Consider the following 57,671-nt stretch of genomic DNA (forward strand, 5'->3'; position numbering starts at 1 on the left):
AAAAGCTTCAAGTCTGCGGACTTGAAGCTTTTTTCGCTATCTTGATATATAATGATTGTAAAAATGGGAGAACAGGAGGCTGAATGCATGAATCAACAAATAAAGAATAAACTTGCCCTTCTTCCCGATCAACCTGGTTGTTATTTAATGAAGGATCGTCAGGGAACGATCATATATGTAGGCAAAGCGAAGGTGTTGAAAAATCGTGTCCGTTCTTATTTTACGGGATCTCATGATGGAAAAACATTTCGGCTCGTGAATGAGATTGAGGATTTCGAATACATCGTCACCTCTTCCAATATCGAGGCTCTTATTTTAGAGTTGAACTTAATCAAAAAACATGACCCAAAATATAATGTCATGCTAAAGGATGATAAGACGTATCCTTTCATCAAGCTGACTGCGGAACGCCACCCACGTCTAATCATTACGCGAAAAGTAAAAAAAGACAAAGGGAAATATTTCGGTCCTTATCCGAATGCATTTGCAGCTAACGAAACGAAAAAATTGCTCGACCGCATCTATCCCCTAAGAAAATGCAATACATTACCAGATCGCGTTTGTCTCTACTATCATCTTGGACAGTGCCTGGCCCCATGTGTATATGAAGTAGAGGAACAGGAATATAAAAAAATGGTGGATGATATCAACCGGTTCTTGAACGGCGGGCATACTGAAATAAAAAAAGAACTGACTGAAAAAATGCTAGTGGCATCAGAAGAGCTCGATTTCGAGAGGGCCAAGGAGTTCCGTGACAAGATTGCCCACATTGATATTACGATGGAGAAGCAAAAAATGATGACGACCGATTTCATCGACAGGGATGTATTTGGGTTTGCCTATGATAAAGGCTGGATGTGCGTACAGGTATTTTTTGTTCGGCAGGGTAAATTAATAGAAAGGGATGTTTCACTTTTTCCGGTCTATGATGAACCCGAACAGGAACTTCTTACATTCCTCGGTCAATTTTACGAGATTACGAACCATTTTAAACCAAAGGAAATCTTGCTGCCTGAATCAGTGGATGCCGAAATGGCCGAAGGACTGCTTGGGGTCAAAACGATTCACCCCAAAAGGGGGGCGAAAAAAGACATGCTTAAATTGGCGAATAAAAATGCCTCCATCGCCCTTCAGGAAAAATTCTCTTTGATTGAAAGGGATGAAGAAAGAACGATCAATGCGGTGGAAAACCTCGGGAACCAACTGGGTATCTACACCCCGCATCGAATTGAAGCTTTCGATAACTCCAATATCCAGGGAAGTGACCCTGTTTCCGCTTTAGTCGTGTTCATTGATGGGAAGCCGGAAAAAAGAGAGTACCGAAAATATAAGATCAAGACGGTCCAGGGACCTGATGATTATGAATCGATGCGTGAAGTGGTCAGAAGAAGGTATTCACGAGTATTGAAAGAAGGGCTGCCGCTTCCGGACTTGATCATCATTGATGGCGGAAAGGGACATGTCGAAGCCGTTCGGGATATTTTGGAGAATGAATTGGGCCTTGAGATTCCGCTTTCAGGCCTCATTAAGGATGAAAAGCATAGGACATCGCAATTGATGATCGGAAATCCTCTTGAAATCGTACCTCTTGATTCTCGGAGCCAGGAATTTTACCTATTGCAAAGAATTCAGGATGAAGTGCATCGGTTCGCTATTACTTTTCATCGCCAGCTACGCGGGAAAAATGCGGTTCACTCCCAGCTTGATGATATTCCAGGAGTCGGGGAAAAAAGAAGGAAGCAATTATTAAGGCATTTTGGATCATTGAAGAAAATCAAAGAGGCAACAGTCGAGGAAATCATGGAAGCTGGTATGCCAAAAGGGGTAGCCGAGGGAATCGTTAGAAAATTACAAGAATAATCTTGCTACCGATAAATCACTATGCTATGATTAAAAGGAATTTTTAACTAGACAACTTAAAAGTGCTGATAGAGGTGCGGAATTCAAGAGTAAAGACCTGGAGAAGTATGAGCTTCCATGAAAGGTTTTGAAAGGGGATGACGCCGAAGGAAGACAAGACTCATACCTTGTTTTCCTGGTCCGACATTTAATAAATGGCGGATTGTCAGGGTTTATACCCTGGAGAGCTATCTCACTGTGTTTACAGTATTGGATATGTGATCACAGCAATGAGATATTTCTCATTGCTTTTTTTATTGCCTAAAAAGTAGAGAGGGTGCATGAGGATGGCATTAATCGTTCAAAAATTCGGCGGAACATCCGTCGGTAGCGTAGAAAAAATCAAAAATGTTGCCAATCGGGTAATCGAGGAAGCGGAGAATGGAAATGAGGTAGTCGTCGTTGTTTCAGCCATGGGGAAAACAACGGACCAATTGGTTGCCATGGCCCGTGATATTTCCGGAAACCCGAGCAAAAGGGAAATGGATATGCTATTGACTACTGGGGAACAGGTAACGATTTCCCTGTTAACGATGGCATTGATTGAAGAAGGGCATGAAGCCATTTCTTATACTGGCTGGCAGGCTGGCATGCAAACGGAATCCGTTCATGGGAATGCCCGAATTTTAAACATCGATGCTTCAAGGATCCAAGCTCAGCTTCAACAGAAGAAAATAGTGGTCGTGGCCGGTTTCCAAGGTAACGACGTAAATGGGGAAATCACTACCTTGGGGCGAGGCGGTTCCGATACGACGGCGGTTGCCATCGCCGCCGCGCTGAATGCGGATAGATGCGATATTTATACGGATGTAACGGGTGTTTTCACAACGGATCCACGCTACATAAAAGGCGCGCGAAAACTCCAATCCATTTCTTACGATGAAATGCTGGAACTTGCCAACCTGGGGGCGGGCGTCCTTCATCCAAGGGCAGTCGAATATGCAAAAAATTATCAAATTCCGCTTGAAGTCCGTTCAAGCATGGTGAGAGAGTCAGGAACGATCATTGAGGAGGAAGCAACTATGGAAGAAAATTTAATTGTACGCGGCATTGCTTTTGAAGACAGTATTACGAGGGTCACAATTTATGGTTTGCCCCAATCACTTGGTGCATTATCCACAATCTTTACGACACTTGCGAAAAACCAAATTAATGTGGACATCATCATACAAAGCATGACAGCCGAGGATACGACCAATCTATCTTTTTCCACAAAAAGTGAAGATACGGAAGCGGCCTTGATCGTGCTGGAAAATAATAAAGAACAATTGGGATTCGACCGGGTCGAAACGGAGAGCGGGTTGGCCAAAGTGTCCATCGTCGGATCTGGTATGGTATCCAATCCCGGAGTGGCTGCCGAGATGTTTGAAGTGATGGCCAATACAGGCATCCAGGTGAAAATGGTCAGCACATCGGAAATTAAAGTTTCGACTGTCGTCAATGAAAAGGAAATGGTGAAGGCGGTTGAATCCCTTCATGAAGCATTTAAACTTGGTCAGCATGCAAATGTGCTAGCTTAAGTGCAGGAGTCCAATAAAAAACAGACTTCCGGTAAAAAGGGTAAGTCTGTTTTAAGGGCTAATTAGATTGGATCTCTGGGATCCCATTGGATGGTGAATATCACTTTTTTTGCGCGGCGTTTGATTTCTTCCGTTGATTCGCTGAGGAATTTTTTTTGCAGTGAAAACTGCTCGGCAAGGAAACCGGCTTCAAGCTGGAAGTGACAATCAGGGTGTAAGTCCAGGCGGCGGCTGATTATTTCACCCGTCAGGGATAATTCCATCTCGTGTTTCGTATACTTCAGGATTTCCAGATTTCCCCATCCGGCACTTTGGAAAAATTCAATAACTTCCTGATCGCCATTCAATGGAAATTTTCTTGCTAATTGTTTACCTGCCCAATAGAGGATTTGATTAGAGTCTTTTCCGAGAATATCGTTCAATAGAACTTCTCTGATTAATTCGTACCCGAAAGCTGGAACTTTGAATTCTTCAGTTTGAATTTCTTCAGTTTGAATCTCTTCTTCTATCGCAGCAGCAATATTTTTTTTCATAATTTATCGCCTCTTTCTGTAAATCTATTATAAACGTATTTCTTTTGCAAATTATACTGTTTTTTATTTATTTAAATAACAAATGGAAAAAAATGATAAATTATAGCGGGATATTAATAGATTAATTTGTAATTTCTCCAAAATATATACTTGATAGATTAAAAGTTGACAATTTAATCCAATAAAATCTATTCTGAAAAAGAGATTTCTTGTATCCGTTTTCTTGACGCACATTGAAGTCAGGAGTAAAATGGACATGTCACATAATTGTAAAGGAAGTATAGAGGAGTTTTTTTGACTCTATACTATATTTTCACGCGGAGATAAAAGGTAGCCACCAGATTATCTTTGCATGATTTTTCACAAATTAAGGGGGGGCACTTAGTGGCAAAGAATCGTGAGTTTGGGAATCGCAGGCTTCATTCACTTCTAGGAGTAATTCCAATTGGTCTATTCCTAATTTTTCATTTATCGGTAAACTTTATGGCAACAAAGGGAGAAGAGACTTTTAATGGGGCAGTTCATTTGATTGAGTTTACGCCCGTAAAGCTTTTGGTTGAATGGGTCGTCATCTATCTACCAATCCTTTTCCATGCTGTATACGGAATTTATATTGCCTTTACAGCAAAAAACAATTTGGGGAGATTTGGATTCTTCCGTAACTGGATGTTCATGCTGCAACGCTTGACTGGAATCATAACATTGATCTTCCTTGTTTGGCACATTTGGGAAACTAGAGTCCAAGCAGCTCTAGGGGCAACAGTTGATTTCGATATGATGGCAGAAATTTTCTCTAATCCATTCATGATCGGGTTCTATATTGTCGGTATTATCTCAGCAATTTTCCACTTTGCTAATGGATTATGGTCATTTGCAGTGAGCTGGGGTCTGACAGTTTCACCAAGATCGCAAAGAATCATGACATACTTTACATTGATCGTTTTCGTTCTTCTTTCTTATATCGGAGTTAGCGCAATTTTCGCTTTCGTATAAGAAGATAGAGTTCATTTATAAGTATTAGGAAAAACATAGCTTGGCTAATGGAAATAAGGGAGTGACAGAATTGGGTAAAGGTAAAATAGTTATCGTTGGTGGAGGTCTAGCTGGATTAATGGCTACGATCAAAGCAGCAGAGCTGGGACAACAGGTTGATTTATTTTCTTTAGTGCCTGTTAAACGCTCTCACTCAGTTTGTGCCCAAGGCGGAATTAACGGGGCAGTAAATACAAAAGGTGAAGGGGATTCTCCATACATCCACTTCGACGATACAGTTTATGGCGGAGATTTCTTGGCTAACCAACCGCCGGTTAAAGCGATGTGCGAAGCAGCACCATCGATCATCCACATGTTTGACCGTATGGGTGTAATGTTCAACCGTACTCCGGAAGGTCTTCTTGATTTCCGTCGTTTCGGTGGTACTCAACATAGCCGTACAGCATTCGCTGGTGCAACAACTGGTCAGCAATTACTTTACGCATTGGACGAGCAGGTTCGCCGTTATGAAGTTGAAGGCCTTGTAACGAAATATGAAGGCTGGGAATTCCTTGGAGCTGTTATCGATGATGAGCAAACAGCACGCGGTATCGTAGCTCAAAACCTGACTTCAATGGAAATCAAATCATTCCCTGGCGACGCAGTCATCATGGCGAGCGGCGGCCCTGGAATCATTTTCGGTAAATCAACTAACTCAATGATCAATACAGGATCTGCAGCATCCATCGTTTATCAACAAGGTGTAAATTATGCAAATGGTGAGTTCATTCAAATTCACCCGACAGCAATCCCTGGAGATGATAAGCTTCGTCTAATGAGTGAATCCGCTCGTGGTGAAGGTGGACGTATCTGGACATATAAAGACGGAAAACCTTGGTATTTCCTTGAAGAAAAATATCCTGCTTATGGTAACCTTGTACCTCGTGATATCGCGACTCGTGAAATCTTCGACGTATGTATGAACATGAAGCTTGGTATTAACGGAGAAAACATGGTTTACCTGGATCTTTCTCATAAAGACCCTAAAGAACTTGATATCAAACTTGGCGGAATCATTGAAATTTACGAGAAATTCATGGGTGAAGATCCTCGTAAAGTTCCAATGAAAATTTTCCCTGCCGTTCACTATTCTATGGGCGGACTTTGGGTGGATTATGACCAAATGACTAACATCAAAGGTTTATTCGCTGCAGGTGAGTGTGATTACTCACAACATGGCGGTAACCGTCTTGGTGCGAACTCACTTCTTTCTGCAATCTATGGTGGTTCAGTCGCTGGACCGAATGCTGTTAAATATATTGAAGGCCTTGATAAAACTTCAGAATCCATTCCTTCTTCATTGTATGAAGGGTACGAAAAACAAGAACAGGAGAAATGGAATGAAGTCATGTCTCTTGATGGTAATGAAAACGCGTATATTCTACACAAAGAACTTGGTGAGTGGATGACACAGCATGTTACTGTAGTTCGTTACAATGACAAGCTGAAAGAAACGGATAACAAGATTCTTGAGCTGATGGAACGTTACAAGAAAATTAACATCAACGACACGGCAAAATGGAGCAACCAAGGAGCTGCCTTCACTAGACAGCTTCAAAACATGATGCAATTAGCTCGTGTAATCACAATTGGTGCTTTAAACCGTGACGAAAGCCGCGGAGCTCATTACAAACCTGATTTCCCAGAACGTAATGATGATAAATTCATGAAAACAACGATGGCGACATTCAAAGGCTTGGATCAAGCACCTGAATTCCACTACGAAGATATTGATGTATCACTTATCGCACCGCGTAAACGTGACTACACAACGAAACACTAAAGAGGGGGAGCAAAAAAATGGTTGAAACTAAATCTGAGACTAAAACAGTCCGTTTTATAATCACTCGTCAAGATACACCGGATTCAGCTCCTTATGATGAGGAATTCGAATTAGCGTACCGCCCGAATATGAACGTAATTTCCGCTCTAATGGAAATTCGTCGTAATCCAGTAACTGTACAAGGCAAGCACACTACAGCAATCGCATGGGACATGAACTGTCTTGAAGAGGTATGTGGTGCTTGTTCAATGGTTATCAATGGTAAACCAAGACAATCATGTACAGCTCTTATCGATCAATTGGAGCAGCCAGTTCGTCTAGCTCCAATGCGTACATTCCCTGTTGTTCGTGACCTGCAAGTCGATCGTAGCCGTATGTTCGACTCATTGAAAAAGGTAAAAGCATGGATTCCTATCGATGGAACGTACAATCTTGGACCAGGACCTCGTATGCCAGAAAAGAAACGCCAATGGGCTTACGAGTTATCTAAATGTATGACTTGCGGTGTTTGTTTGGAAGCTTGTCCGAACGTAAACAGCAATTCAGACTTCATTGGGCCACAACCATTATCGCAAGTTCGTTTATTCAATGCACATCCAACAGGTGCAATGAACAAAGCTGAACGTTTAAATACGATCATGGGTGATGGAGGGCTTGCAAACTGCGGTAACTCGCAAAACTGTGTGCAGTCTTGTCCGAAAGGCATTCCATTGACGACTTCAATTGCCGCGTTGAACCGTGATACTACGATCCAACAATTCCGTAACTTCTTCGGCAGTGATGAAGTTTAATAACGAACATGAAAGAACCTGTATCTTATGATATGGGTTCTTTTTTTATTGCTTTACGCACGCTGACTTGGTTAGGAATCGATTGCAATATAAAAACGATTGATAACTGGGATTAAAGTGTAAATGCGGCCCAAGCCAACGGTGAACATTTGATTAATGAAGTGAGCTTGATAAAATTAACCTGCTTCAATAGAAAATCCTTTTCATTATCGTTGTTTTCTTATAAAATGAGTGAATAGTCATTCAATTCAGAAAGGGTGTGCACAAGTTGGGCAGAATATCATATATCGATAATATAACGGAGTGGATCAATGATTTTTCTTTTAATCATGAGATTAAGGTCCGCTTTTCGGAAACTGATATGTTTGGGCACTTGAATAACACGATTCCTTTTACTTATTTTGAGGAAGCTCGGATTGAGTATTTCAACAGTATGGGGTTCATGAAGGATTGGGCCTCAGCTGAATGCGGTGAGATGCCGGTTGTTGCAAATTTACAGTGTGATTACCTGAAACAGGTGTTTTTCAATGATCAGTTGACAATCCATGTGAAAGCTGACCATATCGGAAATTCTTCAGTGGACTTGCATTATATGGGGACCAAACAAGATGGTTCAATTTGTTTAACGGGCAGGGGGACGATTGTACAAGTCTCAAAGGCCACCGGAAAGCCCGTACCTTGGACGGAAGAGATGAAACGATCGATGTGGCATACAGAGTTGAACAATCCTAAAAATATTTCCATTTAGACAAGTAAAAGAGTCACTCCATTGCGCCAGCCGACATACTATATCTTGACTAAATAGACACCCACTCCGGGTTTTATGCTGGTGAAGGCAAGGAGGGTAACATTACTTGAAGGAGAACGAATTCACTCATAAGCCACTACTCACCAAAAGAGAAAAAGAAGTATTTGAGTTACTAGTACAAGACAAAACAACAAAAGAAATCGCAGGTGAATTGTTTATTAGCGAAAAAACAGTTCGAAACCATATTTCGAATGCGATGCAGAAGCTTGGAGTTAAAGGACGTTCGCAGGCAGTCATAGAACTCCTTCGTATGGGAGAACTTAAGCTTTAATGTGTTAACTCTTAATACGTAAGCCTTATAAATAATTTCTCTCCCGTTTATTGGCAGCATATAAGGAAGGGCAAAGCAACCTGGTTGTTTTGACTTCTTTGGATGCTGCTTATTTTTATGTATGGGGTTTCATAATGCTTCCAGGCAATCAATCTTGAAAATCATTTCACTTTCATCCAAAATGGTAGTATGATAAGTTTCATGAAGTGGGGAGCTGTGTGTATGGATGAAGAGAAGCAGTCGGCATATGTAGCCGATATCGAGAGGGAATTGCGCTATGTATCGACATGGCTTAAACAAAGGGGAAGAGAAATTCTCCATGATTATAAAATTACCATTCCTCAATTCGTGGCTTTGCAATGGCTTTTTGAATCAGGCGACATGACGATTGGTGAATTGTCCACGAAGATGTTCCTCGCCTTCAGCACAACGACGGACCTGATTGACCGCATGGAGAAACATCAGCTTGTTCAGCGTGTCAGGGATGAAAAGGACCGGCGTGTGGTTCGAATTCACCTTCTTGAAGAAGGTGAAAGGATTATCGAAGAAGTAATTAATAAACGGCAGCAGTACTTGAGTGGCGTGTTAGTCAATTTTAACGAATCTGACATCAGGTCCCTCAAAGGGATTTTAGCAAAACTACATCTAGAAATGAAAGAAAAATGAGGCGAGTTTTTTGAAACAACCGATAGGCATCATTGATTCAGGGGTAGGCGGCTTGACAGTAGCTAAAGAAGTCATGCGTCAGCTTCCAAATGAAAATATAATTTACTTAGGTGATACAGCAAGATGCCCTTATGGGCCGAGGACTAAAAAAGATGTCCAAACCTTCACATGGCAGATGACGAGGTTCTTGATGAAGAAGGATATAAAAATGCTGATCATCGCTTGCAATACGGCAACTGCAGCTGTACTGGATGAGATCAGGGCAATACTTCCGATTCCTGTGTTGGGTGTCATCCATCCAGGGGCAAGGGCGGCATTGAAAGTTTCTGATTCCTTGCATATTGGCGTTATTGGTACGGAAGGCACGGTAAAAAGCAAAGCTTATGATGACGCGCTTGCTTCCATCAATTCCGATGTGAAAGTAGATAGTTTAGCATGCCCGAAATTTGTCCCAATCGTGGAAAGCGGGGAGTTTCAAGGGGGTATCGTCAATAGGGTCGTGGCACAAACCTTGAACCCGTTGAAGAAAACGAAGATCGACACATTGATCCTTGGCTGTACCCATTATCCACTGCTGGGGCCTGTAATCTCTTCCTATATGGGGGATGAAGTACAAGTCATTTCCTCTGGGGAAGAGACGGCCCGTGAGGCAAGTGTCATTTTGGATTACTATAAATTAATCAATAAAAGCAAGCTCCGTCCAGTTCATCGCTTTTACACAACCGGTTCAAGAGATATGTTTGGTTCCATCGCTTCGAGCTGGCTCGGTATTCATGTCAATGACATCGAAACAATTAAAATTGATCACTTATAAGGCTTCCATTTGGAAGTCTTTTTTTTTTGGTGGGGAAAAATGAAAATATATAGTGCAACCCAGGATGGATATATCGCTAGAGAAGTTGAAGCCTAGTTGGGCTTTTTCAAGGGATAGAAAGGGAATTAAGATTGTTCCAATCAGGATTACCTGAAACCCCAATGAAGCTGAAAAAGATGCAGCAGTAAGGGCAAGTTGCCCGGCTCCATTATCAGAGAGAAAAATAATTGGTCTATTTTCCCCTAGGGCTCGTATAAATAGGAGTACAAACTGTCCTAGGAGTGATTTTATGTCCAATAAATCAAAAGTAACAATGGCTGTGACCATTCTGGCATCTTCTTTTTGGCTTTCGGGCTGCGGATTATTTGGCGGTGAAGAGAAAAAGGAAATTGATCCACCAAAGGATGTTACATTAGTCGAGGATGAATCTTCATTGAAAGAAACAGAAACGAATGGTGGGGAAAAGCCAGCGGCTGATGGAGAAGAAGGCGCTGTTGAATCTAAAACGGTGAAGACGGAGTTATATTTAATTGATAAAAGCGGGTATGTGGTTCCACAGACATTGGAACTTCCTAAATCGGAGGCTGTCGCTAAACAGGCCCTTGATTACCTTGTCAGTAACGGGCCAGTCACGGATAAACTTCCAAATGGGTTCAGGGCCGTCATTCCTGCCGATACCCAAATAAGCGTGAACATTAAAGACGGAGTGGCTGTGGCGGACTTTTCGCCGGAGTTCAAAAACTATCAGAAAGAGGATGAACTTAAAATCCTTCAGGCCATTACATGGACCCTGACACAATTCGACTCGGTCGATAAAATCAAAATGAGAATCAATGGAGAAGATATTTCCGAAATGCCGGTCAATGGCACACCGATAGATGAAAATATCTCAAGGTCGTCAGGAATCAATATCGATACGAGTGACGTAGTCGACATTTCCAATACAAAAGCACTGACCGTTTATTATGTAGGCGGTGACGAGGAGTACACTTATTATGTTCCGGTGACGCGCAGGATCAGTGAAACGGTGTCTGATAATGTAACAGCCGTCATTAAGGAATTAACGAAGAGTCCTTCGGGTTCTAGCCTGCAAACAGGGTTCATGAGTGATGTAGCTTTACTTGACGAGCCTAAGGTGGCAGAAGGTAAGGTCAGCCTCAATTTTAACGAAAATATCCTTGGAAGCTTTAAAGAGAAAAAGGTATCACAAGAAGTACTTGATGCCTTGGTCCTTTCTTTAACGGAACAGAAAGGAATTGAAAGCGTTGAAGTACAAGTGCAGGGCAGCGCAGATGTACTTAATGAAGAAGGAAAGAAATTATCCGAACCAGTGGTCCGTCCAGAGAAAGTCAACACAGGCAGTTTTTAAAGAACGATATTATATTTAGAAATAGCACAATGAGGCAGCCTGAAGCTGTCTCTTATTTTTTTGCCTCCAGAATTGAATAACCACCTTTTTAGAGCCCCTGTCGTATAAACCTTAATTATTGCATTAGTTGAAAAGTATCGTGAGAAAGTTTTTACATAAATAAATTTTTAAAAGGGGAAATTACTTATAACAATGCAATCAATGGGGGGGTATTATGGATCAAAAGGTCATTCAGGCTGTACACATCTATGTTTTAATCATTATGAATACAGGATTCATGGTACATGTCCTGCTCCTTCCCAATATCTTGACCGCATCTCAACGCGACGCATGGATAAGTGTCATAATAAGTGTTGTTCCCTGTATCATATGGACCCTTTTTATTTTTTATATTTATAAAAAACTAGATAAAGAAGATATAATTGCTTTTCTGAAAAAATGGTCTACACCTTTCGTTACATATATTTTCACAATATCATTTGGGTTGTACTTTATATTTAACGCCTTCATTACCGTCAAATTTACAGTGATTTGGGCAAAGGCTAATTATACTCATGACATACCAAACATCGTAGTCGTTAGCCTATTCACTTTTACTTGTATGTTTGCAACCTATAAAGGAATACGCACCATAAGCACTTTGGCTCTCCTGTTTCTTCCGTTCGTCACTTTTTTCGGGATATTTGTGGGGCTGGGGAATACGAGTAATAAGAATTATGAATTATTGTTCCCGATATTTGAAAGCGGGTATCGCAATACTCTAAATGGAATTTTGTATACGAGTGCAGGATATTTGGAAATTATCGTTTTTCTATTTTTGACTCCTTACCTGAAAGGTAAGCTAAAAGCCAAGTGGCTTTTATTAGTTGGTGTAATTTTAATCATGCTTACGTTAGGGCCCCTCATGGGAGCGATTGCAGAATTTGGTTCTGTGGAAGCAGCGAAAATGAGGAATCCAACTTATGAACAATGGAAGTTGTTAAGGTTTGGCTATTATATTACCCGACTCGATTTCCTGTCCATTTTCCAATGGCTTTCAGGTGCCGTGATTCGAATAAGTTTATGTTTATTTATAGGATATAAATTAATCTCAAATTCAAAACATCAGAAGTGGATACTGCTTTCCCTATATTTGATGATTTTTTTTGGGACGCTAATCCATTGGGATGCCACTTCATTTTTTTATTTTATATACAAATATTTCTTTCCAATCAGTAGTCTGTTTCTTTTGAGTGCTGCAATTATACTGTTATTCCTTATTCCATTTGCGCCAACTTATGGACCCCAAAACAAACATCATGGTGTTGTAACAGCAAAAGAAACCTTTATATGATATGTTCGTTCAGCGAAAAAAACATCACTGTCGCCTTATTTTCAACCCATTTTAAACCTATCAAATCTTGTTTACTTACGAAACCTTTATATTGTTAACAAAACATAGAAAACCTTGATATGGAAAAAATCGAAAAAAAGGTAGAAATAAAAATTAAGGAAGATATTTTGAAGACATTGGGGACAGGGGAGAAAATCAATACAGACCTTTTTAACATCAGTGAAAAGGCATACAGATACCATGTCAATAAGTGGGATAATAAAATTATTAATTCCTTTGATAAGACTTCAATAAATAACATAAAAGTTAATATCCATATTGAACATAGTGAAAATTACAAACGTTAGTTTACATGTTTCGGGTTATTGCAGATGAGGGAGTTGTGATAGACTTAAGTTATCTGGATGATACAGCGGCCTTTTTTTATCGTGAAAGGGAGCGCTGAATTCTTCCGTTTGGCACTGGAGAAGAAGCGGCTTTTACATATAACGAGTTACAGCGGATTCTTTCTTTGTCCCCAAAAGCTTCATGCCGATAAAATAAAAAAGGGTGAAATGAAAAATGAAGACAGTAATCATTGCAACGAAAAATAAAGGGAAAGCCAAGGAGTTCGAAAGCTTATTCTCTGCAAAAGGATATGAAGTCAAAACACTTCTCGATGTACCCGATGCTCCGGATGTTGAGGAAACAGGCACGACTTTTGAAGAAAACGCGATCCTGAAGGCAGAGGCCATTGCCCATCAGCTGGGCCACTTTGTCATTGCTGATGACTCCGGATTGATTGTAGATGCATTGGAGGGCCGTCCTGGCGTATATTCTGCGCGCTATGCTGGAGAGTCCAAGAGTGATGAAGCAAACACGGAAAAAGTCCTCCGGGAGCTGGAAGGCGTACCAAAAGAGGATAGAACGGCGAGATTTTATTGCGCCTTGGCACTTGCGTCACCCAATCAGGAAACGATTACGGTATCAGGAACGATGGAAGGCTTGATTACAGAACAGCCTTCTGGAACAAATGGATTCGGTTATGATCCCATCTTTTTTGTTGAGGAACAGGGCAAAACAAACGCCGAATTGACAAAAGAGGAAAAAAACAAAATCAGCCACCGTGCCAACGCATTGAGGGCTCTAGATGAAAAACTTGATCCATTTTTAAAAAGGGAAGAAGGAATGTGACGATGAAAGTGCTAATAATGAGTGACAGTCATGGCTTAACTCATGAAATCAGCATGATTGCCGACCGTCATAAACAAGAGGTTGCTGCCATGATCCATTGCGGTGATTCAGAGTTGGAAAGAAATGACCCTCACATGTCGGAATTCTTAGCCGTTCGTGGGAATTGTGACTATGATTCTGCATATCCGAATGATATTGTGGAGAGTATCGCAGGCAAACGTTTCTTCCTTACACATGGACACCTCTATAACATAAATATGACCTTGATGAACCTTTCATATAAAAGTGAAGAGACAGGGGCGGATATTATTTGCTTTGGTCATTCCCACGCTGCAGGCTCAGAATTGATTGACGGCAAGCTCTTCATCAACCCGGGAAGCATAAGGCAGCCGCGTGGACGAAAAGAGAAAACCTATGCCATTTTGGATATCGGAAATGACCAACTTGAAATCACCTTTTATGACCTTGAAGGAAAAATCGTTGAGGAACTAAGAAATGCTTATCAAATGGAATGACTTCATGTATAATGAACAGGAAGCGTTTTTCCCCGCTTCCTGGTTCATAAAAAAAGAAAAAACTTTTTTTGAAAAACCGTTGACTTTCTTTTGATATCCTAATATAATAAGAAGTGTCCTAAGGGAACAGTTAAGGTAATACATAAGTTTTACCGCAACTCATATCATAAATGTCTCAGTAGCTCAGCTGGATAGAGCAACGCCCTTCTAAGGCGTCGGTCGGGAGTTCGAATCTCTCCTGGGACACTAACTAAAAAAGCCAAAACCTTCTAAGGTTTTGGCTTTTTTTACTTTTTGGGCTGTATAAAATAACGAGGATAATTTCGATTCGCACCCTTTTATAATGTTCGTATAATGATAAGAAGTTTTTTATTTCATATTTATCGCAGGTGGATGATCCTTTTATGTCGAATTTGTTATAAATAAGGAGATGTTTAAATGAATAAAGATAGATTATTCAAGTTCATTCAAACTTCCACTCGGGGCAATTTTTTCTCAGTCGAAATAACCGAAGATGGAACTGAAGTGGTCCAATTAGCCAAGGAGTTAGAAAAAGAAGGAAGAATCAAGTTGAGGGAATGCACACGTAAAGAACAAGGTGTTTATCTGGAAGGAATACTTAAGTTTGTGCCTAGCTAATACTTAATGAGCTCTGACGAAGGACAAATACTATGCTCCATAGAAAAAGGCATCCGTGATCGGGTGCCTTTTTTGTATTTCTCATTCAATGTATTGTTTTTATGATTTCACGGTTGCTGGAATTATAAAAAAATCAGGAAAAACATTGACACAAAGCAAACAAATTAATAATATGTTTATTATATTATAAACTTTATAGGGAAGTGTTTGTTTTATGAAGGACGCTGAAATATTTTGGAGCGCGACTCAGGATGAGCTTAAACAAGGGTATATCGAAGGTGAGAATCAATATGTTTGTTTGCTGTGCGGAACTGCAGTTGAAAAGGGGATCGTATACCCGGAAGATGGAGTTCTTTATGAAGCGAAGAGGTATATGGGAATTCATATTGAACATGCACACCGCTCCGTTTTCGATTACTTGATTGATCTCGATAAAAAACTTACAGGTCTCACGGACCATCAAAGTCGCCTTCTTCGTCTTTTTTACCAAGGGAAGAATGATGCTGAGGTTCAGGAGGAAATGGGGATTGGGAGTCCTTCCACCATTCGGAACCATCGCTTTGTGTTGAAAGAGAAAGAGCGTCAGGCTAAGTTGTTTTTAGCCCTGATGGAACTTTTGAAAGATAAAGATGAACATGCGCCGGCATTTATCCCGCTTCATCAAAGAGCAAGGATGGTCGATGATCGTTATAACGTTACCGAGGATGAAAAGGTGACTGTACTGAAAAAATACTTCCCTAAAGGCAGTCAGGATGCATTAAAGTCTTTCCCGCCAAAGGAAAAACAAAGGCTGATCATTCTTCAAGAAATTATGAACCGTTTTGAAAAAGAGCGGAAATATGAAGAGAAAGAAATCAATCAAATATTGGGTGCCGTTTATCCTGATCATGTTCTATTGAGAAGATATTTAATAGAATATGGATTCTTGGATAGAAAGCCTGATGGGAGCCAATATTGGCTGAAGAAATGATGACTGGAGGCATTAAATATGGATCGTAAAAAAGAATTGAAGCAATTATATAAAGAAACGAAAGTAGAAGCAGGTGTATACCAAATAAGAAATAAGGTGAATAATAAAGTTTTTATCGGAAGCACCAGGAATTTAAAGACGTTGAAGGGGAAACAATTTGAATTGGAACTCGGCACAAACACGAATAAAGTGCTGCAAGGTGAGTGGAACGAATATGGGAAAGAGGCTTTTTCTTTTGAGGTACTGCAGGTAATGAAACCGAAAGAAACAGGTTTTTTTGATGCTAAACGGGAATTGAAAAAACTTGAAGAAGAGTGGCTTGAAAAAATACAGCCATACGAAGAACGGGGATACAATAAAATGAAAACCAACTGACTTGTATGCAGCCTTTAGAGATTCTGAATGATTCCCGGCTCCCGGTGATTGGTGTCCTTTTACACGAATTACTAAACTTGCACAAAGGAACTTCGGGTTTGGGTGGGAAGAAAAAAATAATAGACTACATGGATAAGGATAATAAAAACGGCTGAATTTGGGGGTGTTCAAACAGGGAGTCATTTATGGCTCCTTTTTTGCGTGAAGATATTAAGGGATCCCACTTGTTGTTAGTTTTTAAATGGTTTAAGCTAGTAATGAGGGAACTTTTTAAAATAAGGGGAAACCCGTGGGGGACCTTCACTAAATAATTAATTTTAGGAGTTGCGAATGAAAAAAATAGGATGGACGATAACGGGGATAGGGACAATCGTTGCGCTGGGAGCCTTTCTTTATCCTTTAAATGTTATTGATAAAACACTATGTATATATTTATTGCTTGGCGGTGCAGGGCTAATGTTTGTCGGGTCTATGATCAGGGCTTTTCGGCTGCTGAAAAGATGATTGATTTTTAATGTTGATTAAAATCGTGCGATTAAGGTGATGACATGGAGAAAGACCAATTGAAATATGCGCAGCAGCATCTGGCTAATGAACGCACCTTCTTAGCGTGGATAAGAACGGTGATTGCGATAGTGGGGGTTGGTTTTCTTGCGACAAGCCTGCATTTTACGATCGGTGTGCATCGGGATGCCCGGATTGATTTGATCAGTATCGTGCTGGGGATGTTTGCATGTGCATTGGGCTTTGTGGTTACAGTTCTGGCGACATTCGGATATCTTCAGAAGAAGCGGCAAATCAATGAAGGAACGTTCCGGCCTTCAAGTGCGCAAGTAATTCTAATCGCTGTTTTTATGGTCATATTGTTATCGATGATCATTTTATATTTTGTGTTCATAAAATTTTAAAAACTGCCCTAACCTATATAGGGCAGTTTTTTTAGTTTCTACTAGATACTTATTCTTACATCGTCACGGGAAGATTTATCCCATTAAGTAAATGGTATCAAAAAACGAAAGCTTGAAAAATACGGTATTTCATCTTGAGTTTGAAAGAGTAATAAAAACCTTTTAAAAGAATTTCATTCAGTATTTTACACGTCAGCCATGGGAAAACTTAGTTTTCACCGGAAGGGAATATAAGCTGCAAGGAAAAGATCAATCAAGTATTGTCTTTTGCCTTCTTTGAAAAAATATAACAGCCATCATCAGTTTGTGAATAAACTTAACATGGTCAACGCTAGCTTTAAACCTTTTGGAAGAACTTTACTTTATTCAATTTCGATTACGTTTCTAATATTTGTTTAATTTCCGTTTTGTGAGATATGATAAAGAGGAACGATAAGGAGGTCATCAAGATGGTGGATATCAAAAAAGGTGAAAGTTCTTTTTTTGTCGAAGAATCTGGTGAGAAACTAGCGGAAATCACATTCTTTAAATCAGGTGATGATGAAATCACGGTGGATCATACTGTTGTTTCTGACAAGCTTCGCGGGCAAAAGGTAGGAAATGCCCTAGTTGAAAAGGTAATAGGGTTCGCACGGGAGGAAAAACTGAAAATTGTTCCGGTATGTTCTTTCGTTCAAAAACAATTTGAAAAAAATGCAGAATACGAGGATGTATTGGCTAAATGAACCAGAGGGCTGGACCAGGGGATGAGTAATATCACCTGTGTTCAGCCCTCTGTCATTATTTTAGATGATCTTCACCCCCGCTATTTGGGAAAATCATTATCGGTGACTGGCATCATGTGGGTAGTGTGATGATATTTCGGTGGGGGAGTTAAATTTAATGGGATGGTTGATTTTTTAAAAATTAAAAATTGAAAAAACTTTTTTTGTAGAATGTGGTCATGGTAGGTATGTAAGCGTATACAACAAATCTTTCAATTTGGAATTATCAAAAAATTTCAAAAAACCTGTTGACTACTACCTTAAATACACGTAAGATAATCACAAATACAAGACATCAAACATAATCGTTTTGAAAAATGTGAATAATGCGAAAAGCATTGAAGAGGATAAGTAGTCTTTTAAAAAAGGCAGTCACAGAGAGCCGGGTAGCTGAGAGCCGGTATTGCCCCCGAAAGATGAACTCACCTTGGAGTTTCAGCTTGAACGTCAGACTAGTAGGGCTGAACGGGTGCGTACCAGTACCCGTTACCAAAACAGAGAATAGTGTATGCTATTCAAAGTGCGCATGGAGTTTCATGCGAAAAAGGGTGGTACCGTGGAGTGGCTCATCAAGCCTTTTCACCCCTTTAACTTGCCGAGTGCAAGTACATTTGGGGTGAAAAGGCTTTTTTGTATGCTTAAAAAGCTGAAAATTCTGAATCTTAGGAAAACGTTTAGTGAAAAAGTGAAGGAGGTTTTTACGAAATGACACAAAAGTCAGTTGTTGCTGATCGGAAGAGTGGAAAGACACATTATAGTGGAGCCGAATTTCTGCTGGATGCATTGAAAAAGGAAAATGTTGAAGTCATCTTTGGTTATCCGGGTGGATCTGTATTGCCGATTTATGACAAGCTTTACAGTTCAGAACTTTTTCATATTTTGACAAGGCACGAACAAGGTGCGATTCATGCAGCGGAAGGATACGCCAGGATTACCGGCAAGCCGGGGGTGGTCATAGTCACATCCGGTCCAGGGGCAACGAACATTGTCACCGGTTTGGCCGATGCGATGATTGACTCTTTACCGCTTGTGGTAATTTCGGGTCAGGTTGCTACCAGCGTAATTGGTTCGGATGCTTTCCAGGAAGCTGATGTACTGGGGATTACTACCCCGATTACAAAACATAACTATCAGGTGAGGAAGCCGGAAGATCTTCCGCGCATTATAAAAGAAGCTTTTTATATCGCTTCTAGCGGCCGTCCCGGTCCAGTATTAATCGATATACCTAAGGATATGGCCATTATACAAGGTGAATCGACGGATAAGGAGCCAGAAATGGATCTCCCTGGCTATCAGCCGACGACCAAGCCTAATTACTTACAGATCAGAAAGCTTGTTGAAGCCGTAAGCGGAGCGAAAAGACCGGTCATTCTTGCAGGGGCAGGTGTCCTGCATGCAAAGGCCTCCCATTTATTAAAGGAATATGTCGAGCAGCAAGGCATTCCCGTCGTCCATACTTTATTGGGTCTTGGAGGCTTTCCAGCGGAACATCCTCTCTTTATCGGAATGGGTGGCATGCATGGCTGCTATGCAGCAAACATGGCGTTATCGAAATGTGACCTATTAATCAATATCGGTGCCAGGTTCGATGATCGATTGACTGGGAATCTAGCGAAATTCGCACAGCATGCAACAGTGGCCCATATCGATATTGATCCAGCGGAAATCGGTAAAAATGTGCAGACAAAAATTCCGGTCGTCGGAAGTGCCAAGGAAGCACTGGCGGAGTTGATTGCGCAAAATGGCAAGAAACCGGAAATTGATGTATGGACAACGCAGCTGACGGCATGGAATGAAGAGTTCCCATTGCGTTATACACATGAAGAAGGCGTACTGAAACCTCAGCGTGTCATCCAGATGCTTCATGAAAAAACGAATGGGGAGGCCATTGTTACGACGGATGTTGGACAGCATCAAATGTGGGCAGCACAATACTATCCGTTTAACAAACCGAATTCATGGGTCACTTCCGGTGGATTGGGGACGATGGGCTTTGGCTTACCATCGGCTCTCGGAGCGCAATTGGCGAATCCGAAAGCGACGGTGCTTTCCATTTCGGGGGATGGTGGATTCCAGATGTGCCTGCAGGAACTTTCGGTCATTGCCGAAATGAATCTGCCGATCAAGATCATCATCGTCAACAACGGGGCACTCGGGATGGTAAGACAGTGGCAGGAACTCTTTCATGATAACCGTTTCTCACACAGTATTTTTCAATCGCATCCGGATTTCGTGAAATTGGCCGATGCTTATGGAATACCAGGATACAAAGTGACGACGGAGGAAGAGGCAAGCAACTGCCTGGATGCAGCGTTAAAGACTGATGGTCCAGTGTTGATTGATTTCCGTGTAAAACAAAACGAAAATGTCTTCCCGATGGTAGCGCAAGGAAAAGGGCTTGATGAAATGGAAGGAGTTTAATCAATGAAGGGAATTCTTAGCCTAACCGTGAACAACCGGCCAGGCGTCCTGAATCGGATTACGAACCTGTTCACGAAAAGAAATTATAACATTGAAAGCATGACTGTCGGACCTTCCGAACAGGATGGCATTTCAAGGATGACCTTCGTGGTCGATGTTGATGATGAAGCTGTCATTGAACAGATCACCAAGCAATTGAATAAGCAAATCGATGTTTTGAAAGTATTTGATATTACGAATCAATCGATTGTGGCGAGGGAACTTGCACTCATTAAAATATTGGTGACCACACAAACCCGAGCCGAGATTTATTCAGTCATTGAACCATTCCGAGCATCAGTTATAGATGTCAGTAAAGATAGCCTGACAGTTCAAATCACTGGGGAATCAGATAAAATCGAAGCCTTCATTGAACTGATCAAGCCATATGGCATCAAGGAATTGGCAAGGACAGGGACAGCCGCCATCCCGCGTGGAATGCAAATTGCTCACGCTAAGAGTGCGACAATCGTATAAACCAAAACAAAAAAACAAAACAAAAACAATGATGAAAAGGGAGATGTAATTATTATGGCAAAAGTATATTATAACGCAGAAGCAAACGAGAATTTTTTCAACAATAAAAAGGTAGCGGTAATCGGATATGGTTCACAAGGACACGCACACGCACAAAACTTACGTGACAGCGGTGTAGATGTAATCATCGGAATCAGGAAAGGTAAATCATTCGATAAAGCGGTGGAAGACGGCTTTAATGTTTACACAGTGAAAGAAGCAGCTGAACAGGCAGACGTAATCATGAACCTATTACCGGATGAAACTCAGCCGAAAGTATACCAAGAAGAAATCAAACCGGTATTGCGTGCGGGTCAAGCGTTAATGTTCGCACACGGATTCAACGTCCATTTCAATCAAATCGTTCCTCCGGCAGACGTGGATGTATTATTAGTCGCTCCAAAAGGTCCGGGACATCTTGTTCGCCGTACATATGAACAAGGTGCAGGGGTGCCGGCATTATTCGCCATCTATCAAAATGTAACGGGTGAAGCAAGGGAATTGGCACTTGCGTACGCTCGGGGAATCGGTTCTTTAAGAGCTGGCGGTTTGGAAACCACTTTCCAGGAAGAAACGGAAACGGATCTATTTGGAGAGCAGGCAGTACTTTGCGGCGGATTGACTGCCCTTGTGAAAGCTGGATTCGAAACATTGACAGAAGCTGGATACCAACCGGAAGTAGCGTATTTCGAGTGTTTACATGAACTTAAATTAATCATCGACCTTATGTATGAAGGCGGAATGGAAAACATGCGCTATTCCATTTCTGACACAGCTCAATGGGGAGATTTCGTTTCTGGACCACGCGTTGTGACGGAAACTACGAAAGAGTCAATGAAAGCGATCTTGAAAGACATCCAAGACGGTGAGTTCGCTAAGGGATGGATCTTGGAGAACCAAGCGAATCGTCCAGTCTTCAATGCAATCAATAATCGTGAAAACCAACATCAAATCGAAGTGGTTGGCCGTGAGTTAAGAAAAATGATGCCATTCGTGAAACCTCAACAACAAGAGAAAGAAGTGGTAGCCGTTGCGAAAAATTAATATATTTGAAACTACACTTCGAGATGGGGAGCAATCAGCCGGTGTAAATTTGAATTTTACCGAAAAACTTGAAATTGCTTATCAGCTTGAAAGATTGGGTGTTGATATTATCGAAGCCGGTTTTCCGGCAGCATCCAAAGGGGATTTCAACTCCGTACAGGAAATCGCGCGCAAAATCAAAAACAGCTCTGTCACAGGGCTGGCGCGTGCTGTAAAAGGAGATATTGATGCAGCTTGGGATTCATTAAGGGGCGGCGCAGAACCAAGATTGCATACGTTCATCGCCACTTCGCCCATTCATCGTGAATATAAGTTGAAAATGTCGAAGCAGCAAGTGATTGAAAAGTCGGTAGAAATGGTTAAGTACGGGGCAGCGCGTTTTCCGATCGTGCAATGGTCTGCAGAAGATGCAAGCCGTACAGAACTTGACTATTTGGCTGAAATCGTTGAAGCGGTCATTCAAGCTGGCGCCAAGGTCATTAACATCCCGGATACTGTAGGGTATGCAGCTCCAATCGAATACGGAAACATTTTCAGGTACCTTCGTGAACATGTTCCTTCTATTGATAAAGTTAGTTTATCCGCACACTGCCACGACGATCTTGGAATGGCGACAGCCAATTCATTGGCTGCCATCGAAGGAGGGGCTACGCAAGTCGAAGGCACAATCAACGGAATCGGAGAACGTGCCGGAAATGTGGCGCTCGAAGAAGTGGCGATGGCACTCTACATCCGTAAAGATTTCTATCAAGCGGGAACGGATCTTGTATTGAATGAAATTAAAAGGACCAGTGACTTGGTCAGCCGCCTTACGGGAATGCAAGTTCCAGCTAATAAAGCCATTATTGGTGCCAATGCATACGCACATGAATCTGGCATTCACCAGGATGGCGTGTTAAAAGAAAAAACGACGTACGAAATCATATCACCTGAACTCGTTGGTGTTTCGTCCAATTCACTCGTTTTAGGAAAGCATTCAGGACGCCATGCTTTCAAAGAAAGATTACAAGAGTTGAATTTTACGGTAACGGATGAGGAAATGAACTCGTTATTCGTCCAATTCAAGGAATTGGCCGATAATAAAAAGACGATGACGGATGAAGATATCGTTGCGCTGGTGCTTGAAGAGAAAGCGACGGATATCAGTTTTTATGACATGGTTGCCTTACAGATTTCCCACGGTACCCATCAGACGGCGACTGCGACGGTCACGCTGAAAAAAGGCGATAATGAAGAGATTCAGGAAGCGGCTACAGGTGCAGGAAGTGTAGAAGCCCTATATAACACGCTTGAAAGATGTTTGGGCAGCGAGATCAGCTTGCTGGACTATCGAATTCAATCGGTCGGCGGCGGAATGGATGCCCTTGCCCAGGTTTTTGTGAAAATTGATTATAACGGAGTGGAAACAAGCGGCCGCGGTCTTGATCAGGACGTCTTGGAAGCATCCGCCAAAGCATATTTGAATGCTGTGAACCGTGTGATCATCATGAAGGAACTAGAAGAAAAAGCAGTATTACTATAGGAAGGGGAGATTTCGATGAAAAGGAATATTGCGGTGCTTCAAGGAGATGGCATCGGGAAAGAAGTAACAAGAGGCGCTGTAGAAATCCTCGAAGCCGTTGCCCAAAGATATGGCCACGATTTTGAATTTCAATATGGTGAGATTGGCGGCGGGGCCATCGATAACACAGGTTCACCCCTGCCGGATGAAACAGTGGAGATTTGTAAAAACAGCGATGCGGTATTATTAGGGGCCGTTGGAGGACCTAAGTGGGATGACCAGCCTGCACACCTAAGACCGGAACGAGGTTTGCTGAAAATCCGAAAAGATTTGAATCTTTATGCCAACATCCGTCCAATCAGCTATTATTCCAGCTTGTCGGGATCTTCTCCTCTTAAAAAGGAATTCATTGAAGATGTGGATTTCGTGATTGTCAGGGAACTAACTGGCGGCCTTTATTTCGGAAAGCCAAGTGAGCGCGTTGAAAAAGAGGGGAAAGAGGCGGTCGTCGATACCCTTTTCTATCAGAAAAGCGAAATGAAGCGCATCATTGAACTTGCTTTTGCATTAGCATCGGATCGCAAGAAAAAAGTAACATCCGTGGATAAAGCGAATGTTCTTGAATCCAGCAGGATGTGGCGTGAGACGGCTGAAGAAATTGCCAAGGACTATCCGGATGTAACCCTTGAACATATGCTTGTTGATAATGCAGCCATGCAATTGATCAAAAACCCGAAACAATTTGATATTATCGTGACGGAGAATATGTTCGGCGATATTTTAAGCGATGAAGCTTCGGTATTGACTGGCTCGCTTGGAATGCTTCCTTCCGCCTCCATTTCAACAAAAGGGCCAAATCTATATGAACCGATTCATGGCTCTGCCCCGGATATCGCGGGAAAAAATCTGGCCAATCCGATTGGGACGATTTTATCGGCGGCTTCCATGCTGCGCCTATCCTTTGGTTTGGAAGATGAAGCAAAAGCCGTTGAGCAGGCGGTGGAAAGGGTCCTAGAATATGGCTTGAGAACAGGCGATATCGCAAATGGCCAACCGAATATTACGTCTACTTCAGAAATGATTGCAGAAATTAAAGCAAATCTTTTAGACCAGGAAGCCATTTCCAACATCATGGGAGCTTACGCATAAACTTCTTTCACGGCCTAACATTAGGCCGTGTTTTTTAAAAAAATACAAGATTGATCGAGGTGGGATAGTGATGGGAAAGTCGATTATAGAGAAAATATGGGATCGCCATATTGTAAATGAAGAGGAGAATAAACCGGATCTAATTTATATTGACCTTCAATATATTCATGAAGTGACCTCTCCGCAAGCATTTGAAGGTTTGAGATTAAAAGGACGCACAGTCAGGAGACCAGACCGCACTTTCGCGACAATGGATCATAATGTGCCAACCGTTAATCGCTATTTCATCGAGGATGATATTGCAAGGAAACAATTAGAGGCGCTTGAGCAAAACTGTAAGGAGTTCGGTATCCGTCTTGCTGATTTAGACAGCCCGGATCAAGGTATCGTTCACGTTATCGGGCCGGAATTAGGCCTTACACAGCCAGGGATGACGATTGTCTGCGGTGACAGTCATACTTCCACACATGGTGCGTTTGGCTCGATTGCGTTTGGGATCGGTACGAGTGAGGTCGAGCATGTTTTGGCCACACAAACCCTATGGCAAACAAAACCCAAAACATTAAAGCTTGAGGTTAATGGCAAGCTTGGTCATGGTGTGATGGCGAAAGATGTCATTTTATATGTGATTTCTAAATTCGGTGTCGATTTTGGTACGGGACATATCATTGAGTATTGTGGGGAAGTTTTCCGGGATATGTCAATGGAAGAAAGAATGACGGTTTGCAATATGTCGATCGAAGGCGGGGCAAGAGCCGGGCTGGTAGCTCCTGATGAAACAACTTTCTCTTATTTGAAAGGTCGTAAATATGTGCCGAAAGGAGAAGAGTTCGAGCGATGTGTTCAGGACTGGAAGTCACTTTCCAGTGATGAGGATGCTGTTTATGACCAAGAAATCATTCTTGATGGCAGTCTGATTTCACCAATGGTCAGCTGGGGGACGAATCCTGGAATGGCTAGTGGAGTGGACGGAAAAGTACCAACCTTCGCAGAAGATATCATGGATCCTAAAGAACTGAATCGGGCCATTGAGTATATGGGTCTTGAGGAAGGCATGCCGATCACGGAAATTCCCGTACAACATGTATTCATAGGATCGTGCACCAATTCACGCATTGAGGACTTACGGCAAGCCGCAGAAATGATCGAAGGCCAAACAGTTCATAAAGGGGTTCGGGCGATGGTCGTTCCTGGTTCACAAAGCGTCAAAAGGCAAGCGGAAGATGAAGGGTTGGATGAGATTTTCAAATCAGCGGGCTTCGAATGGCGTGAATCGGGCTGCAGCATGTGCCTGAGCATGAATCCTGACGTTGTTCCTGCCGGTGAGCATTGTGCCTCCACAAGTAATCGGAACTTTGAAGGCAGGCAAGGAGCTGGAGCAAGAACGCACCTGGTTAGTCCGGCCATGGCTGCCGCGGCCGCCATTCATGGGAAGTTTGTCGATATCAGGAATTTGAAAAGAACTGAACAAGTCCATTAAGAATACGAATTAACCGGAGGTGCAAAGAATGGAACCCATTACAATATATAAAGGAAGAGCGGCGGCACTTGACCGTAAAAACGTGGATACGGATCAAATCATTCCGAAGCAATTTTTAAAACGGATTGAGCGAAGCGGATTTGGCGAGTTTTTATTCTATAACTGGCGTTTTGATGAAGATGGAAAGGAACGTCCTGATTTTGAATTGAATCAGCCACATAATCAAAACACGTCCATTTTAATAGCAGGTGAGAATTTTGGCTGCGGTTCTTCGCGTGAGCATGCCCCTTGGTCATTGAAAGACTACGGATTCGATATCATCATCGCTCCTTCTTATGCTGATATCTTTAAAAGTAATTGCATGAAAAATGGCATGGTCCCCATCGCTTTAACCCAGACTGAAGTAAGCTATTTAATGGGGAGGGTTTCGGCACCTGATTATGAGTTGACGATCGACCTTCCCAATCAGGCATTGAAAGATGGTCAAGGGTTTGAAACAAGCTTTGAAATTCATCCATATTGGAAGGAAATGCTCATCAAAGGCTGGGATGAAATTTCGATAACGCTTCAATATGATAAAGAGATTTCTGCCTATGAATCTCAAAAAAAGACTGTATCGAGTATTTAATCGAAGAAGGTCATATCCCGTTCTCCTTTCATAATTGAAAGGATGCGGGATTTTTTTTATCGGGGAAAGACGAAAAGGCGTTCATCAGGCATATAATTTTTTGTGTTTCCAGCTATTACATGCTAAACTGTTTCTCAAAAAGCGAACGGTGAGGCGGAAAATAGGATGGATAATGAGAACAACGAAAAGAAGGTCGGAGAAACCAAAATTATCGCCTTTCCAAATCTCGGTGAAAGGCTGATTGTAAAAGGGCTGGATGAGCTAGGAAACAGAAACTTTAAAGCGGCTGCACATCTTTTCAGCCAAGCCAGGGAGTATGAGCCCGAAAATGATGAAGTTTGCATGGGACTAGTGGTCTCATTAGTCGAACTTGAGTATTACCAGGAGTCAAAAGAGTTGTGTATAGAGATGCTGAATAAAGGCATCGGCGACTATTTTCAACTGATCAATATTTATTTGATGGTACTGCTGCAATTAGGCGAGCATCAGGAAATGGTCACGACGATCGAACTGCTATTTGAAGAAAGCCAAATTCCTTTTGATAAAGAGGAGCATTTCGAAAAGATGCTTCAGTTCAGTAAAAGGGCCCTTGAGGATAAAAAAGAGGAAAAGGAAAGGCAAAATCAGCAGCTTTCAGAGGAATTGCAGGAGGATGGACTTTTTGAAGGGAAAACGGATAATGACAGGCTTATGGTCATTTCAAAACTCACGAATATCAATATTCGACCATTTATCCCTCAAATCGAAGAATTTCTACAAAAAGAGGAGGAACACCCTTTCTTTAAAACGATGCTCCTTAACATCCTTATCGACCAGGAATATAACGAGGAAGTGACGTTGAAGAAATTCAATCAATCAAAGTCGGTCATACCAAGCGAATTAAAAAGTTTGAAGGAGACGGACTTTTATAAGAAGGTAACCGGACTGACCGAAGAGGAAATCAGTCAGGATAATCCGAGCTTATTTGAAATGGTCCATAGTTTGATTGAACGTCATTCTTTTTTATTGTTTCCTTTTGAACCCGGACCGGAAAGTTCGCCTGCATGGGCAGCTGCCTATCATGCCTTGGCGGAAGAATACATGACCGGGGAAGTTTTCATGAGGGAATTGGCGGACCTTTACCAGGCTGATGAGGAAAGCGTTGCGGATATTCTTTCCAATATAAAAGAAATTGAAGAAATTTCTTATCCCATTATTTAAGCTATTGCTGTTGTAACAGATTAATCCTGTGGTATAATGTAGTGGTTGTAATGTATAATCGTCTAATTTTGACGATTACCCCAATATTTTTGGGGTATATTTGAAGGATGACTTGTTAACACTTGCAAAGCATATTCATCCAATGCTTATTATTGAAGTATATAGATTTTTGGAGGGAAACACATGTCTGTAAAATGGGAAAAACAAGAAGGTAACCAAGGCGTACTAACAATCGAAGTTGACGCTGCAAAAGTAAACGAAGGTTTAGACGCAGCTTTCAAAAAAGTAGTGAAACAAGTAAATGTACCTGGCTTCCGTAAAGGTAAAATGCCACGTCAAATGTTCGAAAAAAAATTCGGCGTAGAATCTCTTTACCAAGATGCACTTGATATCATTCTTCCAGATGCTTATGCAAATGCTGTCGAAGAAGCTGGAATTCAGCCTGTAGATCGTCCAGAAATCGACATCGAGAAAATGGAAAAAGGCGAAAACCTGATCTTCACTGCAACTGTAACAGTTAAGCCTGAAGTTAAATTGGGAGATTACAAAGGTGTTGAAGTTGAAAAATTCAATACTGAAGTAACTGACGAAGACGTTGAAAACGAATTGAAAACTTTGCAAGAGCGTCAAGCTGAGCTTGTCGTTAAAGAAGAAGGACAAGTTGCTGAAGGCGATACAGTTGTTCTTGACTTCGAAGGATTCGTTGATGGTGAAGCATTCGAAGGCGGAGCTTCAGAAAACCATTCATTGGAAATCGGTTCAAACTCTTTCATTCCAGGATTTGAAGAGCAACTTGTAGGTCTTGAAACTGGCGCTGAAAAAGATATCGAAGTTACATTCCCTGAAGAATACCATGCTGCTGAACTTGCAGGTAAACCAGCTGTATTCAAAGTGAAAATTCACGAAATCAAAACAAAACAACTTCCTGAGTTGGATGATGAGTTCGCGAAAGATGTCGACGACGAAGTGGAAACTTTGGCTGAACTTAAAGAAAAAACAAAACATAAATTAGAGCATGACAAAAAACATGAAGAAGAAAACTTCATTCAAAACACTGTAATTGGCAAAGCTGTTGAAGGTGTAGAAATAGACGTTCCTGAAGCAATGATTTCAAACGAAGTTGACCGCATGATGAATGAGTTCTCTCAACGCATTCAATCTCAAGGTCTTAATTTGGAGCTTTACTACCAATTCTCAGGTCAAGATGAAGAAGCTTTAAAAGCGCAAATGAAAGAAGAAGCTGAAGGGCAAGTTCGTACGAGCTTAACTCTTGAAGCGATCGCTGAAGTTGAAAAACTTGAAGCTACTGACGAAGATGTAGAAGCTGAACTTGCACAAATGGCTACTATGTACAATATGGAAGTTGACGCGATCAAACAAGCTCTTGGAAACTTAGAAGGGATCAAAGGCGATCTTAAAATTAAGAAAGCAATTGACTTCTTGGTGGAAAACAGCAAAACAGTTGACGCAAAATAATTGTTAATAAATAAGTAGATTAAAATATTTCCTTTAAAAAACAAGGCGCGAGTAATCGTGCCTTGTTTTATACATATTGAGAATCGGTGTAAATTTCAAATATCGGTTATTTCCTGATTGATTTTTTTGGGATTTCGGTGTAGATTAGTTCTAATACCGCATATACATATTTATACAGCAAATCCTGCTTTTAAAGATCTAAAGTTTTGGGCATACTGGTAAAGGGCAAATACATATTGATTGATTATTGTACTTATTTAACAACTCGGACCGTGAGCATTTTTGTTACTAAACTTCCAAGAACATGATAAAATGCAAAACATACTTAGGATTTTGGAATGTTTAAGTAGATGTGTGCCTAGTTTCTTTTCATTATGATTGGGTACCGCTATGTAATAGAGTTGGAAGAGTATTTAAAGGGGTGAACGTACATGTTTAAATTTAATGATGAAAAAGGACAGTTAAAATGTTCTTTTTGCGGTAAAACACAAGAACAAGTCCGTAAACTGGTTGCTGGTCCAGGTGTCTATATTTGTGACGAGTGTATAGAACTTTGTACGGAGATCGTAGAAGAAGAGCTGGGAACTGATGAAGAAGTAGAATTCAGAGATGTTCCTAAGCCTATGGAAATCCGTGAAATTCTTGACGAATATGTGATTGGACAAGAACAGGCGAAGAAATCTTTGGCTGTCGCTGTTTACAACCATTATAAACGTATCAATTCCAATAGCAAAGTCGACGATGTGGAGCTTTCAAAAAGTAACATCGCCCTAATCGGACCGACTGGAAGCGGGAAAACCCTTCTTGCGCAAACATTGGCGCGATTACTGAATGTTCCTTTTGCCATTGCTGATGCCACTTCATTGACGGAAGCTGGATATGTTGGGGAAGATGTCGAAAACATCTTGCTAAAATTGATCCAAGCAGCAGATTATGATGTGGAAAAAGCGGAAAAAGGCATCATTTATATTGATGAAATCGATAAAGTTGCCCGTAAATCGGAAAATCCTTCCATTACACGTGACGTGTCTGGTGAAGGTGTGCAACAAGCTTTATTGAAAATACTTGAAGGAACGGTTGCAAGCGTTCCGCCTCAAGGTGGTCGTAAACATCCACATCAGGAATTCATCCAAATCGATACAACCAATATTTTGTTCATCTGCGGCGGTGCCTTTGATGGCATCGAACCGATCATCAAACGCCGTCTTGGTCAAAAAGTCATCGGCTTTGGCTCTGATGTGAAAAAGGATGATATTGCAGAAAAAGAATTGCTTTCCAAAGTCCTTCCTGAAGACTTGCTTCGTTTCGGATTAATTCCGGAATTCATCGGACGTCTTCCGGTAATTGCGACTCTTGAGCAATTGGATGAAGCTGCTTTGATTGAAATCCTTACACAGCCGAAAAATGCGCTTGTTAAACAATATCAAAAATTGCTTGAGCTTGACGATGTTGAATTGGAATTCGAACAGGAAGCGCTAAGTGAAATTGCTAAAAAGGCAATTGAACGTAAAACTGGTGCACGTGGTCTGCGTTCCATCATCGAAGGCATCATTCTTGAAGTGATGTTCGATCTGCCTTCACGTGATGACGTTGCAAAATGTGTAATCACTGGCAGCACGATTTCGAAAAACGAATCTCCAAAGCTCGTCCTAAAAGACGGTACAACAATCAAAGGACAAGAAAAGAAAACATCTGCTTGATCATATGGAAAAGCAAGACTGCCAGTTCATCCTGGCAGTCTTTTTCTTTGTTGGAACGGAAGGTGCGAGACTCCTGGGGGAATACGGCTCCCGGACCGCCCGCGGAAAGCGAGTGCCTGTAGTGGAAATCAACGTTTATACTTTAAAAAAACAGTAGGGTAAAACCAATTAATTTTGAGTTATTTACAGTTTAGACTGCCAGTTCAGCCTGGCAGTCTTTTTCTTTGTCTTTTGATAAATTATTGTTATTCAGGATAAAAACGCCAAAATTTTCAACACGAATTTCTTGGATAATTTCGCCCTTCCAAAGGAGATACTAACAGAAATGACAAACTAGGAGAGTGCAGGAGGGAATACGATGAATTGGACAGGATTGGCGTTGTTTATCCAGCTTTTTTTTGGGATCATTATTGGATTGTATTTTTTGAACTTATTGAAAGGCCAGCGGACACAAAAAGTTTCCATTGACCGTGATTCACGTAAAGAGATGGACCAATTACGGAAGATGAGATCGATTTCGTTAACAGAGCCATTGGCAGAAAAGGTTAGACCAAGCACATTTAATGAAATCGTCGGTCAAGAAGATGGGATTAAATCTTTAAAAGCTGCTTTATGTGGGCCGAATCCCCAGCATGTGATAATTTACGGTCCCCCAGGGGTAGGGAAAACGGCAGCTGCCAGACTTGTTTTGGAAGAGGCGAAGAAAAATGGCAAGTCCCCTTTTAAGAATTCGGCCGTTTTCGTTGAATTGGACGCCACTACAGCCAGGTTCGATGAACGAGGGATTGCCGATCCGCTCATTGGTTCTGTGCACGATCCAATCTACCAAGGAGCTGGGGCAATGGGACAGGCTGGCATTCCGCAGCCAAAGCAGGGGGCAGTCAGCAATGCTCATGGCGGCGTACTGTTCATAGATGAAATAGGAGAGCTTCATCCAATACAGATGAATAAACTTTTAAAGGTATTGGAGGATCGTAAGGTCTTTCTGGAAAGTGCTTATTATCAAGAGGAAAATCAAAATATTCCGACTCACATCCATGATATTTTTAAAAATGGGCTACCGGCTGATTTTCGGCTGATTGGAGCCACAACAAGAACGCCAAATGAAATCGCGCCTGCGATACGTTCAAGATGCATAGAAGTGTTTTTCCGAGAACTTGACCGGGAAGAAATAATCACCGTGGCTAAGAATGCCTCTGATAAAGTGGGGATCACCATCAGTGAAAAAGGCTTGCAGTCGATTTCGGATTATGCCCGAAATGGCAGGGAAGCTGTCAACATGATTCAGACTCTTGCAGGAATATCAATTAATGAAAACAGGACGTTTATCAGGGAAGAAGATATAGATTGGATGGCCCATAGCAGCCAGCTGACACAAAGAATGGACAGGAAAATAGAATCGAATTCTAAAATAGGCCTTGTCAACGGTCTCGCAGTCTATGGCCCCAACAGCGGGGCGTTGCTGGAAATCGAGGTTACGGTCATGGCTGCTTCTGATGAAAAAGGTTCGATAAACATTACCGGCATCGTTGAAGAAGAGAGTATCGGCGGCGGGGGTGGCAAATCGATTCGCCGCAAGAGCATGGCAAAAGGTTCGATAGAAAATGTCATTACGGTTTTACGGTCGATGGGAGTGCCTGCCGATCAATTCGATATCCATGTGAACTTTCCGGGCGGAAGTCCAGTAGATGGCCCTTCTGCAGGAATTGCAATGGCCACAGGCATATACTCGGCCATATATAAAATCCCTGTTGATCACACCGTGGCGATGACTGGGGAAATAAGCATTCATGGCGGCGTTAAACCGATCGGAGGTGTCATTCCGAAAATCAAGGCGGCTAAACTGGCTGGGGCTAAGAAAGTAATCATCCCAGCCGAAAACATGCAGCCACTTCTATCTGAAATCAAGGATATAGAAATCATTCCCGTTACGAATGTAAAAGAAGTGCTGGATCAGGCACTGAAAAAAGAATTGATGTCGGAACAAATCCTTACAACCTTGGACCTATCGAAAAAAGAAAGCGTATAAAGGAAATGCCCCGGCTAAAAAATGGAACCGGGGCATTTTAAGGACCATATTGGCGTTCCCGACAAACCTGACGTAAAATAAACACGCATTCAGACGTGCTTTTTCATCCAATATTGGAGATAATAAAAGCAGTCGAAACGTGTTAAGGTAAACGAATAGACACTTCTATATAAATAGGATAGAATTGTTAAAAGGTTGAGAACATGGGTAAATAGTTTACAACGACGATACTAATTAGATGGAGGTGTCAGGAAATGACTGATAAAGAAATCATCGTCCCCCTCCTGCCGCTAAGAGGATTGCTTGTATATCCAACGATGGTACTTCATTTAGATGTAGGCCGAGATAGATCAGTGCAAGCCCTTGAGAAAGCAATGGTGGAAGACCATCTTATATTTTTGACGACACAACAAGATGTTTCGTTGGACGAACCAGGTGAAGAAGATTTATTTACAATGGGAACTTTAACAAAGGTAAAACAGATGTTGAAGCTTCCGAATGGTACAATCCGGGTGTTGGTGGAAGGGTTGAACCGCGCAGAAGTCATTGAATTTTACGATTATGAGACACATTATGGTGCCAAGATTAAAATATATGAAGACAGTGATGAAAAGGATGCTGAACATCAAGCATTAATGCGCACACTACTGGATTATTTTGAACAATACATAAAAATGTCCAAAAAGATAACCGGTGAAACGTTTTCTTCCACTGCGGATATTGAAGAGCCTGGGCGATTAGCGGATATAATCGCTTCACACTTGCCTTTGAAATTGAAGGAGAAGCAAGAAGTGCTTGAGACCATTGATATGAAAGAGCGTTTAAGCCGTGTCATCGAGATCATCAATAACGAGAAGGAAGTTCTTTTTCTCGAGAAAAAGATCGGCCAGCGTGTTAAGCGTTCGATGGAACGGACTCAAAAGGAATATTATTTACGAGAACAAATGAAAGCGATCCAAAAGGAATTGGGCGATAAAGAAGGAAAAACAGGGGAGATTGAGGTCCTCAACGAAAAGATTGAAGAAGCGGATATGCCTGAGCATATCAAAGAAACGGCATTAAAGGAATTGGACCGTTATGAAAAAGTTCCTTCGAGCTCAGCCGAGAGTTCTGTCATCCGCAATTATATCGAATGGCTGATTTCGCTTCCATGGACTAAAGCGACCAAAGATGACTTGAATATTCATAAAGCCGAAAAAATCCTGAACAGGGACCACCATGGTTTGGAAAAGGTGAAGGAGCGGGTGCTTGAGTATTTGGCCGTCCAGCAATTGACCAATTCATTGAAGGGACCGATCCTTTGTTTGGTGGGACCGCCAGGGGTCGGGAAAACGAGCCTGGCTAAATCGATCGCTTCATCCCTGAATAGGAATTTCGTCCGTATATCTTTAGGCGGAGTGCGCGATGAATCAGAAATCCGCGGACATCGCCGCACATATGTAGGGGCGATGCCGGGACGGATCATTCAAGGCATGAAAAAAGCCGGAACGATCAACCCTGTCTTTTTACTGGACGAGGTGGATAAGATGTCCAATGACTTTAGGGGAGACCCATCTGCAGCGATGCTGGAGGTGCTTGATCCGGAGCAAAATCATAATTTCAGTGATCATTATATTGAAGAAACCTACGATCTTTCCAAAGTCATGTTCGTCGCGACGGCGAATAATTTGGGATCGATTCCCGGTCCGCTTCGTGATCGTATGGAAATCATTTCGATTGCAGGTTATACTGAGATAGAGAAACTTCATATAGCCAAGGATCACTTGCTGCCTAGACAGCTGGAAAACCATGGTCTATTGAAGACACAACTGCAAATACGTGAGGAAGCTCTAACAAAAATCATCCGTTACTATACTCGGGAAGCCGGCGTTCGGAGTCTGGAGCGACAGCTTGCAAGCATCTGTCGGAAGACTGCAAAAATCATCGTGTCCGGAGATAAAAAGCGGGTCGTCATTTCTGAAAAGAATGTCGAGGAGTTTTTAGGGAAAACCATGTTCCATTATGGACAGGCGGAAGTCGAGAACCAAGTCGGTGTAGCCAATGGGTTAGCGTACACGTCGGTAGGTGGCGATACGCTGCAAATCGAGGTTTCCTTATCACCAGGTAAAGGCAAGCTGATTCTGACAGGAAAGCTTGGCGATGTAATGAAAGAGTCAGCACAGGCTGCTTTCAGTTATGTCCGTTCAAAAACCGAGAAACTTCAGATTGATGCGAACTTCCATGAAAAATATGATATCCATATTCATGTCCCCGAAGGTGCGGTCCCAAAAGATGGCCCTTCTGCAGGCATCACGATTGCAACAGCGTTAATATCGGCCCTTACAAATAGGCCGATCAGAAAAGAGGTAGGCATGACAGGCGAAATTACATTACGCGGACGGGTTCTTCCGATCGGCGGGCTTAAAGAAAAATCTTTAGCGGCCCATCGCGCAGGACTTACGAAAATCATCATCCCGCAAAATAACGAAAAGGATATTGATGATATCCCGGAAAGTGTCCGTAAAGCATTAACTTTTGTTCCAGTTTCACACGTCGATGAAGTCCTTGAGCATGCATTGGTAGGTGTGAACGAATGAAAGTGACGAGTTCAGATATTGTCATCAGTGCTGTGAAGCCTGAACAATATCCCAATACCCCAATACCGGAATTTGCCTTGGCAGGCCGTTCCAACGTTGGGAAATCCAGTTTCATCAACAAAATGATCAATCGAAAAAACTTGGCGCGCACATCCTCTAAACCGGGTAAGACGCAAACCTTGAATTTTTATATCATAAATGAAGCACTCCATTTTGTGGATGTACCTGGTTATGGTTATGCAAAAGTATCTAAGACCGAGCGTGATGCTTGGGGAAAGATGATTGAAACGTACTTCACTTCCCGTGACCAGCTCCGCGCTGCGCTTCTGATCGTCGATTTGCGTCATCCGCCGACAAAGGATGATATCGCAATGTATGAATTCCTGAAGCATTATGATCTGCCCCGGATCGTTATTGCCACTAAAGCGGATAAAATTCCAAAAGGCAAATGGCAGAAGCACTTGAAAATCACGCGCCAAACGTTAAATATGGAAAAAGAAGATGAATTGCTTCTATTCTCTGGTGAAACAGGCGAAGGTAAGGAACAAGCATGGGGCGTCCTTAAGAAATATATGTAAAAGAAAAGGGTATTCCGCATCTGGAATACCCTTTTTCATTATGTAATTCGTATAAATTGCCAATCAAAAATTTTCACTTTTTTCGAACCAAAAAATAAATGCCGATTGCCATCAAGGCAAATGGCCAAAACCTTTCGATGTTCGCGGTAGTTGTAACATCAAACCCGAAAGACGTTTTGATTTTATCATAGAATAATAAAGTGATCGAGATGATGAATAGTACCATGCCGTGAAACATTCCAGAATTTGTTTTGCGTGCCCGGAGAATAAATCCCAGAGAGATGATTAAAATAAAGATACCTATATTATCCGGCCAAATATCCAGGTTCTCGACGATGTGGAAGTGAGCCCCGAACCCGAGTAAGATGACGCCTGGCAGGATGGACTCATATTCATTACCGCTATATGCCTGAATCAGGAAGGCGGCACCTACTATACATAATAAAGTGGGCCAGCTGAAAAAGCCTGGAAAGATTTCGATTTGGGAATGTTCTAGAAAAAAATAGAGCCCGAAACCCATTAAAACGATTCCTGGGAAAATACGCTGCGTTTTCATTTTATCCTCCTATGCAATTCGATTACTTGAAGTTTTTTGCCATTTTTGATATGGTACTTTTGTACACAATGTCGAAACATGTATGTAACTTATGTAACTTACAAATCCGCTTAGACACCTTTTGTAATAATTCTGGCGTTTTGGCTGTCTTTTCCATGGTAGCATACGTTTTCATAAACTGTTCATATTATTTGCGTGAAACCATTTTAGTACATGGTATAATAAATTTACATGAAAAATTTTGGGGGTGCAAAACAAAAGGATGCATATTCTAGCGGTTGGTATAAATTACAAAACTGCCCCTGTAGAAATTCGGGAAAAACTATCGTTTAACGAAGCCGAACTTGCCGAGGCAATGAAAGCTCTTAAAAATAAAAAAAGCATCTTGGAAAACATTATTATTTCTACATGCAACAGGACGGAAATATATGCGGTCGGTGATCAGCTTCATACAAGCAGGTATTATATAAAGGAATTTCTTTCGGAATGGTTCAATATCGATAAAGAAGAATTTTCTAAATATCTGTTCATTTATGAAGGTGATGGGGCTGTCGAGCATTTATTTTCAGTTACCTGCGGCTTGAATTCCATGATACTGGGAGAAACTCAGATTTTGGGACAAGTACGTTCAAGCTATCTGTTAGGTCAGAAGGAAGATACGATCGGTACCGTTTTTAACCATCTCTTCAAGCAAGCCCTTACATTAGCTAAAAAAGCTCATTCGGAAACCGAAATCAATACCAATGCCGTTTCCGTCAGCTATGCGGCAGTCGAGCTTGCAAAAAAGATCTTTGGAGGCCTGAACGGCAAGAATGTCTTGATTCTTGGGGCCGGTAAGATGGGTGAGCTGGCCATACAAAATCTTCATAGCAATGGCGCAGACAGCATTACGGTCATTAACCGTACGTTCCAGAAAGCGGTTGACCTGGCCGAGAGATTCAATGGTACGGCGAAACAGCTTCAAGAGCTGCAATGCGCTTTAGTGGAAACTGATATCCTGATTACTTCAACTGGATCAAAAGATCTTCTTGTAACAAAGGAAATGATGTCATTCATCAATAAGCTTCGTAAAGGCCGTCCTATTTTCATGGTCGATATCGCAGTGCCGCGTGACCTCGATCCGACATTGGCCGAGCTGGAAAATGTCTTCTTGTATGACATTGACGATCTTGAAGGGATCGTGCAAGCCAATATCGAAGAACGTAAAAAAGCTGCCGAGAAAATAGAATTGATGATCGAATCGGAAATTGTGGACTTCAACCAATGGATTAATTTGCTTGGTGTGGTTCCCGTCATTTCTTCTTTACGGGAAAAATCCCTATCGATCCAGAAGGAAACGATGGAGAGCATCGAAAGAAAGCTTCCGCATTTAAGCGAACGTGACAAAAAGGTTCTGAACAAGCATACGAAAAGCATCATCAACCAAATGCTGAAAGATCCGATCCTTTATGCAAAAGAGCTGGCAGATGAGCCGAATGCAAAAGAGCAATTGAATAATTTCGTGAAAATCTTCCATTTAGAGGAATTGATTGAAGACCAGCTGGTTGCGGATGAAAAAGAACGGAACAGCTCCAAACCATCCCTATTGAATCCAGTTCCTGTCCAGTAATGGGGTAGATATGGAATTACTAATGACAAGATTGCATGAAGCCACTGTTTTGTTGTATGCCGTCAGTATGCTTTTATATTTTATCGATTTCCTTAATAATAACCAGAAGGCGAATAGGGTCGCCTTCTGGTTGCTTTCTATTGTTTGGGTACTGCAAACAATTTTTTTGTTTCTGTATGTGTTGAAAACGGGAAGGTTCCCGGTATTGACGATTTTTGAAGGCTTATATTTTTATGCATGGGTCCTCATATCGCTATCTTTAATCATTAACCGATTGCTAAGAGTCGATTTTACGGTCTTTTTTACGAATGTACTAGGTTTCATGGTCATGGCCATCCATACCTTCGCACCTGTTCAGATAGAATCTCAAGTGCTTGCACAGCGCCTGGTTTCGGAGCTATTGCTCATACATATCACTTTTGCCATCCTATCATATGGGGCATTCACACTTTCTTTCGTTTTTTCACTTTTATACTTAATTCAATATGATTTACTGAAAAGGAAGAAATGGGGGAAACGCCTGCTTCGACTCGGCGATTTAACAAAGCTCGAGCATATGTCTTATGTCCTCGCGGTAATAGGTGTTCCATTATTAGTGGTCTCCCTTATCCTGGGGATTCAATGGGCTTATATAAAAGTGCCTGGGGTATCGTGGCTGGACATGAAAATCATCGGCTCATTCATTTTGCTTATCGCTTACAGTGTGTTTTTATACTTGAAAATTCGGAAACAAATGTATGGAAGGACGCTAGCCTTTCTGAATATTGGATCTTTCATGATTGTGTTAATTAACTTTTTCCTTTTCGGAAGCCTTTCAACATTCCACTTTTGGAATACTTAGGAGGAAACTATGAGAAAAATAATTGTCGGTTCTAGACGTAGTAAATTAGCGATTACCCAAACGAACTGGGTTATCGATCAACTTAAAGGGCTTGGGGTCCCATACGAGTTCGAGGTGAAGGAAATTGTCACAAAGGGTGACCAAATCCTTGATGTTACACTTTCCAAGGTAGGCGGAAAGGGCTTATTCGTTAAAGAAATCGAACAAGCGATGCTTGATAAAGAAATTGATATGGCCGTACATAGTATGAAAGATATGCCTGCAGTGCTGCCTCCAGGCTTGACGATTGGCTGCATACCACCTAGGGAGGACCATCGGGATGCCTTGATTTCAAAGAACCATGAAACTCTTTCCGAACTGAAGCCCGGTTCCATCATAGGTACAAGCAGCTTGCGCCGCGGCGCGCAAATTTTGGCTAGAAGGCCGGACCTTGAAATTAAATGGATTCGCGGTAATATCGATACCCGTCTGAATAAGCTGAAAACGGAAGATTATGATGCCATCATTTTAGCAGCGGCCGGACTATCAAGAATGGGATGGGAACAGGACATCGTAACGGAATTTTTAGATGAGGATATTTGCATTCCGGCAGTTGGACAAGGAGCACTTTCCATTGAATGCCGCGAAGATGACAAGGATCTGTTGGCGGAACTTGCGAAATTGACCTGTGAAAAAACGAAAAGAACGGTTGAAGCGGAACGTGCCTTTTTGGATAAAATGGAAGGCGGATGCCAGGTGCCGATTGCCGGATTTGCGGTGGCAAAAGAAAATGGATCCGTTTCGTTGACGGCTTTGGTCGCTGCCCCGGATGGAAAGGTGATTTATAAAGAAATGGTTGAGGGCGCTGATCCCGAGGCGGTTGGGCATGCTGCTGCCAAACAGATTAGTGAAATGGGCGGTAAAGCATTGATCGATCGCGTAAAAGAAGAGCTTGATCAGTAATGAATCCCGTTCAACCTCTTAAGGATTATCAGGTATTAATCACCAGAGGGAAAGGACAGGCAGATGGTTTAAAAGAGTCGATCGAAAAAAATGGCGGAACGCCGCTTCTTGTGCCATTGCTTGAGTTCACTCTTCCTGATCATTTGGAAGGTGTACAACAGCGGTTAGAAGAGTTGCTTACATATGACTGGATCATTCTGACCAGTCAAAATGGGGTGGATTTCTTCTTTAAGCTACTTGGAGACCAGCCTTTAAAGCTTCCGAAAATAGCCGTAATCGGCTCCAAAACAGAAGCGGCCCTGAAACGGCATGGATATAAGGCGGATTTCGTTCCAGCTCAGTTTGTTGCGGAAGGGTTCGTGGCGGAGTTCAATACCCGGCTTGATCCGGGGGCACGCGTGCTGCTGGCAAAAGGAAATCTCGCAAGGGCAGTCATTGCGGAGGCGATCAATGAAGCTGGTGCATCTTGTGATGAAGTGATTATTTATCATACAGTGCTTCCCCGAAGCAGTGAAAAAAAACTGGTGCGTCTTATAAAGAACCATGAAATCGACATCATAACCTTTACGAGTTCATCGACGGTCAATCATTTTTTGCAGATCATGAAACGCCATGGATTGGATACATACATAGACCGGATCATCATCGCCTGCATCGGGCCGATTGCCGCTAAAACAGCTGAAAAACATGGGCTATCCGTCGATGTCTGTCCAGATGTATATACGACGGATGCCATGGTTGCGGAGTTAATACGCTTCATCTTGAAAAGAAGTAAAAAGGGAGGAACTTTAAAATGAAAAACATTCCATTCAATCGCCACCGCCGCTTGCGTGCAAGTGCTGGCATGAGGGCATTAGTCCGTGAAACGCAATTGCATAAAGAGGATTTGATCTATCCGATCTTCGTCATCGACGGGGAAAATGTGAAAAATGAAATCAACTCCATGCCAGGCATCTATCAGCTATCGATGGATAATCTGGGGGCCGAAATGGATGAAGTCGTGAGTCTGGGAATCAAATCAGTCATTTTATTCGGTGTCCCTTTTGATCATGATAAAGACGAACAAGGCACAGGGGCATTTCATCACAACGGACTTGTGCAGGAGGCAACCCGCTTTATTAAAAAACAATATCCAGAAGTTATTGTCATTGCGGATACCTGCCTTTGTGAGTATACAAGCCATGGCCATTGCGGGGTAGTTGAAGGGGAAAAAATCCTTAATGACGCTTCTCTTGACCTTCTTGCCAAAACGGCAATCAGCCAGGCAGAGGCCGGCGCCGATATCATTGCGCCTTCCAATATGATGGACGGTTTCGTTGCGGCCATCCGTACAGGTCTGGATGAAGCGGGGTATGAAGATATTCCGATCATGTCCTATGCGGTGAAATACGCTTCGGCTTTTTACGGCCCATTCCGTGATGCTGCGAATGGTGCGCCACAATTTGGCGACAGGAAAACTTACCAAATGGATCCCGCCAATCGCCTTGAAGCGTTCCGTGAGGCTGAATCCGATGTTGCTGAAGGTGCGGATTTCCTAATCGTGAAACCAGCCCTTTCCTACATGGACATCATCAGGGACGTTAAGAATAACTTTAATCTTCCGGTTGTTTCCTATAATGTCAGCGGTGAATATTCAATGGTCAAGGCTGCTGCCCAAAATGGCTGGATTGATGAAAAAGCGATAGTGATGGAAATGCTGACAGGCTTGAAACGCGCAGGTTCCGACTTGATCATTACGTATTTTTCAAAAGAGGTAGCACGCTGGATAAACGAAGATAATCAATGATATAAAAAATATAACCTGTAATGGAAAAAGGGGATGGAATCATGCGGTCATATGAAAAATCGAAAAAAGCGTTTGCCGAAGCAAAAAATTTGATGCCAGGCGGCGTGAACAGCCCGGTACGTGCCTTTAAATCTGTGGACATGGATCCCATTTTCATGGAGCGTGGAAAAGGCTCAAAAATGTATGATATCGATGGAAATGAATATATCGACTATGTTCTATCATGGGGACCGCTTATCCTTGGTCACACGAATGACCGTGTCGTGGAATCATTGAAAAAGGTAGCGGAATCAGGTACAAGCTTCGGAACCTCTACGCTGATCGAGAATGAACTGGCCAAGTTGGTCATTGAACGGGTGCCATCGATTGAAATGATCCGGATGGTATCTTCAGGAACCGAAGCGACGATGAGTGCACTAAGGCTGGCACGAGGCATTACAGGCCGGGATAAAATCCTGAAATTCGAAGGTTCCTATCATGGCCATGGCGATTCATTGCTAATCAAAGCGGGTTCAGGCGTTGCAACGTTAGGTTTACCGGATAGCCCTGGAGTACCGGAAGGCATTGCTAAAAATACGATTACCGTGGCATATAATGATCTTGCTGCAACCAAATATGCGTTTGAACAATTTGGCGAAGACATCGCTTGCATCATCGTGGAACCTGTTGCAGGGAACATGGGCGTGGTCCCGCCACAACCTGGTTTCCTCGAAGGCTTACGTGAAGTAACGACCCAATACGGGGCTTTATTGATCTTTGACGAAGTTATGACAGGGTTCCGTGTCGGCTATAATTGTGCACAAGGCTATTTTGGCATCGTACCTGACCTGACTTGCCTTGGGAAAGTAATTGGCGGCGGATTGCCTGTCGGAGCATTCGGAGGCAAGCGCGAATTCATGGAACAGATTGCCCCGAGTGGGACAATCTATCAAGCAGGGACATTATCTGGTAATCCTCTTGCGATGACGGCTGGCCTTGAAACGCTGAGCCAATTGACTCCAGAATCCTATGATGAGTTCACCCGAAAAGGGGATATGCTCGAAAAAGGAATTGGAGAAGCAGCGGAAAAGTACGGAGTTCCCCATACATTCAACCGTGCCGGTTCCATGATTGGACTTTTCTTTACTAATGAAGAAGTCATAAACTATGATACAGCCAAAACATCCGACTTAGAGTTCTTTGCTTCTTACTATAGGGAAATGGCGAATCAAGGCATCTACTTGCCACCATCACAGTTTGAAGGTTTATTCCTTTCCACTGCACATAGTGATGAAGATATCGAAAAGACCATTGCAGCGGCAGAACGGGCTTTTGCAAAATTAAAAAAATGATGCAAGGCGTCATGAACTACCGCTATATTAGATATAAATAATTTGAACTGGCTACCTTTCTCCAAAGGCTTTTGGAGAAAGGTAGCCAGTTTTTTTTGAATTCAACCATTAATGGAAGAAACGAATCAAAAGTAGGAGGCCGAATGAATTGGTAGAATTCCCGAATGTAGATAGGCCGAATTAATAAGACGGTAGCCCGGATCATGCCGGATTTTTCAGCCCGATTGATACAATCCTGCCTGAAAATTGAATCTCCTTCTTATTAAAAGGCTTAGGAAAGATAAGGAGTATTGCAAATGAAATTAAGGAATAATCAGCTTCCTTCCTTCATAGATTGATATTGGTATAGGTACCGTTTCCTGAAGCTGAAAGGAGGAGTTGTCTTGTCGCAAGAAAATGAATCGTATTTACGATTTTCTTTAGAGGAATCCGTTTGGTTCCAGAAGGGACAGGAAGTGGCTGAGCTATATTCCATTTCCCTTGATCCGAATGTGGCGATTCAAGAAAGTGATCAATATGTTTATATACGAGGCTCGTTAGATTTAAGCGGTGAATACAAAGGCTCGCAAAATGGTGAAGAAGAGGAGTTTTCGCAGACCTTTTTGCCAAAAGCGGTTCAAAAGGTCGAGAGGCATCTCGATGGACTTAATGAGTTCACACACCGTTTTCCGGTTGATATAACGATTCCGAATAATCGGATTGCCTCATTGGATGAGGTCGATGTCTCGATTCAAAGCTTTGATTATGCCATGCCAGAGCATAACTGTTTGAAATTGCAGGCGGACCTTTTGATAACCGGAATCTATAATGATTCATATGTGGAAGAACGTTACGATACTGAGCAGGAAGTTGGGGAAACAGAGGAACAGGAAGAAACGGATGGGGAGGAAATTGAGTCATATATTCCTTATGCAGCTGCAGTGCCGCCAATCCCGGATTTTCAGCCTATTTTCCGTGATGAGGAGGAAGAAGAGTTATACGCGCCTTTTACTGCAGAATCAAAACGAGTTTCCGAAGCAAACGAAGAAGAAGAAGAAGAGGAACCGATTTTTTTAAGCGATCAGCATAATGCCCCAGTTTTTGAAATGCCCGTTTCACCATATCCGGAAGAGGAGGAGTGGGAAGCGGAAGTGCATAGAGAGGAAGAAGCTGTAGAAGAAGAAGTAATCGGCGATCCTCCTGACTCCGCGGAAAAAGTACCTTCAATGGGAGAGGCAAAACTGGAGGAAGTACCAAGCAGTCAGGATTCCATGGAGAAGATGGAGATTCCTAAGGTGACATTGAGAGAAGATGTAGTGGAAGAGCCAAGTCATGCAACCAAGCATCAAAATAGCCCTGTTTCAAATATAGAATCCGAGGATGTTATCCGGCAAGGAGAAGATGAAGTTGCAGCGGGCCCTATCCTTAATGAGAATGTGAAGGTGGAACAGGAAGAGGAATCCAATTCGTCCATAAGCGATCTATTCAAAAAGAGGGGAAGACCAGCGCCTCCGGCTAAGGAGGGTAAGAATTTCAAAGGCAGGAAACAAGCCGCGGAACGTGATGATAAAGAAACGGCCAATCATGATGAAAAGCAGCTATCCATCATGGATTTATTCGGACGGAAACAAGAAGAAGAACTAGTAAGGATGAAGGTTTGCATTGTTCAGCAAGGGGAAACGCTTGATGACTTGGCTCAACGATATGATGTTACGGTTCAATCGATACTTTTCAGCAATGAATTGGAGTCGAATCAGAACGTCCATGAAGGGCAAGTCATCTATATACCGAAGGCGGTTGCATATAAGAATTGACCAGGACAGAGAGCAGAGCATATGGTCTGCTCCTGTTTTTTAGGTGCTAGAGGAATCGGATCGTTTAGTTTTTTAGAGAAAGTGAGTGAGTCTCGTGAGGGAAAACGAGAATCAGCAGCCTGTCAATCGGGATTGGGACGCGGAGACCGTATTGAAGGAATATGCCATGTATGTACAATATATTGAGGACTTCGGACGTGTAAAAAAAGTTTACAGTGATCGTGGTACATTTGCCTTGAAATCCATGTTACCGCAGAACGGCATTGATTTTATCAAAAATGTTCAAAAATTGTACCATCGCGGCTATAACCGGATCGTTCCCATTTATCAAACGATGGATCAACGTTACGCCGTTCTTCATAATGGACGTTTGTATTACCTGATGCCCTGGCTCAATAATGATAGGGACGGGGAGCGCGATGAAAATCATAAGCAAATGTTCAGGGAGCTCGCTCGGATGCATACACTTTCCGTTAAGGAAATACAAGTGGATATCGAGGAACGGGAAGCCCATTATGAGCGGACGCTTGATGCCTGGAATAACGAGAAGGAATTCATAGATGAGTATATTGTCAGCTGTGAAAAGAAGTGGTATATGTCTCCATTCGAACTGACGGTTTGTTCTTTCTACACTGATATTTCACAGGCGCTGAGGTACTCGATCAAGAAATTTGAAACCTGGTATGAAAAAACGAAGGATAGTGAAAAGGTTCGAACCGTCGTCACGCACGGAAAGGTTTCCATGAAGCATTTCGTTTATGATGAGCGGGGTTATGGCTACTTCATCAATTTTGAGAATTCGAATACAGCTCCGCCGCATTTCGATTTACTGCCATTTCTCGTTAAATCGGCCAGGACCTATCCTGTCCAATGCGATGACTGCGTTGACTGGCTATATAACTATTTTCGTTATTTTCCGTTGAAAGAAGAAGAATTGCTGCTCATGCAAAGCTATCTGGCATTCCCTGGGTCAGCTTTGGAATTAGTGAAGGGTTACTCCGATGGCACGGGCCATCGTTCAGAGCTAGATAATGTTACACAACTGCAGCGGCAATTTTGGCTTTTGAAAAATATTGAATATATGGTGATGAAAATTGAAGAAATCGAACAGCAGAAAAAGGCTGCCGCCGAGGCTGCCAAAGAAGAACAATCACCCCCAAGCTAAATATACATGATTGGATTATCTCCAGTCATGTATATTTTTTTGCTGTAAGGGAATACTTAAATCCATTCGAAATACAAAGACATGGCCAGGAAAATAAAGGCGATTAGCAGGAGCATATCGAAGAAAGTCGGGAAAATCAGCGTACGTAATCCTTGGAACACAATAAAGGGGAAGATGAACTGCTGGCAGACACCGCGGAATTTCTTCACCCAAGGCGGTAAAGTATAGGGAGTATATCTTCGCTTCATAATATTACCTTCCTTTTTAGGACTTCTTATATTGTATGGGTGGGCAGTGGAAAAGGTGAAACAGCCGTCACATTCACTGTTTCTGGCGGATAAAATAAAGAAAATGAACTTGAATTGTATCAAAAGCGATGATTCCTGAGAAAGTAAGCGAAAAGATGATTGACTCGAGCCCCATGTTTTTTGTACTATATACTATATGCATTCAATGATTTTACATATGAATATAAATCAATGCAAAGACCGGAAATAGTAAGATGAAATGCACTTTTCAGAGAGGAAACCAAATTGGTGCGAGGTTTCCAGGCAGCAGCATCCGAAGTCGTCCGCGAGCAGTCTTCGTGAACCTCTTAGTAGCGAAGGCCGGTGAAGAGCCGTTATCCGATTTGAGAGCCGAAAAAGATTTTTTTATTTTTCGGAAAAAAGGTGGCACCGCGAACAACTTCCTTCGTCCTTTTGTGATGATGGAAGTTTTTTTTATGCCCAAAAAGGAGGAAATGTTATGGAAGAGAACCAAATTTCTATGCCGACTAAATATGATCCGCAGACGATAGAGAAAGGCCGCTACAAATGGTGGCTTGATGGAAAGTTTTTCGAAACGACGGTTGACGATAAAAAAGAACCATATACGATTGTCATCCCGCCGCCTAACGTGACAGGTAAGCTTCATCTTGGCCATGCTTGGGATACGACGCTTCAAGATATATTGACACGCATGAAGAGGATGCAAGGCTATGACGTTTTATGGTTACCGGGCATGGACCATGCCGGTATCGCCACTCAAGCGAAAGTAGAACAAAAACTTCGTGCGGAAGGCGTGAGCCGTTATGACCTTGGGCGAGAAAAATTCGTCGAAGAGACTTGGAAATGGAAAGAGGAATATGCGAGCCATATCCGTGATCAATGGTCAAAGCTCGGTCTTGGACTTGATTATACACGTGAACGCTTCACTCTTGATGAAGGGCTTTCAAAAGCTGTGCGCGAAGTGTTCGTTTCGCTTTATAACAAGGGCTTGATTTATCGCGGCGAATACATCATCAACTGGGATCCATCAACGAAAACGGCGTTATCCGATATCGAGGTTATTTACAAAGATGTGCAGGGCGCATTTTACCATATGAAATATCCTTTGGTTGACGGATCAGGAGAAATTGAAATTGCCACCACCCGTCCAGAAACTATGCTTGGCGATACTGCTGTGGCTGTACACCCTGAAGATGACCGTTATAAACACTTGATCGGCAAAATGGTCCGCTTGCCAATTACAGGCCGGGAAATCCCGATTGTCGGTGATGATTATGTCGATATGGAATTCGGTTCAGGCGCGGTCAAAATTACTCCGGCTCATGATCCGAATGACTTCGAAATCGGGAACCGTCACGATTTGGAACGCATCCTTGTCATGCATGAAGATGGCTCGATGAATGAAAAGGCTGGTAAATATGAAGGCATGGACCGTTTTGAATGCCGGAAACAAATCGTCAAGGACCTTCAGGAAGAAGGAGTACTTTTCAAAATCGAAGATCACCTTCACTCAGTCGGCCATTCAGAGAGAAGCGGTGCTGTTGTTGAACCGTATCTTTCGACTCAATGGTTCGTTAAAATGCAGCCGTTGGCTGATGCATCCGTTGAGCTTCAAAAAGGAACCGATGAGGAAAAAGTTCATTTCGTACCGGACCGTTTCGAAAAAACGTACCTGCATTGGATGGAAAATATCCGCGACTGGTGCATTTCCCGTCAGCTTTGGTGGGGTCACCGCATTCCAGCCTGGTACCATAAAGAAACAGGTGAAGTGTATGTAGGTCACGAAGAACCTGCGGACGCTGAAAACTGGGAACAAGATACAGATGTTCTTGATACATGGTTCAGCTCGGCATTATGGCCGTTCTCGACTATGGGCTGGCCTGACAAGGACAATGTCGATTTCCAACGCTACTATCCAACCGGGGCACTTGTGACAGGCTATGATATCATTTTCTTCTGGGTATCGCGGATGATTTTCCAAGCTCTTGAGTTCACAGGTGAACGTCCATTTGAAGATGTGCTGATACACGGTCTGGTTCGTGACGAACAGGGGCGCAAGATGAGTAAATCGCTTGGCAATGGTGTCGATCCGATGGATGTAATCGATCAATACGGTGCCGATTCGCTGCGTTACTTCTTATCCACGGGCAGCTCGCCAGGCCAGGACCTTCGTTATAGCACGGAAAAAGTGGAAGCGGTTTGGAACTTCTCCAATAAGATTTGGAACGCATCCCGTTTTGCTTTGATGAACATGAACGGCATGACTTATGACGAAATCGATTTAAGCGGTGAGAAGTCTGTAGCTGATAAATGGATCTTGACGCGTTTGAATGAAACGATTTCAAACGTAACCAGACTTGCGGACCGTTATGAGTTTGGTGAAGTGGGCCGTGTGCTTTACAACTTCATTTGGGATGATTTCTGTGACTGGTATATTGAAATGGCGAAGCTTCCGCTATATGGCGAAGACGAAGCAGCTAAGAAGACGACGCGCTCGATCTTGGCTTATGTACTGGATAATACGATGAGATTGTTACACCCGTTCATGCCATTCATTACCGAAGAAATCTGGCAGAACCTACCGCATCAAGGTGAGTCCATCACTGTTGCCGCTTGGCCGGAAGTTAATGAAGGGTTGACGGATACAGCTGCAGCCGAGGAAATGAAGCTGCTGGTTGAAATCATCCGCTCAGTCCGTAATATCCGTGCTGAGGTGAACACACCGCTAAGCAAAAAAATCAATTTAATCTTAAAAGCGAAAGATGAATCCATCTTAGGGACTTTACAGAAAAACAGCAGCTATATCGAGCGTTTCTGTAATCCTGAACAATTGACGATCGGAATCGAAGTCGAAGAGCCTGCTCAAGCCATGACAGCTGTCGTAACTGGCGTAGAGCTAATCCTTCCGCTTACAGGACTGATCAATATTGACGAAGAAGTGAAACGTCTTGAAAAAGAACTCGACAAACTTAATAAAGAAGTTGAGCGCGTACAGAAAAAATTGGGCAACGAGGGCTTCGTTAAAAAGGCGCCGGCAAGCGTCATCGAAGAAGAACGTGCCAAGGAAAAAGACTATAGCGAAAAACGCGACTCTGTAGTCCACAGGATCAGCGAACTGAAACAACTGTAAAACAAAAGGATGAACCAGCTTGAAGCCGGTTCATCCTTTTTGTGTTTAAACGCTATTCAAGAAAAATATTCCATTAGGATGAAATTCTTTCTTTTATGAATGAAAGGTACTCCCGTACGATATTCATATCACTTAGTGCACTTAATGTCCGGCTGCCGACGACATCCTCGATTTCGTTAAGCATGAGGCTGCCATCTTCCGCCAATATGAAATCGATACCGACCAGGCCAAAATCAAACGAACTCATTACCCTTTCAACAAGGGCTAATTCAGATGCAGTCAGCTCATATAGAGAAGCCGATCCGCCCAGCGTATAATTTGCCTTGAAACTGGAAGCGGATTCCCTAAGTACAGCAGCCTTCACTTTTTTCCCAACCACAAAGACGCGGATATCCCTGCCGAATAAGCCAGGTTTTTGGACTATCCAATTTCCATCATCCAGTTCGGCAAGATCATCGGCATGCTCGATTAGATATACTTGTTTCCCGCCGCGACCACGTGTTTCCTTAGCAATGAAAGGGAATTCCATGTCATCGGCACTCGGCCTCCCGTTACAATATACGGTATCGGCCATTGGAATCCCGAGCGAGGACAAATATTGATGCGTCTTTGCTTTGTCGTTCGCGATTTCCGATACGAAGGAGGAGTTAAAGCAAGCAATCCCCAGTTGCTCAAGTTGCTTTGTAAAAAAAGGGTCGATGGTCCGGACGATAGCAAAGTCCGGCAATGAAATGGGCTGTGTCCCATGTTCCACGTACAACTCGTTGAAACGATGACCGATCCTAAGGTCTTCCCGAAAGTGAAAGTGTAAATCAAGATCAAGCTTACTTGCTTCATCAAGCATCCAATCTATGTATCCCTTATTCTTCAAGGCATCTTCACGGTTATAAATCAACCAACCTGCTTGTTTTTTCATCAGATGCACTTCCTTTTCCTAATTCTTTCAAGATATAATCGAACATGCTATCAGCGATGTTGATGCCTGTACATTCATAAATATTCAGTAAATGCGAATTCGAATTCACTTCGCACAAAAGCGGACCTTCTTCACCGAACAACAAATCGACGCCAGCGAAGTCGGCACCCAGAATTTGCGCACATCGGATGGCAAGTTGTGCTTCTTCACTGGTGGGTATATATGGTGCAGCCTGTCCCCCGGCAGTCATATTAGCTCGGAAGTCTTGCTCGGAATGGCGTTGCATCGCTGCTATGACTTGATTGCCCACGACATTCACACGAATGTCCCGACCTTTGCTGTGCTTGATGAATTCCTGGAGTATAAATGGCTTGTGGCCAAGATCATGGATCGTCTTTAGTAACTCATCCTCTGTTGGGATTAAATATACTTGTTCCCCAAAAGAACCGTATGCTTCCTTAACGACAAGGGGATACCCAAGTTCATTGCCGATTTGCATGAAAGCATCCATATGGCCCCTTTCTATCCCTTCGTAGGTAAAAGGGGGAAATATGGTTTTCGGCATCGGTATGCCATGGCCGGTCAATGCTTGATGTGTTTTTGCTTTGCTGTCGCAAATATCAATCGCTGTACTGCTGTTATATACGGGGATGCCGAGCAATTCCAAATGGCGCGCCAAATGAATGTCTTTATCCATGAACAGGACAAAATCTGGCAGCTTCTCAAAGGCACCTTTAAGCAGCGGCACTCCTTTTTCGATAATGGGAAAGAGATCTGAATTGCGGATAAGGGTTGCCATGATATCTTTCCTTTCAGCCGCCTCTTTAATGAACAAAGCCAAACTGGAAAACTTATCATGCTGTAAATAGCCGTTAACGACAATCCAACAGTGGAAATCTGAAGGTTTCATGGTAAAACACTACCTTTCATCTAGGTTAATCGTTCATATATTGATAAAATAATCTTAACGCATAAGAGCGGTATAAAGAAAGAGGAGGCTCAACGATAATGGTAACAACCATGAAAGAAATCAATCATTTTTTTGAACGGCGCCAAGTTCAATTGGGCATGAATTTTGGCCTATCACGAATGGAAACATTGTTAACTGAATTAGGTGACCCGCACAAGGCACTAAAGTATATTCACATTGCAGGATCCAACGGGAAAGGGTCAACACTGCAATATATTAAAGAAATCCTGCTTGCCCAAGGCATTCGGGTCGCTTCCTTCACTTCGCCTTATTTAATACGGATGAATGAGCAGCTGAAGATAAACGAGGATGAAATCAGTGATAAGGATTTTATCGCTGTCTTCCAGGAGCTTTGGCCGATCATCCAAGGGATGGACAGTAAGGGGAATGGTCCCACTCAGTTCGAAATTTTGACTGCCATGGCATTCTCTTATTTTAGCAAAAAGGAAGTGGATTTGGTTTTGATGGAAACCGGTTTGGGAGGCAGGCTCGATACAACGAATGTCATCCAGCCGTTTCTTTCGATCATTACCTCGATTTCTTTGGAACATACGAACATCCTGGGAAACACACTTGGGGAAATTGCTTTTGAGAAGGCGGGCATCATTAAAAGCGGGGCGCCGGTCATTAGCGGAGTCACAGCCGGGGAACCAGCAAAAGTAATTGAAGAAAAAGCGTCGTCATTAGGCGTACCTTATTACCAATTAGGCAAAGACTTTCATGTAGGCAAAATAAAGCAAAGTGAACGAGGGCAAAGTTTCTCCTTTTCGCTTGCAGACAGGTCCATCGAAAATGTGGAAATGCGGATGTTAGGGCGCCATCAAATGGAGAATGCGGCACTGGCCATTGCTGCTGTCACATTAGGAATGGAAAATATCGATGAAAAAAGCATACTTAAGGGAATAGGGGAAGCGAAATGGGATGGCCGCTTTGAAAAAATATCGGATGAGCCATTGGTGATCATTGATGGTGCACATAATCCTGCCGGCATCGACGTACTGAAGGAAACGCTAAAAGTGCATTACCCCGACTATAAGTACCGGTTCGTATTCAGTTCATTTAAAGATAAAAATTATTCCGAGATGCTTCATGGACTGGAAACGGAAGCGATGGAAATCATCATTACCGAATTCGACCATGAACGGGCGGCGGATGCGAAAACGCTTTATGAAAAGTGCAGTCATCCAAATAAAAGTATAAAAAGGGATTGGCAGGCGGCAATAACGGAAGGCAGAAGGAAAACAGGAGGAAAAGAGATCCTTGTCATCACAGGGTCCCTTCATTTCCTTTCACTTGTGAGGGAGTTCCTGATCAGAGAAGGTGCCTAAAGGGATGTGCCTTTACCGGCGGACTAATGATCTTTCCTGCCACTATCCAGAGAAAACTAGTGAATGATCAACTTAATGATTAGCCTCAAAGGATCTTTTCAAAGATCCTTTTCTCTTGTTAACAGAGTCTCTTGAAAAGAAAAAACGCTAATAGAGTGATTGATAACAAATCACCAAGTATATTTGTTAAAATATGTTTATATATTGGTTCTATATGACAGATGAATAGTAGGATCTACTTAATAAAATAACGGGAGGAATGATAATCATGAAGAACCGAAGTGATTATTACATAGCGGAAGGGACTTTTATATCAGGGTTTCACAGAAAGGCAATCGAATCCTCATGCACTATGTATAAATGATGGTTATCCATATCTATCTCTTCGTTTTGGGCTTAATTTTAGGCTCATTCTTCAACGTTGTCGGTTTAAGTGTTCCAGCTAGTCATTCATTTGCTAATCGTCGCTCCGCCTGCCCTTCTTGCGGGCGTACATTGACATTCTTCGAGTTGATACCGGTTATTTCTTATATGTTGCAAGAAGGGAAATGCCGTGGCTGTAAAACAAGGATTTCACCCCTTTATCCGGCAGTGGAAATGCTGACCGGTGTTTTGTTTACCTCTGCTCCCATCTTCCTTGGCTGGTCGGACGAACTCTTGATTGGCTGGACATTGATTTCATTATTTATGATCATCTTCGTGACTGATGTCGCCTATATGCTCATTCCTGATAAAATCCTGCTTTTCTTTACGGTGATTTTTATCGTTCTAAGATTCCCCTTTCCGCTGTCGCCCTGGTGGGATTCAATTGTCGGGGCAGCGGTTGGCTTTAGCTTGCTGTTATTGATCGCTGTCGTGAGCAAGGGTGGCATGGGCGGTGGTGATATCAAGCTATTTGCAGTGATTGGCTTTGTACTGGGAATGAAGATGGTGCTATTATCGTTTCTTTTTGCGTGCTTTTATGGGGCATTTCTTGGCATTATCGGATTGCTGACCGGAATCCTAAAAAAGAAAACACTTATTCCTTTCGGACCGTATATCGTTTTTGGGACATTGACTGCTTATTTTTGGGGCGATGCCCTTTTACATTGGTATGTAACTTTTTTAAGGTGAGCTTATAGGGCCATTCTAATGAAAGAGGAATTTGTCAAAAATCACCTGAACAATAGCGAAGTAGGGAACTATCCCCAAATGGCTGCAAGTGGAGATGACATGAAAGAAGAGTATATGTAATTGGTGAGTGGCGATATGGAATGGTTCATGAACCGGAAGTACCAGTACCTTGGAAACCTTGGTTGGCTACCCATATATGAATAGGGAAATTTGACGAAACCTATTAATGACAAGACGACAAAAGTCTTGTTATTTTTTTTTACCTCTATGTTAGGATGAAAAAAATGATTTGGAGGGGAGGAAAAAAATTGGGCAAGCCGGAACAAAGCAAGGGTGTAACGATTAAAATAAATGGGGAAGAAAAAGTATTTCCAGATAAAAAGATTGAAAGTCAAGAGGCGGCGAGTAAGGAGCACGAACAGGAACACACAGATGAGAGTTTCGAATGGATACTCCCTGAGGATTCAAACGAAAACAAAATCGTATTGGTTCCCTCACCGCCGAAGAAGAAAATGCCGAAGTTCATCGGCTTTGGCACCAGCTCACTGAAAAGCCCGGATAAAAGACCGATCAAGACATTCTTGATCGCTGTCATTTGTGCCGTTTTTTTTGGGTCGATTCTCGGCTTGATCGCCGTTAAAACGATTACAAAGGAAAAAGCAGAAGTATCTTCGGTCGAGACCCCGATTCCAACGGAAGCCACTGTTGAGGATAAAAAAGCGGCAGTGACTGAATCAGGAAACCAGCTGAAGACATTCCTTGTACAGGGAGGAGTATTCAGCAGCGAGGATGCAGCAAGGCAAATACAAAAGAAAATCATTGAAAAGCAGGTTCCCGCTGAAATTTTCAAATTGGAAGAGAGCTATTATCTATTCTTGGGATCGGCAGAGAGTCTAGCTGCAAGTAAGGAGCTGGCCTTGTTCTTAAAGTCCTATGATGTGGACGTATATTGGAAGGAAATCAATTTAGAAGCGGCCGGGACAAGCCAGGAAGATGAGAAAACCCTCGATAAGATGAAGGCAGTATATGCTTCATTGGCAGAAACATCCGCAACTAAACTTCGTGGAAAGGAAGGGACGGTAAACGAAGAAACCCTGAAAAAAAATATGGATGAACTGAAGGCGGCGAAATTATCGCCGGAGTTTTCGAAAATGAACGATGACCTGACTGCTGCCGCCAAGTCGATTGACGAATATGGGACTTCCAAAAATGAAGAAAAGCTATTCCAGGCTCAAGAAAGCCTGCTTGACTTTTTATTGAATTTCCAAAATATATCGAGTTAAGGAAAGAGAAAGGGGGGGCTGCCTAATGGGACAAGCTCCCCAATATGAAACCATCTGTGACACCTTTTTTATTTTCCGGGAAATACTTACAGGCATTTGTCGATTCCTAGTAAACAATAATTGTGGATTGCAACATAATTTGATAGGATAGATATTGTATCTCCCTATGTAAAGAAAGGTGACTTTTTATTATGCAGCCATTGATTTTAGCTTCTTCATCACCACGTCGTAAAGAACTTCTACAATTTCTTCAAATCCCCTTTGAAAGCATGAATTCCAATGTCGATGAAAGTATTGATGAAAACATGTGTCCTGATGCAGCGGTGAAAGAACTGGCATCCCGTAAAGCGGAAGCCATCGCAGCAAAGTTTCAGGAAAGCTGGGTGATCGGCTCGGATACCGTTGTTGTCCTTGATGGTGAGATATTGGGTAAGCCGACAAGCCGGGCGGATGGAAAAAGAATGCTGGAAATGTTATCAGGACGGACACATGAAGTATACACAGGTGTCGCCATCCTATTCGGCAAGCATCGCAGAGTATTCGCAGAAAAAACGGAAGTGACATTTTGGGAGCTGCCAGAAGCTGAAATCGAACGTTATCTGGATAGCGGGGAACCCTTTGACAAAGCTGGCGGCTATGGGATTCAAGGATACGGATCTCTTCTTGTCGAACAAATCAAAGGAGACTATTTCTCAGTCGTCGGGCTTCCGGTCTCAAGACTGGCCCGGGAACTTAAAGCGATGCAGGAAGAGTTAGGATAAGATAATTTGATTTCGTCTGGCATCTTCCCTTTTCTAAGAAAGGGTTGATCTTTTGAGCGAAAAAATGTTAATACGGGATTACCCGAAAGAAGAGCGGCCGCGCGAAAGGTTTCTCCAGGACGGGCCGCAAAATCTCTCCAATCAGGAATTGCTTGCTTTGCTGCTCAGGACTGGGTCAAGGGAGGAATCAGTCCTGCAACTATCCGGCAGGCTCATCAATTCCTTTAAGGGCCTGCGCTTGCTAAAAGAAGCCTCAGTGGAAGAACTGACCGTGATCAAAGGGATTGGTGAAGCAAAAGCGATTCAAATCCTGGCCTCTGTCGAACTGGGCAGGAGAATTAACAATTTGAATGATCAAGACCGTTATGTGATTCGGTCTCCTGAAGATGGAGCCAACTATTGCATGGAAGAAATGCGGTTTTTATCACAGGAACATTTCGTCTGTCTCTATTTAAATACGAAAAATCAAGTGCTTCAAAAAACTACGGTATTCATCGGCAGCCTCAATGCATCGATCGTGCATCCGCGCGAGATCTTTAAAGAGGCTTTCAAAAGGTCCGCTGCCTCTATCATCTGTCTTCATAACCACCCCTCCGGAGACCCCTCTCCCAGCAGAGAAGATATTGAAGTGACGAAAAGGTTAGTCGAATGTGGTAAAATAATTGGGATTGAAGTATTGGACCACATCATTATCGGAGAGCATAAATATGTTAGTTTGAAGGAAAAAGGTTATTTATGACACTATCAAAATTTTTGACGATACGATATAATATTGTTTATGATTTTTAAAAGAGGAAACTTTTTCAAAGAGTCTTATTGTCAAAAAACGACAAATTATTATTTGAACTTATAAAAAGGCATTTTTGTTTACGAAAGGGAGATACCATAATGTTTGGAATTGGCGCTAGAGATATAGGGATTGATTTAGGAACGGCGAATACGCTTGTTTATGTGAAAGGAAAAGGCATCGCGGTACGTGAACCATCGGTTGTAGCTGTGCAAACAGATACAAAGCAAATCGTTGCAGTCGGAAACGATGCGAAAAACATGATCGGCCGTACACCTGGTAACGTGGTTGCCCTTCGCCCGATGAAGGATGGAGTCATTGCTGATTATGAAACGACGGCTACCATGATGAAGTACTATATGAAGGAAGCTCAAAAGAAGGGTGTATTCGGCAACAAGCCATATGTCATGATTTGTGTGCCTTCTGGAATTACGGCAGTTGAGCAGCGTGCAGTCATCGATGCAGCTAGACAAGCTGGAGCACGGGACGCATATCCTATCGAAGAACCGTTTGCAGCAGCGATCGGTGCAGACCTTCCGGTTTGGGAGCCTACAGGAAGCATGGTCGTTGATATCGGCGGAGGAACGACGG

General features: G+C 42.4%; 53 protein-coding genes, 1 tRNA gene, 1 riboswitch and 2 other annotated features (1 of these 57 running past the window's edge). Of the genes, 49 read left to right on the forward strand and 5 right to left on the reverse strand.

All coding sequences use genetic code 11. The annotated features are described in order from the left end of the window. Positions 1-87 precede the first annotated feature (87 nt). Both uvrC and ACQKFG_RS12860 read left to right on the forward strand, forming a co-directional pair. The gene (uvrC, locus tag ACQKFG_RS12855) at positions 88-1,860 is read left to right on the forward strand and encodes an excinuclease ABC subunit UvrC (protein ID WP_228467483.1); all 1,773 of its coding nucleotides are present in this window, start codon (positions 88-90) and stop codon (positions 1,858-1,860) included. Between the two features lie 61 nt (positions 1,861-1,921). Then, positions 1,922-2,098: riboswitch (Lysine riboswitch) on the forward strand. An 88-nt stretch (positions 2,099-2,186) separates the two neighbouring features. Continuing rightward, positions 2,187-3,419 carry an aspartate kinase gene (locus tag ACQKFG_RS12860; protein ID WP_427559433.1) on the forward strand — a complete coding sequence of 411 codons (1,233 nt, stop codon included), beginning with the start codon at positions 2,187-2,189 and terminating at the stop codon, positions 3,417-3,419. A gap of 62 nt (positions 3,420-3,481) precedes the next feature. Here the strand turns inward: ACQKFG_RS12860 and ACQKFG_RS12865 are convergent, their stop codons facing one another. Beyond that, positions 3,482-3,952: a YslB family protein gene (locus ACQKFG_RS12865; protein ID WP_214790844.1), complete on the reverse strand. Its 471-nt coding sequence runs from the start codon at positions 3,950-3,952 to the stop codon at positions 3,482-3,484. Positions 3,953-4,336: 384 nt separating this feature from the next. Here ACQKFG_RS12865 and ACQKFG_RS12870 point away from each other — a divergent pair, with 384 nt between their 5' ends. From ACQKFG_RS12870 to yihA, 32 genes are all read left to right on the forward strand, one after another. Further along, positions 4,337-4,945, forward strand: coding sequence for a succinate dehydrogenase cytochrome b558 subunit (locus ACQKFG_RS12870; RefSeq protein WP_192205994.1), 609 nt, complete (start codon positions 4,337-4,339; stop codon positions 4,943-4,945). 70 nt (positions 4,946-5,015) lie between these two features. Then, positions 5,016-6,767, forward strand: coding sequence for a succinate dehydrogenase flavoprotein subunit (gene sdhA / locus ACQKFG_RS12875; protein WP_192205993.1), 1,752 nt, complete (start codon positions 5,016-5,018; stop codon positions 6,765-6,767). A 17-nt stretch (positions 6,768-6,784) separates the two neighbouring features. After that, a complete protein-coding gene (gene sdhB, locus ACQKFG_RS12880; protein ID WP_034308984.1) occupies positions 6,785-7,558 on the forward strand; it encodes a succinate dehydrogenase iron-sulfur subunit in 774 nt (257 codons plus the stop codon). Positions 7,559-7,826: 268 nt separating this feature from the next. Further along, positions 7,827-8,306 (forward strand): acyl-CoA thioesterase, encoded by a 480-nt coding sequence (locus ACQKFG_RS12885; protein ID WP_192205992.1) that lies wholly within the window; start codon positions 7,827-7,829, stop codon positions 8,304-8,306. A gap of 106 nt (positions 8,307-8,412) precedes the next feature. After that, positions 8,413-8,637 carry a helix-turn-helix domain-containing protein gene (locus ACQKFG_RS12890; protein ID WP_028392149.1) on the forward strand — a complete coding sequence of 75 codons (225 nt, stop codon included), beginning with the start codon at positions 8,413-8,415 and terminating at the stop codon, positions 8,635-8,637. A gap of 222 nt (positions 8,638-8,859) precedes the next feature. Further along, positions 8,860-9,303, forward strand: coding sequence for a MarR family winged helix-turn-helix transcriptional regulator (locus tag ACQKFG_RS12895; protein WP_192205991.1), 444 nt, complete (start codon positions 8,860-8,862; stop codon positions 9,301-9,303). Positions 9,304-9,313: 10 nt separating this feature from the next. Continuing rightward, positions 9,314-10,117: a glutamate racemase gene (racE, locus tag ACQKFG_RS12900; RefSeq protein ID WP_098370035.1), complete on the forward strand. Its 804-nt coding sequence runs from the start codon at positions 9,314-9,316 to the stop codon at positions 10,115-10,117. Between the two features lie 289 nt (positions 10,118-10,406). Then, positions 10,407-11,486, forward strand: a complete 1,080-nt coding sequence (locus tag ACQKFG_RS12905; RefSeq protein WP_342614253.1) for a GerMN domain-containing protein — start codon at positions 10,407-10,409, stop codon at positions 11,484-11,486. A gap of 214 nt (positions 11,487-11,700) precedes the next feature. Beyond that, positions 11,701-12,819 carry a GerAB/ArcD/ProY family transporter gene (locus ACQKFG_RS12910; protein ID WP_427559440.1) on the forward strand — a complete coding sequence of 373 codons (1,119 nt, stop codon included), beginning with the start codon at positions 11,701-11,703 and terminating at the stop codon, positions 12,817-12,819. A gap of 104 nt (positions 12,820-12,923) precedes the next feature. Then, complete coding sequence (locus tag ACQKFG_RS12915; protein WP_427559724.1) at positions 12,924-13,166, forward strand: Ger(x)C family spore germination C-terminal domain-containing protein; 243 nt, start codon at positions 12,924-12,926, stop codon at positions 13,164-13,166. 214 nt (positions 13,167-13,380) lie between these two features. Further along, positions 13,381-13,992: an XTP/dITP diphosphatase gene (locus tag ACQKFG_RS12920; protein ID WP_144551192.1), complete on the forward strand. Its 612-nt coding sequence runs from the start codon at positions 13,381-13,383 to the stop codon at positions 13,990-13,992. Positions 13,993-13,994: 2 nt separating this feature from the next. Further along, the gene (locus ACQKFG_RS12925) at positions 13,995-14,507 is read left to right on the forward strand and encodes a metallophosphoesterase family protein (protein ID WP_192205985.1); all 513 of its coding nucleotides are present in this window, start codon (positions 13,995-13,997) and stop codon (positions 14,505-14,507) included. A 172-nt stretch (positions 14,508-14,679) separates the two neighbouring features. Then, positions 14,680-14,753, forward strand: a tRNA-Arg gene (locus ACQKFG_RS12930). 192 nt (positions 14,754-14,945) lie between these two features. Next, the gene (locus ACQKFG_RS12935) at positions 14,946-15,146 is read left to right on the forward strand and encodes a hypothetical protein (RefSeq protein ID WP_048688856.1); all 201 of its coding nucleotides are present in this window, start codon (positions 14,946-14,948) and stop codon (positions 15,144-15,146) included. 214 nt (positions 15,147-15,360) lie between these two features. After that, positions 15,361-16,116 carry a DUF2087 domain-containing protein gene (locus ACQKFG_RS12940; RefSeq protein ID WP_228467482.1) on the forward strand — a complete coding sequence of 252 codons (756 nt, stop codon included), beginning with the start codon at positions 15,361-15,363 and terminating at the stop codon, positions 16,114-16,116. Between the two features lie 18 nt (positions 16,117-16,134). Then, complete coding sequence (locus ACQKFG_RS12945; RefSeq protein WP_427559445.1) at positions 16,135-16,491, forward strand: GIY-YIG nuclease family protein; 357 nt, start codon at positions 16,135-16,137, stop codon at positions 16,489-16,491. Positions 16,492-16,821: 330 nt separating this feature from the next. Then, positions 16,822-16,995, forward strand: a complete 174-nt coding sequence (locus tag ACQKFG_RS12950; protein ID WP_192205984.1) for a hypothetical protein — start codon at positions 16,822-16,824, stop codon at positions 16,993-16,995. A gap of 44 nt (positions 16,996-17,039) precedes the next feature. Continuing rightward, positions 17,040-17,399: a YidH family protein gene (locus ACQKFG_RS12955; RefSeq protein WP_427559448.1), complete on the forward strand. Its 360-nt coding sequence runs from the start codon at positions 17,040-17,042 to the stop codon at positions 17,397-17,399. A 449-nt stretch (positions 17,400-17,848) separates the two neighbouring features. Then, the gene (locus ACQKFG_RS12960; protein ID WP_081395481.1) at positions 17,849-18,124 is read left to right on the forward strand and encodes a GNAT family N-acetyltransferase; all 276 of its coding nucleotides are present in this window, start codon (positions 17,849-17,851) and stop codon (positions 18,122-18,124) included. A gap of 368 nt (positions 18,125-18,492) precedes the next feature. Then, positions 18,493-18,753 (forward strand) — a binding site (T-box leader). A gap of 115 nt (positions 18,754-18,868) precedes the next feature. Continuing rightward, positions 18,869-20,584 carry an acetolactate synthase large subunit gene (gene ilvB, locus ACQKFG_RS12965; protein WP_260285340.1) on the forward strand — a complete coding sequence of 572 codons (1,716 nt, stop codon included), beginning with the start codon at positions 18,869-18,871 and terminating at the stop codon, positions 20,582-20,584. A 3-nt stretch (positions 20,585-20,587) separates the two neighbouring features. Further along, positions 20,588-21,100 (forward strand): acetolactate synthase small subunit, encoded by a 513-nt coding sequence (gene ilvN, locus ACQKFG_RS12970; protein WP_141994366.1) that lies wholly within the window; start codon positions 20,588-20,590, stop codon positions 21,098-21,100. A gap of 54 nt (positions 21,101-21,154) precedes the next feature. Further along, positions 21,155-22,183 carry a ketol-acid reductoisomerase gene (ilvC, locus tag ACQKFG_RS12975; RefSeq protein WP_192205980.1) on the forward strand — a complete coding sequence of 343 codons (1,029 nt, stop codon included), beginning with the start codon at positions 21,155-21,157 and terminating at the stop codon, positions 22,181-22,183. Continuing rightward, positions 22,170-23,705, forward strand: coding sequence for a 2-isopropylmalate synthase (locus ACQKFG_RS12980; RefSeq protein WP_192205979.1), 1,536 nt, complete (start codon positions 22,170-22,172; stop codon positions 23,703-23,705). The genes ilvC and ACQKFG_RS12980 overlap by 14 nt, the downstream gene beginning before the upstream one ends. Positions 23,706-23,720: 15 nt before the next feature. Continuing rightward, complete coding sequence (gene leuB / locus ACQKFG_RS12985) at positions 23,721-24,833, forward strand: 3-isopropylmalate dehydrogenase (RefSeq protein WP_192205978.1); 1,113 nt, start codon at positions 23,721-23,723, stop codon at positions 24,831-24,833. A gap of 70 nt (positions 24,834-24,903) precedes the next feature. Continuing rightward, positions 24,904-26,313 (forward strand): 3-isopropylmalate dehydratase large subunit, encoded by a 1,410-nt coding sequence (leuC, locus tag ACQKFG_RS12990; protein WP_192205977.1) that lies wholly within the window; start codon positions 24,904-24,906, stop codon positions 26,311-26,313. Positions 26,314-26,341: 28 nt separating this feature from the next. Continuing rightward, a complete protein-coding gene (gene leuD / locus ACQKFG_RS12995; protein WP_349727875.1) occupies positions 26,342-26,941 on the forward strand; it encodes a 3-isopropylmalate dehydratase small subunit in 600 nt (199 codons plus the stop codon). Between the two features lie 165 nt (positions 26,942-27,106). Beyond that, positions 27,107-28,141 (forward strand): tetratricopeptide repeat protein, encoded by a 1,035-nt coding sequence (locus tag ACQKFG_RS13000; RefSeq protein ID WP_427559457.1) that lies wholly within the window; start codon positions 27,107-27,109, stop codon positions 28,139-28,141. A 183-nt stretch (positions 28,142-28,324) separates the two neighbouring features. After that, positions 28,325-29,617, forward strand: coding sequence for a trigger factor (gene tig / locus ACQKFG_RS13005; RefSeq protein ID WP_192205974.1), 1,293 nt, complete (start codon positions 28,325-28,327; stop codon positions 29,615-29,617). Between the two features lie 431 nt (positions 29,618-30,048). Then, a complete protein-coding gene (gene clpX, locus ACQKFG_RS13010) occupies positions 30,049-31,317 on the forward strand; it encodes an ATP-dependent protease ATP-binding subunit ClpX (RefSeq protein ID WP_034308926.1) in 1,269 nt (422 codons plus the stop codon). Positions 31,318-31,675: 358 nt separating this feature from the next. Then, the gene (gene lonB, locus ACQKFG_RS13015) at positions 31,676-33,346 is read left to right on the forward strand and encodes an ATP-dependent protease LonB (protein WP_353872300.1); all 1,671 of its coding nucleotides are present in this window, start codon (positions 31,676-31,678) and stop codon (positions 33,344-33,346) included. Between the two features lie 254 nt (positions 33,347-33,600). After that, on the forward strand, positions 33,601-35,922 hold the full coding sequence (lon, locus tag ACQKFG_RS13020; RefSeq protein WP_192205972.1) for an endopeptidase La: 2,322 nt from the start codon (positions 33,601-33,603) through the stop codon (positions 35,920-35,922). Beyond that, on the forward strand, positions 35,919-36,500 hold the full coding sequence (gene yihA, locus ACQKFG_RS13025; RefSeq protein ID WP_034308918.1) for a ribosome biogenesis GTP-binding protein YihA/YsxC: 582 nt from the start codon (positions 35,919-35,921) through the stop codon (positions 36,498-36,500). Before lon ends, yihA begins: the two co-directional genes overlap by 4 nt. A 73-nt stretch (positions 36,501-36,573) precedes the next feature. On the opposite strand, the gene ACQKFG_RS13030 is transcribed toward yihA, so the two are convergent. Continuing rightward, positions 36,574-37,056, reverse strand: a complete 483-nt coding sequence (locus tag ACQKFG_RS13030; RefSeq protein WP_192205971.1) for a LiaF transmembrane domain-containing protein — start codon at positions 37,054-37,056, stop codon at positions 36,574-36,576. A gap of 262 nt (positions 37,057-37,318) precedes the next feature. On the opposite strand from ACQKFG_RS13030, the gene hemA reads away from it, so the two are divergent. The 8 genes from hemA to ysxE all read left to right on the forward strand — a co-directional run bounded on the left by hemA (position 37,319) and on the right by ysxE (position 46,523). Then, the gene (hemA, locus tag ACQKFG_RS13035; protein ID WP_427559463.1) at positions 37,319-38,665 is read left to right on the forward strand and encodes a glutamyl-tRNA reductase; all 1,347 of its coding nucleotides are present in this window, start codon (positions 37,319-37,321) and stop codon (positions 38,663-38,665) included. 10 nt (positions 38,666-38,675) lie between these two features. Continuing rightward, positions 38,676-39,506 (forward strand): cytochrome C assembly family protein, encoded by an 831-nt coding sequence (locus ACQKFG_RS13040; RefSeq protein ID WP_076364924.1) that lies wholly within the window; start codon positions 38,676-38,678, stop codon positions 39,504-39,506. Positions 39,507-39,515: 9 nt separating this feature from the next. Further along, positions 39,516-40,448: a hydroxymethylbilane synthase gene (gene hemC / locus ACQKFG_RS13045; RefSeq protein WP_353872299.1), complete on the forward strand. Its 933-nt coding sequence runs from the start codon at positions 39,516-39,518 to the stop codon at positions 40,446-40,448. Further along, on the forward strand, positions 40,448-41,245 hold the full coding sequence (locus ACQKFG_RS13050; RefSeq protein ID WP_427559468.1) for a uroporphyrinogen-III synthase: 798 nt from the start codon (positions 40,448-40,450) through the stop codon (positions 41,243-41,245). The genes hemC and ACQKFG_RS13050 overlap by 1 nt, the downstream gene beginning before the upstream one ends. Continuing rightward, positions 41,242-42,234, forward strand: coding sequence for a porphobilinogen synthase (gene hemB / locus ACQKFG_RS13055; protein WP_076364930.1), 993 nt, complete (start codon positions 41,242-41,244; stop codon positions 42,232-42,234). Before ACQKFG_RS13050 ends, hemB begins: the two co-directional genes overlap by 4 nt. Before the next feature lie 41 nt (positions 42,235-42,275). Further along, on the forward strand, positions 42,276-43,565 hold the full coding sequence (hemL, locus tag ACQKFG_RS13060; RefSeq protein WP_369619357.1) for a glutamate-1-semialdehyde 2,1-aminomutase: 1,290 nt from the start codon (positions 42,276-42,278) through the stop codon (positions 43,563-43,565). A gap of 383 nt (positions 43,566-43,948) precedes the next feature. Continuing rightward, positions 43,949-45,358 (forward strand): stage VI sporulation protein D, encoded by a 1,410-nt coding sequence (gene spoVID, locus ACQKFG_RS13065; RefSeq protein ID WP_427559472.1) that lies wholly within the window; start codon positions 43,949-43,951, stop codon positions 45,356-45,358. A gap of 94 nt (positions 45,359-45,452) precedes the next feature. Beyond that, a complete protein-coding gene (gene ysxE, locus ACQKFG_RS13070) occupies positions 45,453-46,523 on the forward strand; it encodes a spore coat protein YsxE (protein WP_427559474.1) in 1,071 nt (356 codons plus the stop codon). Positions 46,524-46,579: 56 nt separating this feature from the next. Here the strand turns inward: ysxE and ACQKFG_RS13075 are convergent, their stop codons facing one another. Then, on the reverse strand, positions 46,580-46,771 hold the full coding sequence (locus tag ACQKFG_RS13075; RefSeq protein ID WP_192205965.1) for a hypothetical protein: 192 nt from the start codon (positions 46,769-46,771) through the stop codon (positions 46,580-46,582). Positions 46,772-46,998: 227 nt separating this feature from the next. Next, positions 46,999-47,227: a binding site (T-box leader), on the forward strand. Positions 47,228-47,270: 43 nt separating this feature from the next. Between ACQKFG_RS13075 and ACQKFG_RS13080 the strand changes: the two genes are divergently transcribed. Beyond that, positions 47,271-49,922 (forward strand): valine--tRNA ligase, encoded by a 2,652-nt coding sequence (locus tag ACQKFG_RS13080; RefSeq protein WP_427559477.1) that lies wholly within the window; start codon positions 47,271-47,273, stop codon positions 49,920-49,922. Positions 49,923-49,995: 73 nt separating this feature from the next. Here the strand turns inward: ACQKFG_RS13080 and ACQKFG_RS13085 are convergent, their stop codons facing one another. Beyond that, complete coding sequence (locus ACQKFG_RS13085; protein ID WP_427559480.1) at positions 49,996-50,838, reverse strand: ATP-grasp domain-containing protein; 843 nt, start codon at positions 50,836-50,838, stop codon at positions 49,996-49,998. Next, a complete protein-coding gene (locus ACQKFG_RS13090) occupies positions 50,807-51,748 on the reverse strand; it encodes an ATP-grasp domain-containing protein (protein WP_427559483.1) in 942 nt (313 codons plus the stop codon). The genes ACQKFG_RS13085 and ACQKFG_RS13090 overlap by 32 nt, the downstream gene beginning before the upstream one ends. Before the next feature lie 98 nt (positions 51,749-51,846). Here ACQKFG_RS13090 and ACQKFG_RS13095 point away from each other — a divergent pair, with 98 nt between their 5' ends. From ACQKFG_RS13095 to ACQKFG_RS13120, 6 genes are all read left to right on the forward strand, one after another. After that, positions 51,847-53,136, forward strand: coding sequence for a bifunctional folylpolyglutamate synthase/dihydrofolate synthase (locus ACQKFG_RS13095; protein WP_427559486.1), 1,290 nt, complete (start codon positions 51,847-51,849; stop codon positions 53,134-53,136). A gap of 360 nt (positions 53,137-53,496) precedes the next feature. Next, a complete protein-coding gene (locus ACQKFG_RS13100) occupies positions 53,497-54,249 on the forward strand; it encodes a prepilin peptidase (protein WP_342614241.1) in 753 nt (250 codons plus the stop codon). 308 nt (positions 54,250-54,557) lie between these two features. Continuing rightward, on the forward strand, positions 54,558-55,532 hold the full coding sequence (locus ACQKFG_RS13105) for a hypothetical protein (protein WP_427559490.1): 975 nt from the start codon (positions 54,558-54,560) through the stop codon (positions 55,530-55,532). 191 nt (positions 55,533-55,723) lie between these two features. Beyond that, positions 55,724-56,293, forward strand: coding sequence for a Maf family protein (locus tag ACQKFG_RS13110; RefSeq protein ID WP_192205958.1), 570 nt, complete (start codon positions 55,724-55,726; stop codon positions 56,291-56,293). Between the two features lie 64 nt (positions 56,294-56,357). Then, positions 56,358-57,032: a RadC family protein gene (gene radC, locus ACQKFG_RS13115; RefSeq protein WP_427559727.1), complete on the forward strand. Its 675-nt coding sequence runs from the start codon at positions 56,358-56,360 to the stop codon at positions 57,030-57,032. A 149-nt stretch (positions 57,033-57,181) separates the two neighbouring features. Continuing rightward, on the forward strand, positions 57,182-57,671 hold the 5' portion of the coding sequence (locus ACQKFG_RS13120) for a rod shape-determining protein (RefSeq protein ID WP_034308871.1). It continues 530 nt past the right edge of the window; only the first 490 of its 1,020 coding nucleotides appear in the window; the start codon lies at positions 57,182-57,184; its stop codon lies beyond the right edge, outside the window.

The organism is Peribacillus sp. NPDC076916, from assembly GCF_050269675.1.
GTDB classification, from domain to species: Bacteria; Bacillota; Bacilli; order Bacillales; family DSM-1321; genus Peribacillus; species Peribacillus aracenensis.

Bases quoted from the DNA above. Each gene is read 5' to 3' on its own strand.
- uvrC (WP_228467483.1), top strand. From the start codon at position 88: ATGAATCAACAAATAAAGAATAAACTTGCCCTTCTTCCCGATCAACCT.
- ACQKFG_RS12860 (WP_427559433.1), top strand. From the start codon at position 2,187: ATGGCATTAATCGTTCAAAAATTCGGCGGAACATCCGTCGGTAGCGTA.
- ACQKFG_RS12865 (WP_214790844.1), bottom strand. From the start codon at position 3,952: ATGAAAAAAAATATTGCTGCTGCGATAGAAGAAGAGATTCAAACTGAA.
- sdhB (WP_034308984.1), top strand. From the start codon at position 6,785: ATGGTTGAAACTAAATCTGAGACTAAAACAGTCCGTTTTATAATCACT.
- ACQKFG_RS12895 (WP_192205991.1), top strand. From the start codon at position 8,860: ATGGATGAAGAGAAGCAGTCGGCATATGTAGCCGATATCGAGAGGGAA.
- ACQKFG_RS12905 (WP_342614253.1), top strand. From the start codon at position 10,407: ATGTCCAATAAATCAAAAGTAACAATGGCTGTGACCATTCTGGCATCT.
- ACQKFG_RS12910 (WP_427559440.1), top strand. From the start codon at position 11,701: ATGGATCAAAAGGTCATTCAGGCTGTACACATCTATGTTTTAATCATT.
- ACQKFG_RS12920 (WP_144551192.1), top strand. From the start codon at position 13,381: ATGAAGACAGTAATCATTGCAACGAAAAATAAAGGGAAAGCCAAGGAG.
- ACQKFG_RS12925 (WP_192205985.1), top strand. From the start codon at position 13,995: ATGAAAGTGCTAATAATGAGTGACAGTCATGGCTTAACTCATGAAATC.
- ACQKFG_RS12935 (WP_048688856.1), top strand. From the start codon at position 14,946: ATGAATAAAGATAGATTATTCAAGTTCATTCAAACTTCCACTCGGGGC.
- ACQKFG_RS12940 (WP_228467482.1), top strand. From the start codon at position 15,361: ATGAAGGACGCTGAAATATTTTGGAGCGCGACTCAGGATGAGCTTAAA.
- ACQKFG_RS12945 (WP_427559445.1), top strand. From the start codon at position 16,135: ATGGATCGTAAAAAAGAATTGAAGCAATTATATAAAGAAACGAAAGTA.
- ACQKFG_RS12950 (WP_192205984.1), top strand. From the start codon at position 16,822: ATGAAAAAAATAGGATGGACGATAACGGGGATAGGGACAATCGTTGCG.
- ACQKFG_RS12955 (WP_427559448.1), top strand. From the start codon at position 17,040: ATGGAGAAAGACCAATTGAAATATGCGCAGCAGCATCTGGCTAATGAA.
- ACQKFG_RS12960 (WP_081395481.1), top strand. From the start codon at position 17,849: ATGGTGGATATCAAAAAAGGTGAAAGTTCTTTTTTTGTCGAAGAATCT.
- ilvB (WP_260285340.1), top strand. From the start codon at position 18,869: ATGACACAAAAGTCAGTTGTTGCTGATCGGAAGAGTGGAAAGACACAT.
- ilvN (WP_141994366.1), top strand. From the start codon at position 20,588: ATGAAGGGAATTCTTAGCCTAACCGTGAACAACCGGCCAGGCGTCCTG.
- ilvC (WP_192205980.1), top strand. From the start codon at position 21,155: ATGGCAAAAGTATATTATAACGCAGAAGCAAACGAGAATTTTTTCAAC.
- leuB (WP_192205978.1), top strand. From the start codon at position 23,721: ATGAAAAGGAATATTGCGGTGCTTCAAGGAGATGGCATCGGGAAAGAA.
- leuC (WP_192205977.1), top strand. From the start codon at position 24,904: ATGGGAAAGTCGATTATAGAGAAAATATGGGATCGCCATATTGTAAAT.
- leuD (WP_349727875.1), top strand. From the start codon at position 26,342: ATGGAACCCATTACAATATATAAAGGAAGAGCGGCGGCACTTGACCGT.
- ACQKFG_RS13000 (WP_427559457.1), top strand. From the start codon at position 27,107: ATGGATAATGAGAACAACGAAAAGAAGGTCGGAGAAACCAAAATTATC.
- tig (WP_192205974.1), top strand. From the start codon at position 28,325: ATGTCTGTAAAATGGGAAAAACAAGAAGGTAACCAAGGCGTACTAACA.
- clpX (WP_034308926.1), top strand. From the start codon at position 30,049: ATGTTTAAATTTAATGATGAAAAAGGACAGTTAAAATGTTCTTTTTGC.
- lonB (WP_353872300.1), top strand. From the start codon at position 31,676: ATGAATTGGACAGGATTGGCGTTGTTTATCCAGCTTTTTTTTGGGATC.
- lon (WP_192205972.1), top strand. From the start codon at position 33,601: ATGACTGATAAAGAAATCATCGTCCCCCTCCTGCCGCTAAGAGGATTG.
- yihA (WP_034308918.1), top strand. From the start codon at position 35,919: ATGAAAGTGACGAGTTCAGATATTGTCATCAGTGCTGTGAAGCCTGAA.
- ACQKFG_RS13030 (WP_192205971.1), bottom strand. From the start codon at position 37,056: ATGAAAACGCAGCGTATTTTCCCAGGAATCGTTTTAATGGGTTTCGGG.
- hemA (WP_427559463.1), top strand. From the start codon at position 37,319: ATGCATATTCTAGCGGTTGGTATAAATTACAAAACTGCCCCTGTAGAA.
- ACQKFG_RS13040 (WP_076364924.1), top strand. From the start codon at position 38,676: ATGGAATTACTAATGACAAGATTGCATGAAGCCACTGTTTTGTTGTAT.
- hemC (WP_353872299.1), top strand. From the start codon at position 39,516: ATGAGAAAAATAATTGTCGGTTCTAGACGTAGTAAATTAGCGATTACC.
- ACQKFG_RS13050 (WP_427559468.1), top strand. From the start codon at position 40,448: ATGAATCCCGTTCAACCTCTTAAGGATTATCAGGTATTAATCACCAGA.
- hemB (WP_076364930.1), top strand. From the start codon at position 41,242: ATGAAAAACATTCCATTCAATCGCCACCGCCGCTTGCGTGCAAGTGCT.
- hemL (WP_369619357.1), top strand. From the start codon at position 42,276: ATGCGGTCATATGAAAAATCGAAAAAAGCGTTTGCCGAAGCAAAAAAT.
- ACQKFG_RS13075 (WP_192205965.1), bottom strand. From the start codon at position 46,771: ATGAAGCGAAGATATACTCCCTATACTTTACCGCCTTGGGTGAAGAAA.
- ACQKFG_RS13080 (WP_427559477.1), top strand. From the start codon at position 47,271: ATGGAAGAGAACCAAATTTCTATGCCGACTAAATATGATCCGCAGACG.
- ACQKFG_RS13085 (WP_427559480.1), bottom strand. From the start codon at position 50,838: ATGAAAAAACAAGCAGGTTGGTTGATTTATAACCGTGAAGATGCCTTG.
- ACQKFG_RS13090 (WP_427559483.1), bottom strand. From the start codon at position 51,748: ATGAAACCTTCAGATTTCCACTGTTGGATTGTCGTTAACGGCTATTTA.
- ACQKFG_RS13095 (WP_427559486.1), top strand. From the start codon at position 51,847: ATGGTAACAACCATGAAAGAAATCAATCATTTTTTTGAACGGCGCCAA.
- ACQKFG_RS13100 (WP_342614241.1), top strand. From the start codon at position 53,497: ATGATGGTTATCCATATCTATCTCTTCGTTTTGGGCTTAATTTTAGGC.
- ACQKFG_RS13110 (WP_192205958.1), top strand. From the start codon at position 55,724: ATGCAGCCATTGATTTTAGCTTCTTCATCACCACGTCGTAAAGAACTT.
- radC (WP_427559727.1), top strand. From the start codon at position 56,358: ATGTTAATACGGGATTACCCGAAAGAAGAGCGGCCGCGCGAAAGGTTT.